This is a genomic window from Microbacterium sp. ZKA21, from assembly GCF_050434165.1.
Taxonomy (GTDB): domain Bacteria; phylum Actinomycetota; class Actinomycetes; order Actinomycetales; family Microbacteriaceae; genus Microbacterium.
This window is the reverse complement of the sequence record NZ_JBNPVV010000006.1, coordinates 1-57,671: the sequence shown is the minus strand read 5'-3', so window position 1 is coordinate 57,671 and position 57,671 is coordinate 1. Positions and strand designations below refer to the sequence as shown.

45 protein-coding genes and 1 pseudogene (1 of these 46 running past the window's edge) are annotated in these 57,671 nt (G+C 69.6%); 5 read left to right on the top strand and 41 right to left on the bottom strand.

Features of this window, described 5'->3' with window-relative positions; all coding sequences use genetic code 11:
- Window positions 1-243, top strand: a pseudogene (locus tag M2317_RS13105) (DapH/DapD/GlmU-related protein) (its annotated part extends 12 nt beyond the left edge of the window); the annotation flags it as partial.
- A 57-nt stretch (window positions 244-300) separates the two neighbouring features.
- On the opposite strand, the gene M2317_RS13100 reads toward M2317_RS13105, so the two are convergent.
- The 18 genes from M2317_RS13100 to M2317_RS13015 form a co-directional block, all read right to left on the bottom strand.
- On the bottom strand, window positions 301-2,037 hold the full coding sequence (locus M2317_RS13100; protein WP_429460827.1) for a hypothetical protein: 1,737 nt from the start codon (window positions 2,035-2,037) through the stop codon (window positions 301-303).
- 7 nt (window positions 2,038-2,044) lie between these two features.
- Complete coding sequence (locus tag M2317_RS13095; RefSeq protein WP_429460825.1) at window positions 2,045-2,296, bottom strand: acyl carrier protein; 252 nt, start codon at window positions 2,294-2,296, stop codon at window positions 2,045-2,047.
- 41 nt (window positions 2,297-2,337) lie between these two features.
- Window positions 2,338-3,564 (bottom strand): pyridoxal-dependent decarboxylase, exosortase A system-associated, encoded by a 1,227-nt coding sequence (locus M2317_RS13090; RefSeq protein ID WP_429460824.1) that lies wholly within the window; start codon window positions 3,562-3,564, stop codon window positions 2,338-2,340.
- Window positions 3,561-5,120, bottom strand: coding sequence for an acyl-CoA ligase (AMP-forming), exosortase A system-associated (locus tag M2317_RS13085; protein WP_429461160.1), 1,560 nt, complete (start codon window positions 5,118-5,120; stop codon window positions 3,561-3,563). Before M2317_RS13085 ends, M2317_RS13090 begins: the two co-directional genes overlap by 4 nt.
- Entirely contained in the window at window positions 5,120-6,442 is a 1,323-nt protein-coding gene (locus tag M2317_RS13080; RefSeq protein WP_429460822.1) for a glycosyltransferase family 4 protein, read from the bottom strand. The genes M2317_RS13085 and M2317_RS13080 overlap by 1 nt, the downstream gene beginning before the upstream one ends.
- Window positions 6,439-7,650: a glycosyltransferase family 1 protein gene (locus M2317_RS13075; RefSeq protein WP_429460820.1), complete on the bottom strand. Its 1,212-nt coding sequence runs from the start codon at window positions 7,648-7,650 to the stop codon at window positions 6,439-6,441. Before M2317_RS13075 ends, M2317_RS13080 begins: the two co-directional genes overlap by 4 nt.
- A complete protein-coding gene (locus M2317_RS13070) occupies window positions 7,647-9,062 on the bottom strand; it encodes a glycosyltransferase (protein ID WP_429460818.1) in 1,416 nt (471 codons plus the stop codon). Before M2317_RS13070 ends, M2317_RS13075 begins: the two co-directional genes overlap by 4 nt.
- Window positions 9,059-10,582 (bottom strand): lipopolysaccharide biosynthesis protein, encoded by a 1,524-nt coding sequence (locus M2317_RS13065; protein WP_429460816.1) that lies wholly within the window; start codon window positions 10,580-10,582, stop codon window positions 9,059-9,061. Before M2317_RS13065 ends, M2317_RS13070 begins: the two co-directional genes overlap by 4 nt.
- Window positions 10,579-11,793: a glycosyltransferase gene (locus tag M2317_RS13060; protein WP_429460815.1), complete on the bottom strand. Its 1,215-nt coding sequence runs from the start codon at window positions 11,791-11,793 to the stop codon at window positions 10,579-10,581. The genes M2317_RS13065 and M2317_RS13060 overlap by 4 nt, the downstream gene beginning before the upstream one ends.
- A complete protein-coding gene (locus tag M2317_RS13055; RefSeq protein WP_429460813.1) occupies window positions 11,790-12,905 on the bottom strand; it encodes a DegT/DnrJ/EryC1/StrS family aminotransferase in 1,116 nt (371 codons plus the stop codon). Before M2317_RS13055 ends, M2317_RS13060 begins: the two co-directional genes overlap by 4 nt.
- A complete protein-coding gene (locus M2317_RS13050) occupies window positions 12,902-13,528 on the bottom strand; it encodes a NeuD/PglB/VioB family sugar acetyltransferase (RefSeq protein WP_429460811.1) in 627 nt (208 codons plus the stop codon). The genes M2317_RS13055 and M2317_RS13050 overlap by 4 nt, the downstream gene beginning before the upstream one ends.
- The gene (locus tag M2317_RS13045) at window positions 13,525-14,664 is read right to left on the bottom strand and encodes a DegT/DnrJ/EryC1/StrS family aminotransferase (protein WP_429460809.1); all 1,140 of its coding nucleotides are present in this window, start codon (window positions 14,662-14,664) and stop codon (window positions 13,525-13,527) included. Before M2317_RS13045 ends, M2317_RS13050 begins: the two co-directional genes overlap by 4 nt.
- The gene (locus M2317_RS13040; protein ID WP_429460807.1) at window positions 14,661-15,653 is read right to left on the bottom strand and encodes an NAD-dependent epimerase/dehydratase family protein; all 993 of its coding nucleotides are present in this window, start codon (window positions 15,651-15,653) and stop codon (window positions 14,661-14,663) included. The genes M2317_RS13045 and M2317_RS13040 overlap by 4 nt, the downstream gene beginning before the upstream one ends.
- A complete protein-coding gene (locus M2317_RS13035) occupies window positions 15,650-16,699 on the bottom strand; it encodes a Gfo/Idh/MocA family protein (RefSeq protein WP_429461158.1) in 1,050 nt (349 codons plus the stop codon). Before M2317_RS13035 ends, M2317_RS13040 begins: the two co-directional genes overlap by 4 nt.
- Window positions 16,700-16,746: 47 nt before the next feature.
- Complete coding sequence (locus tag M2317_RS13030; protein ID WP_429460806.1) at window positions 16,747-22,200, bottom strand: DUF4082 domain-containing protein; 5,454 nt, start codon at window positions 22,198-22,200, stop codon at window positions 16,747-16,749.
- 223 nt (window positions 22,201-22,423) lie between these two features.
- A complete protein-coding gene (gene lhgO, locus M2317_RS13025; RefSeq protein WP_429460804.1) occupies window positions 22,424-23,614 on the bottom strand; it encodes an L-2-hydroxyglutarate oxidase in 1,191 nt (396 codons plus the stop codon).
- On the bottom strand, window positions 23,615-24,835 hold the full coding sequence (locus M2317_RS13020) for a glycosyltransferase (protein ID WP_429460802.1): 1,221 nt from the start codon (window positions 24,833-24,835) through the stop codon (window positions 23,615-23,617).
- 58 nt (window positions 24,836-24,893) lie between these two features.
- Entirely contained in the window at window positions 24,894-25,301 is a 408-nt protein-coding gene (locus tag M2317_RS13015; protein WP_429460800.1) for an SIP domain-containing protein, read from the bottom strand.
- An 81-nt stretch (window positions 25,302-25,382) separates the two neighbouring features.
- Between M2317_RS13015 and M2317_RS13010 the strand changes: the two genes are divergently transcribed.
- Together M2317_RS13010 and M2317_RS13005 are read left to right on the top strand one after the other, a co-directional pair.
- On the top strand, window positions 25,383-25,646 hold the full coding sequence (locus M2317_RS13010; RefSeq protein ID WP_429460799.1) for a glutaredoxin family protein: 264 nt from the start codon (window positions 25,383-25,385) through the stop codon (window positions 25,644-25,646).
- 59 nt (window positions 25,647-25,705) lie between these two features.
- Window positions 25,706-27,472 carry an aldehyde dehydrogenase family protein gene (locus M2317_RS13005; protein WP_429460798.1) on the top strand — a complete coding sequence of 589 codons (1,767 nt, stop codon included), beginning with the start codon at window positions 25,706-25,708 and terminating at the stop codon, window positions 27,470-27,472.
- A gap of 72 nt (window positions 27,473-27,544) precedes the next feature.
- On the opposite strand, the gene pip is transcribed toward M2317_RS13005, so the two are convergent.
- Complete coding sequence (gene pip, locus M2317_RS13000) at window positions 27,545-28,510, bottom strand: prolyl aminopeptidase (RefSeq protein WP_429461156.1); 966 nt, start codon at window positions 28,508-28,510, stop codon at window positions 27,545-27,547.
- 55 nt (window positions 28,511-28,565) lie between these two features.
- The gene (gene ypfJ / locus M2317_RS12995; RefSeq protein WP_429460795.1) at window positions 28,566-29,453 is read right to left on the bottom strand and encodes a KPN_02809 family neutral zinc metallopeptidase; all 888 of its coding nucleotides are present in this window, start codon (window positions 29,451-29,453) and stop codon (window positions 28,566-28,568) included.
- 35 nt (window positions 29,454-29,488) lie between these two features.
- Here ypfJ and M2317_RS12990 point away from each other — a divergent pair, with 35 nt between their 5' ends.
- Window positions 29,489-30,478 carry a malate dehydrogenase gene (locus M2317_RS12990; RefSeq protein WP_429460793.1) on the top strand — a complete coding sequence of 330 codons (990 nt, stop codon included), beginning with the start codon at window positions 29,489-29,491 and terminating at the stop codon, window positions 30,476-30,478.
- 43 nt (window positions 30,479-30,521) lie between these two features.
- Complete coding sequence (locus tag M2317_RS12985; RefSeq protein ID WP_429460792.1) at window positions 30,522-30,992, top strand: recombinase family protein; 471 nt, start codon at window positions 30,522-30,524, stop codon at window positions 30,990-30,992.
- Between the two features lie 8 nt (window positions 30,993-31,000).
- Here the strand turns inward: M2317_RS12985 and M2317_RS12980 are convergent, their stop codons facing one another.
- From M2317_RS12980 to M2317_RS12880, 21 genes are all read right to left on the bottom strand, one after another.
- Complete coding sequence (locus tag M2317_RS12980) at window positions 31,001-31,720, bottom strand: hypothetical protein (protein ID WP_429461155.1); 720 nt, start codon at window positions 31,718-31,720, stop codon at window positions 31,001-31,003.
- 106 nt (window positions 31,721-31,826) lie between these two features.
- Window positions 31,827-32,462 (bottom strand): hypothetical protein, encoded by a 636-nt coding sequence (locus M2317_RS12975; protein WP_429460790.1) that lies wholly within the window; start codon window positions 32,460-32,462, stop codon window positions 31,827-31,829.
- Window positions 32,463-32,465: 3 nt separating this feature from the next.
- Window positions 32,466-33,182, bottom strand: coding sequence for a hypothetical protein (locus M2317_RS12970; protein WP_429460788.1), 717 nt, complete (start codon window positions 33,180-33,182; stop codon window positions 32,466-32,468).
- A gap of 74 nt (window positions 33,183-33,256) precedes the next feature.
- Window positions 33,257-34,096 carry a hypothetical protein gene (locus tag M2317_RS12965; RefSeq protein ID WP_429460786.1) on the bottom strand — a complete coding sequence of 280 codons (840 nt, stop codon included), beginning with the start codon at window positions 34,094-34,096 and terminating at the stop codon, window positions 33,257-33,259.
- Between the two features lie 127 nt (window positions 34,097-34,223).
- Entirely contained in the window at window positions 34,224-34,853 is a 630-nt protein-coding gene (locus tag M2317_RS12960; RefSeq protein ID WP_429460784.1) for a hypothetical protein, read from the bottom strand.
- A gap of 14 nt (window positions 34,854-34,867) precedes the next feature.
- On the bottom strand, window positions 34,868-35,596 hold the full coding sequence (locus M2317_RS12955) for a hypothetical protein (RefSeq protein ID WP_429460782.1): 729 nt from the start codon (window positions 35,594-35,596) through the stop codon (window positions 34,868-34,870).
- Window position 35,597: 1 nt separating this feature from the next.
- Window positions 35,598-36,296: a hypothetical protein gene (locus M2317_RS12950; protein ID WP_429460780.1), complete on the bottom strand. Its 699-nt coding sequence runs from the start codon at window positions 36,294-36,296 to the stop codon at window positions 35,598-35,600.
- A gap of 76 nt (window positions 36,297-36,372) precedes the next feature.
- The gene (locus tag M2317_RS12945) at window positions 36,373-36,819 is read right to left on the bottom strand and encodes a DUF6630 family protein (protein ID WP_429460779.1); all 447 of its coding nucleotides are present in this window, start codon (window positions 36,817-36,819) and stop codon (window positions 36,373-36,375) included.
- Entirely contained in the window at window positions 36,816-38,519 is a 1,704-nt protein-coding gene (locus tag M2317_RS12940) for an ABC transporter substrate-binding protein (protein WP_429460777.1), read from the bottom strand. Before M2317_RS12940 ends, M2317_RS12945 begins: the two co-directional genes overlap by 4 nt.
- Before the next feature lie 10 nt (window positions 38,520-38,529).
- Window positions 38,530-38,754, bottom strand: a complete 225-nt coding sequence (locus M2317_RS12935) for a hypothetical protein (RefSeq protein WP_429460775.1) — start codon at window positions 38,752-38,754, stop codon at window positions 38,530-38,532.
- 97 nt (window positions 38,755-38,851) lie between these two features.
- A complete protein-coding gene (locus M2317_RS12930; protein ID WP_376178963.1) occupies window positions 38,852-39,145 on the bottom strand; it encodes a WXG100 family type VII secretion target in 294 nt (97 codons plus the stop codon).
- A 118-nt stretch (window positions 39,146-39,263) separates the two neighbouring features.
- Window positions 39,264-43,778: an FtsK/SpoIIIE domain-containing protein gene (locus tag M2317_RS12925; protein WP_429460773.1), complete on the bottom strand. Its 4,515-nt coding sequence runs from the start codon at window positions 43,776-43,778 to the stop codon at window positions 39,264-39,266.
- A gap of 52 nt (window positions 43,779-43,830) precedes the next feature.
- Window positions 43,831-45,348, bottom strand: coding sequence for an RDD family protein (locus M2317_RS12920; RefSeq protein WP_429460772.1), 1,518 nt, complete (start codon window positions 45,346-45,348; stop codon window positions 43,831-43,833).
- A gap of 19 nt (window positions 45,349-45,367) precedes the next feature.
- Window positions 45,368-47,005 (bottom strand): serine/threonine-protein kinase, encoded by a 1,638-nt coding sequence (locus tag M2317_RS12915; protein WP_429460770.1) that lies wholly within the window; start codon window positions 47,003-47,005, stop codon window positions 45,368-45,370.
- Complete coding sequence (locus tag M2317_RS12910) at window positions 47,002-48,555, bottom strand: FHA domain-containing protein (protein WP_429460768.1); 1,554 nt, start codon at window positions 48,553-48,555, stop codon at window positions 47,002-47,004. Before M2317_RS12910 ends, M2317_RS12915 begins: the two co-directional genes overlap by 4 nt.
- Window positions 48,552-49,355, bottom strand: coding sequence for a PP2C family protein-serine/threonine phosphatase (locus M2317_RS12905; RefSeq protein ID WP_429460766.1), 804 nt, complete (start codon window positions 49,353-49,355; stop codon window positions 48,552-48,554). Before M2317_RS12905 ends, M2317_RS12910 begins: the two co-directional genes overlap by 4 nt.
- 8 nt (window positions 49,356-49,363) lie before the next feature.
- Window positions 49,364-50,773, bottom strand: a complete 1,410-nt coding sequence (locus M2317_RS12900; RefSeq protein WP_429460764.1) for an RDD family protein — start codon at window positions 50,771-50,773, stop codon at window positions 49,364-49,366.
- A complete protein-coding gene (locus M2317_RS12895; protein WP_429460762.1) occupies window positions 50,770-53,151 on the bottom strand; it encodes a transglutaminase-like domain-containing protein in 2,382 nt (793 codons plus the stop codon). The genes M2317_RS12900 and M2317_RS12895 overlap by 4 nt, the downstream gene beginning before the upstream one ends.
- Window positions 53,148-54,410, bottom strand: coding sequence for a DUF58 domain-containing protein (locus M2317_RS12890; protein ID WP_429460760.1), 1,263 nt, complete (start codon window positions 54,408-54,410; stop codon window positions 53,148-53,150). The genes M2317_RS12895 and M2317_RS12890 overlap by 4 nt, the downstream gene beginning before the upstream one ends.
- The gene (locus tag M2317_RS12885; RefSeq protein WP_429460759.1) at window positions 54,410-55,381 is read right to left on the bottom strand and encodes an AAA family ATPase; all 972 of its coding nucleotides are present in this window, start codon (window positions 55,379-55,381) and stop codon (window positions 54,410-54,412) included. The genes M2317_RS12890 and M2317_RS12885 overlap by 1 nt, the downstream gene beginning before the upstream one ends.
- Window positions 55,382-55,436: 55 nt before the next feature.
- Window positions 55,437-57,671, bottom strand: a 2,235-nt coding sequence (locus tag M2317_RS12880) for a fibronectin type III domain-containing protein (RefSeq protein ID WP_429460757.1), incomplete at its 5' end; no start/stop codon positions are given.

The following is a 57,671-nucleotide window of genomic DNA, read 5'->3' as shown; positions in this document are numbered from 1 at the left end:
GTCTCGATCGGGATGAACGTCCTCGTCCTCACCGGCTCTCACGATCTCGGCACCGCCGACAAGCGGGCAGGCGCACTGACGGCCTCTCCGGTCACCATCGGCGATGGCGCGTGGATCGGAGCGAACAGCGTCATCCTCCCCGGCGTGACGATCGGCCGCGGAGCAGTGGTCGGCGCGGCATCCGTCGTCATGAAGGATGTCGCGGCGAGCACCGTCGTGATGGGTAACCCTGCGCGCGTCGTCCGCCGGATCGACGAGGAAGCGGCCGGACAGACCACGGCCGAGCACACGACGGAACCGTCAGACGAGCGGACGTGACGCGACGAGCACGTTCGTGAGGAATCCGACGGAGCTCGGTCGCGGCCGGATCCGCCCCGACCTCACCCCGTCCACCCAGTCCTCCCGCACGAATCCGGTTGCCGCCAAAGGCTCGAGCAGCGCGGTATCCGCGCGCCAGTGCTCGACCACCTTGTCCGCGAAGACGACGACGCCGTCCGGTGCACGGTTCGCGCCGCGCACGCGCTGCAGGGTCTTGCGCGCGAGCTTGCGCGCGATCAGCGCTTTCCCGGCGATCGCCTGCCACGGCCCTGGCGAGGCGTATGCCGATGGGCTCAGGCGCCCCTCCAGGCCGATGGAGCCGAGCTGCGGATCCAACCGCAGCAGCAGCCGCGCCAGGAAGCGCGCACCAGCCTTGTCCTGCGGACGCAACCGTCCGGCGATGGCGAGGAAGCGTTCGTCGAGCATCGGATTGATCACGAGCCGCTGATACGCGACCGCTGTGTCGGTGGCACCTGCCCACCGCTGCATCCGGTGGCGCAGGTACAGCGCGTCGGTGGCGTGGAACCACTCCGGGCTCCCGTCCTGCAGCGCCTTCAGCAGCTCCTTCTCGGCCGCGTCGCGCGCCCACGCCGAGAACTCGTCCGTGAGCACGCCCGGTTCGATCGACTCGTTCGCGAACATGCGCCAGGCTCCGAGCCGGGATGCTTCGGCCGCCGTCACCGGATGATCGCGCACCGCACCGAGGTAGTAGAACCCCCGCGCCACCTCCCCGCCGAGGCCGGCGATGCGAACACCCTGGTCGAAGCTGCGCTCGTCGCGACCGAGTACCGCGAGCGTGAGCGGGTCCGCCAGACCGTCCAGCCGCAGAGCCGCGACCCGGCACTGCGCCCATGCCTCCGCCGGATCCACGTCGCTCAACTCCGCCGGGCGATACACCTCGTGGCGCAGGCCCTGCTCCGTGGCGATGCGCGCCGCGATGCGCACATCACCGTCCCCCGGCGCCCCCAGCGTCATGGCACGCAGCCCGCGACGCCGCTCGGAGGGGATCGCCGCCAGCAGCACCCGCGAATCCATGCCGCCGGTCAGCTGGAGCACCGCTTCGGGGTGGTCGTGGATGAGTGCGTCGAGCGACGCCCGCAGGATCTCCGCCGCGGCCGTCACGGCGTCGTCGAGCCCGATCGGATCGACCGCGGCATCCGGCTGCTCATCGACGACGACGCCGCCGTGGTCCAACGTCGCCGCTGCTCCGGGTGTCAGTTTGACGACGCCGTCATGCAGCGTGCGCTGACCGAGCTGCCATCCCAGCAGGGATTGGACTGCGACAGCGATCTCGTCGAGTCCGGCGCCCCGCGTCCAACCGGCCAGCAGGGCCGACGTGCTCAGCACGCCGTCGCGCGCATCGGATGCCCCGGAGTGGAACAGCTGGCGGAACCCCATCGAGTCCGCGACCATCGTCACCGAGGACTCACCCGCCGCCACGGCGGCGAACGGCGGAAGCATGCCGGTGACAGACCGCGGATCGACACGCATCCTCCCGGCGGCGGTCTCCACGGCGACCGCGCCGTCGGCATCGCGCAGCACGCGCGACAGCGCGAACGCGTCCGGGTCGCCGGGGACCGCCTCCACGCCCCACGTCACCAGCGTCACCGGACCGCGGCGCAGAACCGACCGCGGCGGGCCGTCTCCGGTGCGCCCGTGCACGCCAGGGATGTCGCCGACGGCGGCGAGGAAACCGGGCAGCGCTGCGGGGTCGTACATCGACGGATCAGCCGAGCTTGCCGTCGACGTACGCGGTCAGCGTCCCGACGGTCTCGAACAGTTCGGCGCCGAACTCGTCGTCTTCGATCGTGATGTCGAACCGATCCTCGATCGCAGCGATGAGCGCGACCACGCCGAACGAATCCAGCTCGGGCAGGGATCCGAACAGCGCCGTGCCGTCCGTCAGCTCATCGGGGCTCTGCGACAGCTCGAGCGTTTCGATCAGGACGGAGCGGAGCGCATCGGCGGTGGTGGTCATAGGGGCCTCCTCAGGGGCGATCGGTGATGGGATGCGGAGTGTCAGACGAGCACTTCGGCCGGAGCGGGATGGCCGAGGAAGGCGGTCGGGCTCGCTGTGAGCCCGTACGCACCCTGCAGGAAGATGACGACGAGATCGTCGATCTCGGCGTTCGCGACCAGCACGTCGTCGCCGAGCAGGTCCAGCGGAGTGCACAGGCAGCCGACGACGCTGACGCGCTCATCGTCGTCCTGCGCCATGCGGTTGCCGACCACGAGCGGATAGTTGCGGCGGATCGCCTGCCCGAAATTCCCGGACGCCGCCAGTTGGTGGTGCATTCCGCCGTCCACGACGATGAACGTCTTGCCCCGGGAAACCTTCCGGTCCACGATCCGAGTGACGTACACACCGGACTCGGCGACGATGTACCGGCCGAGCTCGATGACCGCGCTCGCGTCGCCGAACCGCTCGGTGATCACACCGTCGACGAGTTCGTGCAGACCTTCGGCGACGGCGGCCAGATCCAGCGGCCGGTCCTTCTCGGTGTACGGGATGCCGAAGCCGCCACCGAGGTTGAGGTAGCGCAGCGGGGTGGGCAGCTGGTCGGCGAGCGACGAGACCAGATCGACCGTGCGCCGCTGCGCCTCGGAGATGATCTCCGCGTTGAGGTTCTGCGATCCGGCGAAGACGTGGAAGCCGAGGATGTCGACGCCGGTCGACGCCGCGACCGTGAGAATCGCGGGTACGAGCTCCGCGTCGATGCCGAACTGCTGCGGGCCGCCTCCCATGCGCATGCCCGACCCCTTGACCGCAAAATCCGGGTTCACTCGGATCGCGATCGTCGGCGTCACCCCGAGCTGCTCTCCCGCCGTGACGACGCGGGCGAGTTCGGTTTCGGATTCGATCTCGACGATGATGCCTGCCGCGACGGCCTGCACGATCTCGGCCGGGGTCTTGCCTGGCCCCGCGAAGCTGACACGGTCGGGCCGGATGCCGGTGTCCAGCGCCGTGCGCATCTCCAGCGCCGAGGCCACGTCGATCCGGTCGACCCGACCGGAGAGGTGGTGCACGACGGCCGGCATCGGATTGGCCTTCATCGCGTAGCTCAGCTCGATACGCGCGGGGAGCGCCTCCCGCAATTGCCGGATCCGGGCGTCGAGGAGTGCGCGATCGTATGCGAAGAACGGTGTGGATCCGACCCGGGCCGCGAGGCGGCTCAGCGGCATGCCTCCGACGCGCAGCTCGCCGTCGATCGTGCCGAATCCGGCGGCGTATTCGTGCGGCCTCATGCCGTCACCTCCTGGTGGATCAGGTTCCGGTCGAACTTCCCGTTGGGTGAACGCGGCATCTCGTCCCTCACAAGGATCGTCGACGGCACCATGTACAGCGGCAGGCGCTGCCGCAGAGCGCTTGTGAGCGACGCCGGGTCCAGTTCCGTCGCCACGGCCGTCACGACCAGGGCGACCCGCTGGCCGAGCGCCTCATCCGGTACACCGACGGCGACGGCGTCGCGGACGAGACCGCTCGAGTACGCGGCTTCCTCGATCTCGGTCGGGCTGATCCGGTACCCGGACGTCTTGATCATGTCGTCCGTGCGTCCGACGAAGTACAGGAACCCGTCGTCGTCGGTCACGACCGTGTCGCCCGACCACACCGCCATCTCGGGCGCACGCCAGGGCTGATCAGGGCGCGCGAGCAGTCGGTAGCGCTCGGCGGTGCGCTGCGGATCGTTCCAGTAGCCCAGCGCGACGAGGGCGCCGCGGTGGACGAGCTCGCCCGGCTCCCCCGGCGCGCACTCCCCGCCGTCCGGTCGCAGCACGAGGATCTCGGCGTTCGGGATGGCCTTGCCGATCGAGTCCGGCCGGCGATCGACCTCCGCAGGGTCGAGGTAGGTGGAGCGGAACGCCTCCGTGAGCCCGTACATGAGGAAGGGACTCGCCCCGGGGAAGAGCTCGCGGAGCCGCTCGAGCGCGGGAAGCGGCATCCGTCCTCCCGTATTGGCGAAGTATCGGAGCCTCTGCGCCGCCTCGGGCGGCCACGGGATCTCGAGGAGCTGCAGCCACAGCGGCGGCACGCATGTGAGCCCGGTGACTCCGTGACGGGCGCACAGCTTCGCCACCTCCCTGGGCAGCAGGTAGTTCATCAGGATGCAGTGCGCGCCGACCGCGAACGCGGTGGTGACCTGACTGAGCCCGGCGTCGAAGCTCAGCGGCAGGACGCTGAGGATGACGTCGTCCGCGGTGTTGCCCAGGTACGAGCTGACGCTCTCGGCGCCGGCGATCAGGTTCCGGTGGCTCAGTACGACGCCCTTCGGCAGTCCGGTGCTCCCTGAGGTGTACAGGATCGCGGCGGGGTCGACGTCGACCGTCGCGACGGCATCCGGCATGTCTCCCGCCTCCTGGCCATCGGTGAAGTGATGCAGCCGGATGCCTTCGACGGTCATGTCGGAGCGCGCACCGACGACGATCACACTCGACAAGTCAGTGTCCGGGAGCACATCGGCGAGCTGCGCGAGACGGTCGGCAGAGGTGACCAGCACCGTGGCAGCGCTGTCGGCCAGGATGTGGCCGACCTGAGCGGGCTTGAGCACGTGGTTGATCGGTACGAACATCCCGCCGGCCGCGGAAGCGGCGAAGAAGGCGCACACCGTCTCGATCCGCTTCTCGAGGTACACCGCGACCCGGTCGCCGCGGCGGACGCCGATCGTCTGCAGTTGAGCGGCAGCGGCTGACGCGATGCGCCACACCTCGGCGTACGTCGAAGTCTCACCCTTGTACGTCAGGGCGGGGGCATCGGGGGCGGAGGAGGCCGCCCCGGAGAGGAGATGGTGGAACGCGCTACGCATCACGGAGCCCGCCTCTCGGCCAGGAACCGCCGGAACTCATCAGGGTCGTCCAGCGGCACGTACGGTCGACCCTGCGCATCCGCCCCCTCGCCGCCGCCGGAGTCCACGACCGCCGTGCCCGCCTGCGAGAAGCCGGTGACCTCGTCGAACACCGACACGTAGGCCTCGGCCTGCGGGCGCCAGTCCAGTTCCGTGCTGACGCGCTCGCGGGCCCGCACCCCGAGCTCGACGCGTCGCGCCTCATCGTCGACGAGCTTCTCGACGGCGTCGGCGAACGCGGCGATATCGCCCGACGGCACGTACTGCACGGTGTCTGCGCCCGATACGCGCGTCTCGACGAGGTCGAACGAGACGGCCGGCAGCCCGTACGCCATGTACTCCATGGTCTTGTTCATCGTGGACAGGTCGTTCAACGGAGTCTTGAGGTCGGGGCACAGACCGATGTCGGCACGGCTGAGGTGCTCGGCGATCGCGACGCGGTCGACGCGACCGGTGAAGGTCACGTGCTCGTCGAGACCGAGCGCCGTGCACTGGCGCTTGAGATCCTCGAGGCAGTCGCCGAAGCCCAGCAGGGTCGCGGTGAGCCCGGTGCGTCCGCGCCGATGGACGAGCTCCTCAACGACGAGCAGCACTTGGTCGACGCCATCCTGGGGGCCCATGATCCCGAGATAGACGAGTTCGATCCCGTCGCGGCGGCGCGGATGGGTCGGGTAGATCGGGCGCATCCGCTGCGTGTCCGGTCCGCTGCGCACGACGGTGACGTGGCCGGGCCTGCGACGTCCGCGTCGCATGGCGATCGCCTTGTAGGACTCGTTGGTGGAGAGGATGCGATCGGCCGTGCGGAAGGTGCGCCATTCCAGCCAGACGAGCCCGGCGTACTCGAGGCGTCTGAGCAGTCCGTCAGGACGACCGAACCGCGACAGGAACAGCTCGGGGTTCAGATCGTGGTGGTCGAAGACGAATCGCACCCCGCGGATGCGCCACAGCAGCGCCAGCAGCCAGTAGGTGTCCGGTGGATTGCACGCCTGAATCACGTCGAAGCGGCTCCGCCGCCAGACTTTGAGCGACAGCCACGCCGTGCGCACCCAGCTGTACGCGAACTCCCATGCGAAGCCGAGCAGCCCTTCCGCCTCCGGCGCGGGGCGGTATGTGAAGATGTCGACGCCGTCGAGGTGCTGGAAGTCCGGATCGCCCGGCCCCTTCGGGCAGATCACGCTGACCCGATATCCTCTGGCGACCAGGGCCTGACTCTCCAGCCATACCCGTCGGTCCAGCGGGACCGGAAGGTTCTGGACGATGATCAGGACGTGCGGTGACTTCATGAGCCGTACACCTCTTCCTCGATGATGCGCACGACGGCGTCCTTGGTCGGCTCCCAGGAACGGCCGACGACGGATGCCGCGGCGGCTGCGGCGCGGTCGTCGATGTCCGACGAGGTCACGGCTTCGCCCAGCGCCGCGGCGAGCGCCGCCGCGGTCGGCGCCGCCCAGCGCACGGACGCACTCGGAAGCACACGTCGTGCGAGGTCGACGTCGTTCACAACCGGGATGTTGCCCGCCGCGAGCATCTCCTCGGCGACGAGGGTGATGTTGGTGAAGGACATCGCCAGACCGGCGATCGTGCGTCCGTACAGGTCGTTCAGCTGGGCGGCCGTCAGCCGCCCGTGGAACGTGATCGGGAAGTCCAGCTTCCGCGGCGCATCGCCGTAGACGTGGATCTCCTGATCGGGATGCTGCTGGTGGAACAGCCGCAACGCCACCCGCGCCAGCTGATAGCCGCGTCGCGGGTGGCCGGGGTGGCAGTAGAAGACGATGCCGCTGCGCACCGTCGCATCGGCCGGGGGTCCGTAGGCCGCTGAGTCGCACCCGAACGGGACGACGTCGTTGTCCAGCCCGGTCTCGGCGCGGATCATGCCGTCGAGCATCTCGCCCAGCGCGATCCGGCGGAAAGGCAGTAGGTAGGTCATCGCGGCGAACTCGTGTTCGGCTCCGTGGCCGTAGAAGAAGGGCTCGTAGTCCTGGATGAAGTACAGCCGGCGCACCGCCTGCTGCGCGTATCGCACGATGAGGTGCGCGGACTCCCACCCGGAGGCGACGATGGCGTCGACGCCGTGCGCGCCCTTGGTGATGTCGCGGACCTCGGCGTCGATGTGCGGCCAGTGCTGGCGGATCACCGCTGTCGCGGCGGCCACGTCGAGGCCGTGCTTGTCATAGAGGAAGAGGATGCAGCGGTGCCCGCGGCTCTCGAGCGCCTGAACCATGCGGAACAGGGTGGTGTGCCCGCCTGAGCCGGGCGCCGGTGGCGTCGATACCCACCCGATCGACATCGGCCGAGTCCGCGGCAGGTGCGCGGCGGGCACGGGGAGTTCCTGCGGCACGTCGGTCATGATGTCCGCGAACGCGAGGTTGAACAGCAGCTCCGCGGCTCCCGTCCGGAAGTACGCCCGCTGCGCCAGCCGCTGCGCGATGCCGGCGAATCCGACGTCGCGGGCGCGCCGCGCCCTGGCCAGCAGTCCACGTGCACCGCTCATCTCGAGCCCCCCGCTCTCGCCGTCGTCGGCGCTTCCCCGGCGCCGCGCAGGCGCTCCGCCGCCGCTTCCCTGAGGATGACCGCGTGTCCCTCCATCATGGCGCAGACGAGCGCCCCGGCATCGACGGGTTCGCCACGGACACCGGCCCGCACACGCGCCGCGACGGCATCGATCGCCGCGCCGAGCTCGACCGCGTTGCGCTGGCGCGTGCTGCGGCGGCGGGCGCGTGCGACCGAGGCATCCGTCACCGCTGCCGCCGGCCCGGACGGATTCGCGATCAGGACCGCGTTCGCCGGGTCGCGCTGGACGAGCTCGCGGGCTCCGCCGACATCGCTGAGGATCAGCGGCAGCCCCATCGCGGCCGCCTCCGTCGCCGCGACGGGCCAGCCTTCGAAGAACGAATCGAGGACGAACGCGTCGGCGGCGGCGAGAAGTGCTCGTGCATCCGACTCGGCGAGCAGCGCCACGCGACCCCCGGCGGGTCCGCGTCGACGGATGGCATCCGCCCTGCGCGCTTCCGCGCCGTCCGACGGCTGCCCCGCGATCACCAGACGGATGCGCGGGTCGCGCACCTGAGCCAGGAACGAGGCGACCAGACCCGAGATGTTCTTCTGCGCGTCGTAGCGCGCCAGGCAGACGACGACGACGTCATCCGCGAGATCGGCGGACAGGAGTGCGCCGAGCGCTCCCCGCGCCCTTCGCCGTTCCTCGGCGGTGACCGCCGGCATCCGACCGGCGGCATTCGGCACGACGCGCAGGCGCGCAGCGGCGGCGGACGGCACGTGTGCGGCGTGGAAGTCGCGCACGAGCTCGCTGACGGCGATCGCCGACGCGGAGCGCGTCAGCGCCGAGGAGAAGCGGCGCCAGCGCGCCGGCGTGAAGTGGATCTCGGTGTTGTGCAGCACCGGGACGACGGGGACGCCGGTCGCGAGTACCGCGGATTCGAGTTCCTCGCCACCGCCGTGCAGCGCGATGACGTCGACCTCGGCTCGTCGCAGGGTCGAGGTCGCCGACGCGGTGTCGGCGACGAGGACCTCGACGCCGTGAGCGCGGAGCCGGGCGGCGCGCGCACCGTCGACGCTGCACACCACCACCGGGCGCACGCCGACATCGGGCAGATGGGTCGCGAGCATCTCGACGACCGCTCCGATGCCACCGACGTCCATCGATCCCGTCACAAGCGCGCAGCGCAGATCGGCCGGTGGTGCGGGCGCGACCACGGACCCGGGCGCCGGCCGTTCGGACAACGCCGTCAGGGCAGGCAAGGGCAGTGCCAGCACTCGGCGCGTGAGCGGATGCGCGTATCCGTACCGGATCCGCGGAGGCAGCAGGTCGACCGCACCGACCAGCAGACCGAGGACAGCGGCCTCGGCACCGGCGCGGCGGGCCGCGATCCCGTTGCGCCGCTTCATCGCGAACCGCCGAGTCGGGAGAGCAACGGGATGCGCGCGCCGAAGCGGGTGCCGGCGATCAGGCCGGCGGCATCCGTCACGGCGCGGCGCGCCACCAGCAGGCACAGCCCGAGGTGAGCGACGCCGATGACGGCCGCCACGATGAGCAGCGCGATGATGCCGGGGAGCTCGGCTGTGAGGACCATGGCTCCCCAGCCGACGGCGCCGGCACCGAGCACGATGATCACGAGCGCGAGGAACGGGCGGACGATGACGGATAACGCCATCGACGTCACCTTGGCCACGAGGAACCAGCGCGCGACCGTCGCGGCGACCGCGACGCACAGGAAGCCCCAGGCGATGGCAGTGAGTCCGAAGCGGGCGGTGAACACGGTCGTGGCGAAGGTCGCCGCATCCGTGATGAGGGCGTAGACGAACCACATCCCCGGGCGCCCGAGGCCGTAGAAGAGGCCGTGATCCAACCACGCCGCCACGGACAGAGTGCCGGCCAGCGCCAGTACCTGGGCCACCGGCACGCTCTGCGCCCACCCGTCGCCGAACGCGATCGGGACGATCAGGGGTGCGGCGACCGCGACGATCAGCAACGGCAGGGAGAGCAGCACGTAGACCAGGCGCAGCGACCGCAGATACGCGCTCTGCAGACGCTCGATCGATTCCCGGATCCGTGCGAACGCGACGTTGGTGACCGGTACGATCGCACTCCCGGTCAGATCCTGGACGATCTGGACGAGCCGCTGGGCGACGTTCATGAAGCCGAGGGACGCCGCTCCGAGCGACGCCGAGACGACGGCCGCTTCGCCCCAGGCACGCAGCATCGCGACGAACTCCACGCCGAGCACCTGCCCGCCGAAGGCCGACATGCGCGTGAAGTCGGATCGGACGAACGTCCAACGCGGTCGCCAGCGCGCTGTGATGCAGACGAGTACGGTCGAGACGACCGCCGAGACCAGGGTCTGCGCCACGAGCGCCCACACACCGAAACCGGTGAAGGCGAGGACGAGCGCAGCCGCCTGGGCGATGACCGCGGCGGTGGCGCCCTGAGCGGCGATCGCGGCGAAGCGCATGTCGCGGCGCATGATCGCCATCGGAACCGAACCCACCGCGGTCGCGACCACGGCGAGCGAGAGCACCTGCAGCACCGGCACGACGTCCGCATTGCCGAAGATCGGGCCCATCAGGGGGGCGATGGCCCATAGCGCGGCGCACAGGACGAGTCCGGCGGACAGCGAGAACCAGAACGCCGTGCTCAGCATCCGCTCGGTGGTCGTCTTCACCTGCACGATGTAGGCGGCGAACCCGAGATCCGCGAGCACGTAGAAGAACGGCAGCACCGTGGATGCCGCGGCCAGCGTGCCGAAGTCCGCGGGAGAGAGCAGTCGTGTCAGCAGCGCGATCGTGACGAAGCTGAAGATGCGGATGACCCACTTCTGTGCCGTCAGCCACAGCACGCCGCCTGCGGCGCTCCGCCCCACGCCTGCGACGGAATCGGCCTGCTGCTCCCCCTGGTCGACCATGCTCATGCTCGACTCGCCTGCGGCATCCGCGCCCGTGCTGCGCGTGCCGCCTTCTCGGCGAGCATCCTCGCTTCGGAGGGGAGGTCGCCGACCCACCCGCGCAGGCCGTACGACGTCGACGCGGCGCGATAGAAGTGCGCGAGCTCGCGCGCCATGCTGTCCAGCCCGAAGCGGTCGATCGCGAACTGCCTTCCGAATCGCCCCAGCTCGGTGCGGCGGTCCTCATCCTCCAACAGGGACGACAGGATGCCGGCGATCGAACCCACCGGATCCGCGACCGCGTCATCGCTCCAGTAGCTGTATCGGGCCAGTGCGTCGGCCGACGTCTCATCGAACAACTCGGACCGGCCGCCCTCGCCGTGCACGACCAGCGGAGCTCCGAACGCCAGGGAGCGCGCCGCGGAGCCGCCCATCCCGACCATGATGTCGGAGGCCGCATAGGCCGGCCGGGGATTCGCCATCGGGCCGACGAAGCGCACCGCCGCTCGCCCAGCGGCCTCGTTCACCCGCGCCCCGGCCGCGCGCAGCCGCGTCTCGTCATCCCCGGTCCCGACGATCACGAGCGTCGCCCGATCGGCGAGAAACCGCATCGCCTCGATCACGATGCCGATCGGAACCGACTTCATGCTGAGATCGAGCCTGCTGACGATCCCGATCACGGGTCCGCGCAGATCGTGCTGCGCGCGGAAGACCGAGCCGAGCGCGGGATCCGGGCGGTCCAGATCCGTGTCCACCGGCGGGCTGATCAGCCGGGTCAGCCCTGGCCTCTCGCGCAGATCGTCCACCAGGTACCCGGTGCCCACGATCATCGGCATGTGACGCTTGATCTGGGGATCGACGGCCATCTCCCAGACCGTCTGCACCCAGGGTCGTCTGCCGAAGCGCGCGAAATTCCAGTACGTCGGTCGCGCACCGCCGCCCCAGGAGCCGTAGACGTGGACGAGCCCGGCGTTGTGCGCGCGGGCGAGATCGGCCACCTGCCGTCCGCGCGCGAGCATCGATGACGACGGTTCGTACACCTCGACCGCGATGCCGCGATCCGCAGCGATGTCCAGCAGGGAGGGCCCATCGGGAAGAGTGTCCGCCGCACCGACCAGGATGGAGTGGATGCCGTGCGACCGCGCCTGAACGGCGAGGTCGACGGCATTGATCTGGGTGCCGCCCAGCTCCAGGCTGTTCAGGTGCACCAGCACTCGGTCCGTGGTGGCGGTGTTCATCGTCGCGCCAGGCTTTCCCGCAGTGCCGCGGCGACCTGCGCCTGCTGCTCAACGGTGAGGTGGGGGTGCATCGGAAGCGACAGGATGCGGTCCGCCGCCGCCTCCGCGACCGGGAACTGCCCGTTCCGGTATCCGAGTCCGGCGTATGCCTCGCTCAGGTGCACCGGCGTGGGGTAGTGGATCGCAGCGCCGACGCCTGCAGCGTTCAGATCGGTCAGCACTCGATCGCGCTCGGGCACCTGGACGACGTAGAGGTGCCAGACGTCTTCGTTGCCCTCGCGCACGACCGGCGTGCGGACCTCGTCGATATCCGCGAGCAGATCGCCGTACCGTGCCGCCGCCGTGCGGCGTGCCGCGTTCCAGCCGTCCAGCCGTCGCAGCTTGGCGCGCAGCACCGGAGCCTGAACGGCATCCAGCCTGGCGTTCATGCCGATCCGATCGTGGACGTACTTCACGGAACTGCCGTGCGCCGCCAGATTGCGGATCACGGCGGCGATCCCGTCGTCGTCGGTCAGCACGGCACCGGCGTCTCCGGCCGCCCCGAGATTCTTGCCAGGGTAGAAGCTGGTCGCGGCCGCACGCCCCAGCGTTCCGGCACGCCCGGCGTCCGAGACCGCCCCCTGCGCCTGCGCGGCGTCCTCGACGATCGCGATCCCTCGCGCATCCGCGACCGGGCGGATCCTCTCGACGGGAGCGGTCTGCCCGTACAGGTGCACCGGGGCGATCGCCCTGGTGCGAGGCGTGATCGCGGCCTCGACGGCGTCGGGATCGATCAGCAGGTGCTCGGCGTCGACATCGACGAAGACCGGAACGGCGCCGATGCGCGACACGGCCTCCGCCGTGGCGATGAACGTGTTCGCCGGCATGACGACCTCGTCTCCCGGCGCCACGCCGACGGCGCGGAAGGCGAGCTCCAGCGCATCAGTGCCGTTCGAGACGCCGATGACATGGCGGACGCCGATGTACGCCGCGTACTCGGCCTCGAAAGCCGCGACCTGCTCGCCGCCGATGAACTCGGCGGAGAGGAACTGCTCGCGCCACACGGGCAGCACCTCATCGGCGATCTCCGCCTGCTGCGAGGCGATGTCGAGGAACGGGATGTGTGCGCTCATGCCTGTGCTCCCAGGTCTCGGGCCGGCACTCCGGCCCAGGTGCGATGGGGTGGTACGTCCTCGAGCACGACCGCGCCCATGCCGACCGTGGCCCCCTCTCCGATCGCGACGCCCTGCCGCACGGAGGAGTTCATGCCGAGATAGGCGGCCGTACCCACGCGGACGCCGCCGCCGAGGGCGACGCCAGCGGCGAGCGTCGCGAAGTCGCCGATGGAGTCGTCGTGGGTGACCGTGCAGTTCGGCATCACGACGACATGATCTCCGAGCTCGGCATCCGCCGTGACGACGACGCCGTCCAGCAGGATGACGCCGACGCCGACGGTGCAGCCCGCCCCGACCCGCACCGAGGGGGCGACGAACGTCGCGAATCGATCATCCGTCACGCCCGCCTCTCGGAGTCTGCGCACGATGGAACGACGGCCGGCACCGGGTCCGACGCAGATCAGCATCCGCTCGTTGCGACCGGCGGCATCGCCGATCGTGCCGACGACTTCCGCACCGCCGACGAAGCTGCCCTGAAGCGCGGGATCATCATCGAGGATTCCGACGACACCCGCGATGCCCGCGGCCTGCACCTCGCGAGCCAACCCGCCGGCGCCGACCAGCAGCAGCGAATCGGTCATGACGCCTCCGGTGCGCGCAGCACGGCTGTCACGCGATCCTGGTCGGCCGAGGAGAGCGTGTGGAACACCGGCAGGATGAGCGTGCGATCGGTCAGACGCTCGGTCACGGGCAGCCCCGCGGACGGCGTCAGGTCTCGGTAGGGCGCCTGACGGTGAGAGGCCATGATGCCGCGTCGAGCGGAGACGTCGGCGCGCGCGAGCGCTTCGAGGAGACCGTCGCGATCCGTCGGGTACTCGTCTTCGACCTCCACCCAGAAGGATTGGAAGTTGCCCGTGCCGTACGCGGGATCCGCGACCGCCCGCAGCCCGGGTATTCCGGCGATGACCGCCTGATAGCGGCCCGCGATCTCGCGGCGACGTGCGACGATCTCGGGGAGGCGACCGAGCTGGACGATCCCCACAGCCGCCTGCAGGTCGGTCATGCGGAAGTTGAAGCCGACCTCGGTGTACTCCTCGGCCGGCGGCAGCACGGCGCGGTGCCGGTCGGCGGCCGAAACACTCATGGCATGCTCGCGCAGGTGCTTCGCCCGTGCCGCCCACTCCGGGTTCGCGGTCGTGAGCATGCCGCCCTCACCGGTGGTGAGGAGCTTGCGCGGGTGGAAGGACCACGCCGCGATCTCGGCGCCGGCGCCGACGGGGCGGCCCTTGTACGTGGACCCGGCCCCGCACGCGGCATCCTCCACGACGACGATGCCGCGGGGGTCGGTGACGGCGCGGATGGCATCCAGATCCACCGGCACACCGCCCTGATCGACGGCGATCACGGCACGCGTCGAGTCGGTGATGACGGCGTCGACGGTCGCGGCGGTGAGGTTGCCCGTCACCGGGTCGACATCGGCGAAGACCGGCCGGGCGCCGACGTAGCGCACCGCGTTGGTCGTCGCGATGAAGGAGAACGACGGCACGATGACCTCGTCTCCGCTCCCGATCCCTGCGACGACGAGAGCGAGGTGCAGAGCAGTCGTGCAACTGGTCGTCGCCACCGCGAATGGAGCCTGCATCGCCCTCGCGAACTCCTCCTCGAAACGGGCGACGCGGGGCCCCTGGGCGACCCAACCGCTCGCGATCGCCTCGGCGACGGCATCCGCCTCCTCCTGCCCGAGCCAGGGGATCATGACGTTGATCCGGTCGCTCATGACACGACCGCCCGACCTGCCGCGATCTCCTCGCGCAGAGGCCGCCACCATTCGACGAGCTGACGAAGACCCTCTTCGATGCCGATGGTCGCCTCGAACCCGAGGTCCGCACGGGCGGCGGAGGTGTCGGCGAGGCGGCGAGCGACATTGTTGACGGTCCTGGCCGGCCCGAACTGCACACCGAGATCGGAGCCCATCACGCGAAGGAGCGCCTCGGCGAGCTCGAGCAGGCTCGTCTCGGTGCCGCTGGCGATGTTGTATGTGCCTTCGACCACGTCGCTCTGTGCGGCGAGGAGATTGGCTCGCGCGATGTCCGGTACGCAGACGAAGTCCATCGTCTGCCGGCCGTCGCCGAAGATCAGCGGCGGCTTGCCATCCACGATCCGCTCCATCCAGCGCACGAGCACCTCGGTGTAGAGGCCATGCACGTCCATCCGGGGTCCGTACACGTTGAAGTAGCGCAGCAGCACGTAGTCCAGCCCCTGCATGGCGCGGTAGCTGCGGACGAGTCCCTCGTTGAACGTCTTGGCGGCGCCGTAGAGCGTGTCGTTGTTCTCATGGTGGTGCCGCTCAGTGGTGGGGAACTCCTCCGCCATCCCGTACACGGAAGCGCTGGAGGCGGCGACGAGTTTCTTCACGCCGTGAGCGGATGCCGCCTCCACCACGTTGAAGGTCCCGTCGACGAGCACTTCGAGCGCCAGACGCGGCTCCTCGGCGCATTGCGTGATGCGGATCGCGGCCTGGTGGAACACGATGTCCTTGCCCGCTGTGAGCTCGTCGACGACAGCTCGATCCCGGATATCACCGTCGACGAGCGTCGCACGCCCGGTGGCCAGCGAACCCTCGAGGTTGCCGAGCCGACCGCGCACGAGATTGTCGAGGACATCGACATGCGCTGCACCGGCGTCGAGCAGCTGATCCACGAGCGTCGACCCGATCGTACCCGCACCGCCGGTGACGAGGATGTTGGAGCCTTCGATTCGAGTCATGATCTGTCCGTTCCGTTCGTGCCGAGTACTGGATGGGTCGCGCCGCCGGTGGCAAGGCTCGCGCTGGCTGATTCGAGCACGGAGAGCACGCGCAGCCCGGAGGCTCCGTCCGTGCGCGACTGCCGCTTCTCCCTGATCGCGGCGGCGAACTCCGAGGTCATGTTCGACAGCGCCTCGACTTCGGGCAGCGCCGGAGCCCAGGTGTCGCCGAGACGGTAGGAGATCGTCGCCGCGCGCGCATCGGATGCGGTCGCCCTGGACTGCTCGGCGAGGTCGACGCCCCGGTCGTAGACGCTGACGCGCTGCTGCGGGTTGAGGTCGTCCCAGACGAGCGTGCGCTTGGTCCCGCCGATGACCATCTGGCGGATCTTCGTCGGACTCAGCCAGTTCACGTGCACGTGGGCGATGGCGCCGCCGCGCAACGGCATCGTGAGGTATCCGATGCACGACTTCCCGGTGCCGAGCGGATCCGCGCCCTGTGCGCTGACGCCATCGGCCGAGATCCCGCCGGGCAGGATGAAGTCGATGATCGACAGGTCATGCGGAGCGAGGTCCCAGAACACGTCGACGTCCGGCTGGATGAGACCGAGGTTGATGCGCACGCTGTCGATGAACAGGATGTCCCCCAGCTCACCGGCCGCGACGAGCTCGCGGATCTTGAGCACCGCCGGCGTATAGCAGTACGTGTGATCGGCCATGAGCACGAGGCCGCGCTCCTGCGCCGATCGAACCATCTCGGTGCCGTGCTCGACCGTATCGGCGAGCGGCTTCTCGACGGTGACGTGCTTGCCCGCAGCCAGGGCAGCCATGACGATCGGATGGTGCGTGCGCGCCGGGGTGGCGATCGCGATCGCATCGATCGCATCGTCGGCGAGGATCTCATCGAGGCTCGCCGTCACCGGTACTCCTCCGACACGATCCGCGACCTGCTGGGCGCGTTCGAGATCGAGATCGCAGATGGCTGCGAGCTCCCAGTCCGCACTCGCGCGGAAGTTGCGTGCGAGGTTGGGCCCCCAGTAGCCCGCGCCCACGACGGCGACGTTCATTCGTTTGTTCACAGTTCTCCCCAGACTGTAGATACGTCGCAGCCGGCTCAGCCGGCGGCGGTGAACAGCACGTCGACCCAGAAACTGTGATCGGACGTGAACGCAGGGAAGTCGCGCGAGTACACGAAGGCGCCCCCTCCTGCGGGTATGGTGAACGGCCCCGTCGCCGCCTCCGCTGTCAGAGTACCGACATCGACCGCGTAGCGGCCAGAGGATGCGAACAATCCCACTCGGTACTCGACGCCGGGCTGCAGTGCCACCGGTTCCGAGAAGAGCGCGTTTTGCCAGCCGTCCGCCGTCTCCGCCGTGAATTCGACCTCGGCGAGCTGCTGTCCGTCACCGCTCCACAGGTAGCCGGTGTGCGCACCGGTGGCTCCCTCGCCCTTGTAGAAGCGCACGCCTTCGGCGAGGCCGGCCACGTCGACCGAGAACCGCGTCCCCACCTGTACGGCATCCGGATCGTCCCAGACAGGATGCTGCGGCACGGCGTCTCCGAACATCGTCAGCGCGTCGGTCGCCGGAGCCGGAGCCGGCTCGATCGTCCGGCTCGCGTCGGGCGCCGGGGCCGGCTCCGGTGACGGATCCTGCTCGGGTGACGGACCCGGCTCGGTCGTCGGGCTCGGCTCGGGTGCCGAGGACGGAGTCGGAGCAGGGGCCGGAGTCGGAGTCGGGCTCGGAGTCGGGCTCGGAGTCGGGCTCGGAGACGGCACAGGTGCCGGGCTCGGGTCAGACGTCGGCTCCGGTGTCACCTCGGGCTCAGTGGGCCCGGGCGTCGGCGCGAGCTCGGGGGTCCGCGCCGCCGGCGGCGTCGCGCCGAAGTCGATCTCGGCATCCACGAAATAAGCCGTGGAGTTCCAGCTCGACGTCGGATACCCACCCGCCGCACCGTAGACGAACCGGCCGTTGGCGCCGCTCGGCGCCGTGATGTCACCGACGACCTTGGCCGATGCGAAGTACTCCGATGTGACGGCGTACCCGGTCCTGGTCAGGTAGGACACGACATAGGTCTCACCCGGTTCCAGTGCGACGGGCGTGGTGAGCGGCATCCGCTGCCATCCGGAGGCGGTCTCGCCGACGACGTCCGCCTGCGCGAGGATGTCCCCCTCGCCGGACCAGAGGGTAACGCGATGCGGCCCCGCGTTGGATTCTCCCTTGTAGAAGCGGATGGCGACCGCGTCACCGGCCCTCGCGACGGTGAATGCCGTTCCGACCTCGACCGGATCCTCGTCGACCGCGGCGGCGACCGCCGGCGTCTCGTCTCCGAACAGCGTCTGCACGTCCTCGTATGCGGGCTCGGCCGTCTGGAAGATCCAGGAGTCGAGCGCTGCACCGTTCACTGTCACGACCGCCGTGTACGCCGAGGACAGCGCGAGCGGGGCTGCCGGAGTGAAGGTGACGACGCCGCCCTGAGGGTCGATCCAGACGGTACCGGCCACCGATCCTCCCGGCCCCGTCAGTGTCATCGAGACGTCCTCACCGGCCGGCGGGCGGTTCAGCGTCGCGGTGATGGCCACGCCCGCAGCGACACCGGTCGCTCCGGACGCGGGCGCCCGCGAGGCGACCGCGAGCGCGGGCTCGCCGGGGAGGAACTCGATGTCCACGAAGTAGTTCGTGGAGTTCCAGCTGCTCGTCGGCGCGGTTCCGCCGCTGCCGTATCGGTAACGGCCGTTGTCTCCGGCCACTGCGGTGAGCGGCCCGCGGCTGATCGCGGAGGCGAATCCCGCTGAGGTGAACGAGTAGCCGCCCACGGGCGCCAGATACGACACCGTGTAGACCGCTCCGGGCGTCAGCGTCACCGGCGTGCTCAATTCGGCCCGCTGCCATCCCGATGCCGTCTCGTTCTGGAAGTTCACCTGCGCGAGTCGATCGCCGTTCGCATTCCACAGCGACCCCACGTGCGCGCCCGCGTTGCCGGCCGCCTTGAAGAACCGGATGGCCGTCACATCACCGGGCACGGAAGCCGTGAACGCCATGCCGAGTTCCACCGAAGCGGTGTCGGAGGTCTCGGTCGCCGCTGGAGTGCTGCTGCCGAGCAGGGTCACGGCGTCGCCGGAGCCTGCGACCTGGAACCACCATTCGACATCCGGGGTCTGCTGACCGTCCGCCGCGGCACGGATCCCGGTGAGCCGCACGCTCACGACCGTACCGGCCGGATAGTCCGCGGTCGGCGAGAACGTCGCGGTCCGACCGTCGGCGCTCAGCGACCACCCGCCCGCGACCGCCTGTCCTCCGGCGGTCGCAGTGCCGGAGAAGTCGCCCTGGATGGCGGCATCGAACGTCACGGATGCCGGAGCGGTGGGCGCGACCTCCCCCTCCGCATTCGCCGGGCTGGTCGACAGCACGGCCGGCACGGCGCTGCTCGGTTCGAAGACCACATCGACGCCGTAGTCGGTGGTCGACGTCCTCGTCGGGAACCCCTGCGAGTACGTGAACACCGCGCCATCTGCCGGCACCGCGAGCGGACCGCGTGAGTACGCGGAGGCGAAGGCACCTGGAGTGACCGCGTATCCGCCGTTCGGTGCGACGTACGACGCCACGTACGTCTGTCCCGGTTCGACAGCGATCGGTGTGCCGAGCTGAGCGACCTGCCACCCGGAGGTCGATTCGTTCTCGAACGTCACGGTCGAGAGGGCGTTGCCTGCGGCATCCCACAACGTACCGGTGTGCGTGCCGAGGTTGCCGGCTCCGCGGTAGTACCTGAGGGCCGTGATGCGTCCGCTCTGCTCGACGGTGAATCGCACGCCGACCGTCACGAGGTCGCGGTCGGCGTCGGCGGCGATGCTCGGGACACGGCTCTGCGGGAACAGGCTGCACGGGCACTGCCCCTCGGGCAGCTCGACGTCCTGCGTCCTGAAGGTCCACGCCGCATCGCTCTCCAACCCCACCCCGGCCGGATCGGATGCCTCCGGCGTCACCGTGTACGAGGTGAGCGGCTGCCACGGCTGAGCCGGTGCGAACCTCGCCGTGCGCGTCTGCGGGTCGTACGACGACGTTCCCGTCACCGCCGCGCCATCGGGATCCGTGACGGTCAGCGAAACCGTCTCCGGATCTGCGGCACGGGTGAACCGGGCCGTGACCGCCGTGTCCAGGGCGACGCTGGACGCGCCGGCCCCCGGCGTCCGCGCGGAGATCCGCAACGGCGATGTGTCGGACTTAGTGAACAGCACGTCGACGAAGTAGTTCGCCTCACCCCACGCCGAAGCGGGGAATGCCCCTGGTTCGCCGTACACACCCGGTGCCGAGGCGCCGACGCCGGACGTCACCGCGACGGGAGAAGACGACGTCGTGTACGGCCAGTACCGTTCCGTCACCGCGTATCCGCCGTTCGGAGCGGTGTACGACACGGTGTACGTCTGACCGGCGATCACAGCGATCGGCGCCGTGAACTGCGCGGTCTGCCACCCCGTCGCCGTCTCGTTCACGAACTGCACGGTGCCCAGCAGCCCGCCGGACGGGTCCCACAGCGAGCCGCGATGCGAACCCGTGTTGGCCGCGCCCTTGAAGAACCGCACCCCGGCGACATAGCCGTCCGTGTCAGGAGTGAAGCGCAGGCCGAGTTCGACCGATTGCGCATCCTCGGCCGACGCCGTCACCGGCGTCGCGTCGCCGAAGGCGGAGTACGGCCCGACGACGGTGACCGCTCTCGTCGTGCCGTCGTTCGCAAAGTTGCCGCTGTCGTCGATCGCGCGCGCCACGATCTGCACCGTGCCATGCCCCTGCTGCCGTCCGGTGTACGACCACTGGGTCGTGCCCTGGGCCGGGTGCCAGCGCTGGCCTCCGTCGAGCGAGACCTCGACGCCCGCGACCCGTCCGGCGGCATCCGATGCCGTGCCCGTCACCGTGATACTCGTGCCGCCTGCGACCGTCGCCCCCTCGGCAGGCGAGGTGATGGTCGTGGTCGGCGCGGTGACGTCGGTGGACTTCGTCGCCGCCACCAACCCGGTCATCAGCGTGCCGGGTTGCGCGCCCATGTCGGCGAGCAGGTTCACCTGGGCCTGCTGCATCCGCGGATCGGCGGGCGCCCCGTCGCCGTCATGCGTCTCGTCGAGGCCCCATCCCCACTGCACGCTGGCCGCGGAGAAGACGAGCGCACCGCTGGCGGCCTTGTACAGCGTGAGGTGGTGCTCCGTGGTACCGGGCACCACGATGTTGCCGTAGTCCGTGAGGTACTGCGGCGTCGGGCCGGTCGTGGTCGACAGGCGGATGAGTCCGGCGGGGCGGAAGCCGTTGTCGATGTCCTCGTTGGACTCGTAGCCGATCGTGTGCGGCGCGAGCTCGACGCTCGTGCCCGATGGCAGAGATGCCAGCGATGTGCCGCGCCACAGCCGCAGCCTGCCTTCCTGGTCGGACACCGTCACGGCCAGATCATCGTCGTTGACCATGTACATCGTCCCGATGAGCGCGTTCTCCGGCAGGTGCCCACCCGTCGAGGCATCGGCGAACCGCGGATCGCGCCAGGTTCCGGTCCATTCCGCTGCCGGGTCGATCTTGGCGTTCCCCCAGGTCTCCTTGTAGGAGACGAGAGTCCGATAAGGCGTGTCCGCGCCGTCGACCGAGTTCTCGTACCTGGTGCGCCAATACCCCTCGTTCCCGGTCAGGAACTGCAGGCCGACTCCGGCGTCGCGAGCGGCTTCGATGTTGGCACGCTGCGCTCCCGACCAGTACTCGTCATGCCCCACCGAGAGGAACGCGCGGTGGTTCAGCAGCTCCTCGCCGCGTCGGTCGGTGTCGACTCCGGCGATGTAGCTCACGTCGTACCCGTTGCGCTCGAGGAAGCGCACCGTCGCGTATTCGCTGGCGAAGTAGAAGTCGCGGCCTTCCACGTGATCGCGCGTCGCGAAGGGCCGGTTGTAGCTGATCTTGTAGGCGCGGCCGTTCGCCGCGCCCTGGTAGAAGTCGGATCCGCCGTAGGTGTTGTAGGCGTGCCAGGTCGGGTCCGAGGTCTGGAACACGACGTCCGAGGTGCTGCCGTCGTCGCGCACGATGAAGATGATGTGACTCGATCCGCCGTCATCGGCGCGGGTCAGCAGAGCGACGTAGACACCGGAGACGGCGTTCTCCGGCACGGCCCAGGATGCCGAGACACCCCACGTGCCGCAGTCGTACAGTTCGGTGGTGACGTCGGAGATGCACTCCGGCTGGATCTGCGGGAGCGCGACGGAGGGCTCCACCGCGTCGATCAGGCGCGCACCCAGTCCCTGGTACCAGCCGGTGCGGTAGATGTCGATGGTGTAATCGGCGGCGTCCGTGTCGATCTTGAAGTCGACACGCGATCCGGCGTTCACGCTGATGTCGGTCGCGAACCCCTGGATGCTCGGATCCCCGGCGCCGTCGATGTCCCAGATCTCCGGGTCGGTGCCCGGCTTCTCGTTCTCGCAGACGATCGGGTTGATGTCGGCGCCGCATTCGCTCGCGGCATCCGCAGGCTCCGGAGCCGCCCAGACGAGCACCGCAGCGACCAATGGCGCGAGGGCTGCGAATGCGACGATGCGCCGGCGCATCGAGCGTGACGAACGGCCCCCACCGACAGCACTGATGGCTGTATTCCCCATGTTCTTCCCCAGATGACAATCGTGTCGGACGACCGACGATGATGTCTCGCGCCTCCCCAGGCGCGGTGACTCCCCATCCGCAGTATAGCCAAACCGCGCGCCTGTGACGAGAGCGGATTTCTCACCATGTCCGTGACAGCGGCGATCCGGGCACGACGCCGACCGGAGCGCGTCAGTCGGCGAGCAGCTGATCCGCGATGTGCTCGCCGATGAGCAGGGACGCCGTCGCTGCCGGCGAGGGCGCGTTCAGCACGTGCAGCGTGCGGCCGGAACGCAGGAAGAAGAAGTCGTCGAGCATCCGTCCGTCACGCCCCACGGCCTGAGCCCGAACGCCCGATCCGGATCGTCTCAGATCCCCTGGCCGCAGATCGGGCACCATGGTCTGCGCCGCGCGCAGGAGGGCACGCCCCGACAGCGAGCGGACGATCTCCTTCAGGCCGACGAGCGCGTATCCGGCTCCCAGCCGCCAGGTGCCGCTGAACGCCAGTGAGTCGGCGGTGTCGCGCAGCGAGATCGCGGACCAGGAGTATCCCTCTCTGGCCAGCGCCGGCACCGCGTTGGGCCCGACATGGACGCTGCCGTCGATCCCACGGGTGAGATGCACCCCGAGGAAAGGAAGGTCGGGGTCGGGAACCGGATAGACCAGACCTTTCACAAGATGGGCTCGATCGGCGCGCAGTTCGCTGTACTCGCCGCGGAACGGGACGATGCGCACGTCGACGTCCAGACCGGATCGCCGCGCTACGCGGTCGGCGTGCAGACCAGCGCACACCGCGACTCTGTGAGCCGCGACCGACCCGTCCCCGGCGTCCACGCGCAACTGGCCCCGCGGTCCTTCCCGCACGGCTTCCACCGCGACGCCGAAGCGCATCTCACCCCCGGCATCCTCGATGCCGGCCTGCAGGGCCCGTGACACGTCGCCGTAGTCCACACGACCGGTCGAGTCGACCACCAGCGCCTTGAGGACACGCAGATGCGGTTCCCGCTCGGCGAGCTCGCCCGGTTCAGGATCACGCACGGGCACGCCGTTCGCGAGGCCCCTGGTCCGCAGCGCCTCGAGCCGCGGCAGCTCCTGTTCGCGCGTTGCGACGACGAGCTTGCCCGGCACGTCGTAGGCGATGCCGGACTCATCGCAGAACTCGCGCATCATCCGGCCGCCGCGGATCGCGAAGTCGGCCTTGAGCGAACCGGGTGCGTAGTACAGCCCCGAGTGGATCACACCGGAGTTGCGTCCGGTCTGGTGAACGGCGACGCGCTGCTCCTTCTCCAGGATCACGAGCGGTCGATCCGGTTCGCGGCGGAGCATGGCTCGCGCCGTGGCGAGACCCACGATCCCGCCTCCGAGGACGACGTTGGGAAGCATCTACAGCTCCCCCGGCTTCATCGCCTCGGCATCGATCGCCCGGATGATCCGCAACGTCGCTGTATCCGGCTTCGGCTCGGCCACGGTCTCGCCGGCATCCGTCTTCCGGCCCCGCGGCGCGTAGACGACCAGCGAATGGAACAGGAACCGCGCGACGAACGCGACCACGAGCGAGATGGCGGTCGCGAGCACGCTGGAGATGTGCCAGGACTCCACCATGAGCGCCATGATCGGGATGCGCAGCGCGGCCTCGACGTTGTTGAACGCGAACGACGCCGCGAACCGCATCCCGATCCCCCGCGCGTCCGAGCGCATGTCGGCGAAGACGAAGCGCTCCTGCAGCATGAAGTTGCCGATGATCGTGACCTCGGCGCCGATGATCGCCGCCCAGATGTACGGCATCCCCAGCGAGGTCAGGGCCCACATGATCGCGAGGTTCGCGACGGCACCGAGCAGACCGATGATCGCGAACAGGGACATCTTGCCGAATCGCAGGCGGGTCAGGTGCGCGACGAAGGTCGCCCCCTGGCGCAGGCTGGCCTTGGATGTGCCGTGCCGGCGTTCGGCGAACTCCATCGGCACCTCGGCGATGCGCACGTCCGATCGGGCGAGGATCTCGAGCAGGATCTTGAACCCCTGCGGCTTGAGATCGGCGACGTCGATGCGCCGGCGGTCCACCAGGAAGAACCCGGTCATCGGGTCGGTGCTGCGCGCGAGCCGCCGGGGGAACATCGCCTTCGTCAGCCAGGTCGCGGCGCGCGAGACGCCGAAGCGCACGGCGGTGCCGAGGCCCTGCGAATCCCCTCCGCCGATGTAACGCGACGCCGCCACGACGTCGGCATCCCCTTCCGCATGCCGGTCGAGCATCGCCGGGATGAGCTCGGGCGGATGCTGGAGGTCGCCGTCCAGGACGACGCAGATGTCAGCCTCGGCCTCCGACAGTCCGAGCACGACAGCGCCGCCGAGGCCGCCCGTGTTCTGCTGACGGTGGATGACGCGCACGGGCAGTGCCGCGGAGGCCGCGACCCGTTCGACCTCGGCCGCCGTCCCGTCGGCGCTGTCATCGACGACGAGGATCTCGGCGCGACGTCCGTCGAGGGCCGCGCCGACGCGGGCGACGAGTTCTGCGATGTTGTCCCGTTCGTTGAAGGTCGGGACGATCACGGTGACGTCGAGTGCCACGTGTCCCCCCTCCCCTGGACGCCTGATGTCGGCATCCATCGTGTCACGTCCGGCTATGCGTTCGCGCGCCGGAGTCGTCACGGTAAGGGGAAGGCGCTCATGCCTCCGGCGGAGCGTTCACACCGAGCAGGCTGCGCGCCATCTGAGCGACCCGAGGCGACGTGTGCGGCCCGAGCCAGAGCGTCCACTCCGCCGCTGGTTCGTCGCTGCAGGTCCACTCGACGCACCAGGCGTGCACGGCGGTCGCGAGCCGCTCGCCTCGTGCACGCGCCGTGAGGTCCTCGCCGCGCAGCAGCCAGCGCACCGAGACGCCCTCCGGTACGTCGATGTACCGCTGTTGAACACGCGCGACCGCCTCGATCATGACGACGCCGTGCGCGTCCCACGGCAGCCGTGCACAGATGCCGCGGATGCCTGCGACGTCGTGGACGTCCCCCGCGATCAGCACGGCGCCCTCGAGGTTCTCCCAGTCCGGGTCGTCCAGATGCTCGCATGCAGAAGTCACCCTTCGACTCTAAGTAAGGGTGCCCTAACTTGGCAAGAGCGTATCGGCCCTCACCCAGCTGGAGCGTCATATCCTGGAACGATGACCACTCCCGCAGCTGACTCGATCACCCTGTTCGGCGCCGACTGGTGCCGCGACTGCATCCGCACCAAGAAGCAGCTCGATGAGCTCGGCATCGGCTACACGTACGTCGACCTCGTCGCCGATCCGTCCGCGGCCGACGTCGCCAAGGAGATCTCCGGGCGCACGAACATTCCCGTCGTCGTCTACCCGGATGCTTCGCACCACGTCGAGCCGTCGAACGCGGACGTCGAGTCGAAGCTGCGCGAACTCGCACTGATCTGACCGCGCGCCGGCACCTCGCCGACGCCTAGGCTGAGACCACCGCAACAGGGGAGGCGCCGATGGCTTCGACGATGCAGACGGCCGAGCTCGACCAGGACGAACGCGAAGCACTCGACGCCGCGATCTCCGACCTCGCCGACGGCGCACGCACCTGGTCGCATCTGTCCGTGGCGCAGCGCGCAACACTGCTGCGTGCCGTGCGGGCAGCCGTCGCGGCCTCCGCCGACGAGTGGGCGAACACCGCGGCCGATTCCAAGGGGCTCACGGGCGGCCACCCGCTCCGCGGCGAGGAATGGCTGAGCGGCCCGTACAGCACGCTCGGCGCCCTGGACGCGTACGTCGAGACGCTCTCGCGCATCGCGGACGGACGCAATCCCCTCGATGGCGTGCGCGTCGACCGCGCCCCTGGCGGGCGCACCCGCGTGCACGCGTTCCCGCTGACCGGCACCGACAAACTGCTGCTGTCCGGATTCACCGGCGAGGTGTGGCTCGAACCGGACATCACCCCGCGCCAGGTGCGCGCGAGCGCCGGACTCGGACAGCGGACTCCGCACGAGCGCGGCGGCGTCGGACTCGTGCTCGGCGCGGGCAACGTCTCCTCCATCCCCGTGCTGGACGTGCTGTACGAACTGCTGGCGCACAACCGCGTCTCCCTGCTCAAGGTCAACCCGACGCAGGACGCGCTCGTGCCGGTCTTCGAGCACGCGCTGGCTCCGCTCATCGAGCCCGGTTTCCTGCGGATCGTACGCGGCGGCCCTGCCGTCGGCGGCTACCTCACGGCCCACCAGGACCTCGAGCACGTGCACATCACCGGATCGGCCGCGACGTTCGACTCGATCGTCTGGGGCCCTTCGACCGCTGAGCCTGCCGAAGCGTCAGGATCCAGCGCCGCGGGCAGACGCCGCCGCGAGGACCGCCCGCTGCTGAAGAAGCCCATCACCGCCGAGCTCGGCGGGGTCTCACCCATCATCGTCGTACCCGGCGAGTGGACGGATGCCGACCTCGCATTCCAGGCCGAGCACATCGCGACCATGCGCCTGCAGAACAGCGGACACAACTGCATCGCGGGTCAGGTCGTGATCGTGTCGCGCGACTGGGCGCAACGCGAACAGTTCCTGATCGCGCTGCGGCACGCGTACGCCAAGGCGCAGGAGCGGCCCGTCTGGTACCCGGGGGCGGACGCGCGCATGGCCCGGGCCGGCACGGACTATCCGGATGCCTTCGCCCTCGGCGACCGGCTGCTCGTCGAGATCGGCTCGACCGGCGACGCGGAAGCGCTCGAGACGACGGAGTACTTCGCCCCGGTGCTCGGCGTCGTGGAGTTCCCGGGCACCGGCCAGGAATTCCTGGATGCCGCGGTGCAGCACGCGAACGACAGACTGCAGGGCACGCTCGGCGCCAACCTGCTCATCGACCCGGCGACCGAACGCGCGCTCGGTGCCGGATTCGAACGCGCCCTCACGGCGCTGCACTACGGATCGATCGCCGTCAATGCCTGGACCGCGTTCGGGTTCATCACCCCGACGCTCACCTGGGGCGCGTTCCCCGGCGGAACGATCCAGGACGTCGGCAGCGGCATCGGCGTCGTGCACAACGCGCTGCTGCTCGACCATGTCGAGCGCTCGATCGTCCGCGGTCCGTTCCGCCCGTTCCCCCGGTCACTGCCCGGGGCCAACGGCGGCGGCCGCTTCACGATCCTGCCGAAGCCGCCGTGGTTCGTCACGGCCCGCACCGGATCTCAGGTCTCCGAGGGTCTGACGCGCTTCCGTGCGACCGGCAGCGTCCCCGTCCTGCTCAAGACCCTGCTGCAGGCGCTGCGCGCCTGACCCGCACCCACCGCCTGAAAGGCACCCCACCCCGTCCATATGGCGCGGGCTGGTGCGGAGCGGAGCACCGCGTCAGTCATCAGCGAAGAGATCCGTCGCGTCGCGGAGCGCGCGCTGGATGCCCGGTTCGGATGCCGCGTGCCCGGCGTCCTCCACGATCACGAACTCGGCCTCGGGCCACGCCCTGTGCAGGTCCCACGCGGTCATCATCGGCGTGCACACGTCGTAGCGCCCCTGCACGATGACGGCGGGGATGTGCCGGATCGCGTCGACGCCGGCGATCAGCTGCCCCTCGGCGAACCACCCGCGGTTCACGAAGAAGTGATTCTCGATCCGGGCGAACGCGACCGCGGCATCCGGGTCCGTCATGCGATCCACCGTGTCGGCATCCGGCCGCAGCGTGATGGTCGACGCCTCCCACGTGCTCCAGGCGACCGCGGCCGGAACGTGCACCGCCGGATCGGGATCGGTGAGCTTGCGGTGGTACGCGTCGATCATCCGGTTGCGTTCGAGCACCGGGATCGGCGCGATGTAGTCCTCCCAGAGATCCGGGAACAGCGCCGCCGCCCCGCCCTCGTAGAACCATTCCCGTTCGGCGCGGCGCAGCGTGAAGATGCCGCGGAGGATCAGTTCGGTCACGGCATCCGGATGCGTCTGCGCGTACGCGAGCGCGAGCGCGCTGCCCCACGATCCGCCGAACACCTGCCACTTCTCGATCCCGAGGTTCTTGCGCAGCAGCTCGATGTCGGCGATGAGGTGCGCCGTGGTGTTGAACCGCATGTCGACACCCGGGGTGCTCGCATGCGGAGTGCTGCGGCCGCAGCCGCGCTGGTCGAACAGCACGATGCGGTACTTCTCCGGGTCGAAGAACCGGCGATGCCACGGGGCGGTGCCGCCACCAGGTCCGCCGTGCAGGAAGACGACGGGCTTGCCCGCGGGGTTGCCGCTGACCTCCCACGCGATCCGCTGGCCGTCGCCGACGATCAGCATGCCGCTGTCATACGGCTCGATGGGTGGATACAGCGCATCCAGGTTCATCGTCTTCGACCCCCCGGTCTCGTACTTGCCACTGCGTTTCACGCTACCGCGAGGATCACCCGGCTTCGAGCTGGCTGTCCGGCACGGCGAACGTGTCGCAGACTCCGAGACCGTTCTGGTAGCCGTTCGCGAACCAGAACTGGCGCTGTTCGCTGGAGCCGTGCGTGAACGACTCGGGATTCGAGAAGCCGGACATCTCCTGGATGTGGTCGTCGCCGACGACGAGTGCGGCATTCAGCGCATCCTTGAGCTGGGTCTCGGTGGGCGCCTCCAGGTACGGGTCGCCGTCGGCATCCGTCGCCTCGGTCATGTCCCCGATCCACGCGCCGGCGTAGCAGTCGGCCTGCAGCTCGGTGCGCACGCCGTTGCTCGCCGGGCCCGTGCCGTTGTCCGGGTGCTTCGTCATGACACCGGTGATGTTCTGGATGTGGTGGCCCCACTCGTGCCCGATGATGTACAACTGGGCGAGGTCACCGGCGGAGGCGCCGAACTGCTGCTGCATGAGGTCGAAGAAGGTCGGGTCGATGTAGACGGTGACGTCCGCCGGGCAGTAGAAGGGTCCGACGGCGTTGGATGCCGTGCCGCATGCCGTCGATGTCTGACCGTCCACGACGATCATGCCCGGCTCGGTGTAGCCGTTCACGTTCTCGGCCCAGTACTCGTCGAGAGCGACCTGAGAGCCGGCGATCCGGCACTCGACCTTCGCGTTGGCGTCGGCACCCGTGTCGCATTCGTCCAGCGTCCCCTCCGACGAGGACGAGCCCTGATCGCCTGTTCCGCCGCCGAGGAACGGCGACAGGTCGATCTCGCCGCCGGAGAGCAGGCTGACCACGAGCACGGCGATCGCGCCGAGGCCGACGGCTCCTCCGCCGGCGATCGCCGCGGTGCGGCCGCGGCGCCGGGTGCGGTGACCGGAGATGTCGGCGTCGGGGTTGAACGTCATGGAAACGAGGGTAGCGCGCGGCGTAGTCTCGGGGCATGACCACCACGATCACCATCACGGGTGCGGGCGGGCAGATCGGCTACGCCCTGCTGTTCCGCATCGCCGCCGGAGACCTGCTCGGACCGGACGAGAAGGTGCGGCTGCGGCTGCTCGAGATCCCGCAGGGACTGAAGTCCGCCGAGGGTGCGGCGCTGGAGCTGCAGGACGGCGCGTTCGGGCTGCTCGAGGATGTCGAGGTGACGGATGCCGCGGCCACCGCCTTCGCGGGCTGCGACCTCGCCCTCCTGGTGGGCGCCCGTCCGCGCGGGCCGGGGATGGAGCGCGGCGACCTGCTCGCGGCGAACGGGAGCATCTTCGGTCCGCAGGGGGCGGCGATCGCCGAGAACGCGGCGCCGGGAGTACGCGTCACCGTCGTCGGCAACCCGGCGAACACGAATGCGCTGATCGCCGCGGCATCCGCGGAGGGCGTGCCGGCCGAACAGTTCTCGGCCCTGACCCGGCTGGACGAGAACCGTGCGCGGGCGCAGCTCGCCATCGCTCTCGATGCGCCGGTGTCGTCCGTACGCCGTGTGCCGATCTGGGGCAACCACTCCGCGACCCAGTTCCCCGATGTCTCGCACGCCACGGTCGATGGCCGATCGGCATCCGACGCCCTGGCCGAACGGGTCGGCGACGTGACGGCGTGGCTGGAGTCGACGTTCATCCCGCGGGTCGCGAAGCGCGGGGCCGAGATCATCGAGGTGCGCGGTTCGTCCTCCGTGGCTTCGGCGGCCAACGCGACGATCGACCACGTGCGGGACTGGGTGCGCGGCACCGACGACTGGACCAGTGCCGGCGTCGTCTCGCACGGCGAGTACGGCGTGCCCGAGGGGCTGATCTGCTCGTTCCCGGTGCGCTCCGTCGACGGCGCATGGCAGATCGTGGAAGGGGTGGAACCGGATGCCTGGGCGCAGGCGCGCATCTCGGCATCCGTCGCGGAGCTCGCCGACGAGCGGGAGGCGGTCCGCGCCCTCGGATTGGTGTGAGGACGACCGCCGGCAGGGCAGAATGGAACGCGGAGGTGCACTGATGCGCGAGACGACAGACCTGACGACGGGTGCCATGCACATCGGCGGTGCACTGACGAGTCCGGTGCATCTTCCGCACGCGGCGGCCGAATGCCCGAAGTGCTTCACCGAACTGCAGCAGAACCACGACTGGTGGCACGCGCGTCCGAGCGGATCACGCCTGGTTGGCCTCGTCGTGGCCCGTGACGGGATGCCCTCCGTGGTGACGCAGCGCGAAGAGCTGACCCGTTTCGGCGTCCCGATCGAAGGGTTCCGGCATCCGGCTCCGGAGATCCTGGAGAGCTGGAGCGACCGGCTGGCCCGCTTCATCTCGACGCTGAACAAGGGCGATGTCCTCGTCGTCGCGAACGTGCACGCCCTCGGCCGCGACCGGGACGAAGAGACCCGCACGGTCGCCGAACTGCGTCAGCGCGGGATCATGGTGAAGGTGCTCAGCCAGGACTCCCGTCACCTCGCCGACGCGATGCGCTGACCGCCGGATCAGTCGCCGTCGGCGTCCGCCTGGTTGCGAAGGGACTCGTCGTCGAGCAGCGGTAGATCGGCTCGCGTGACGACCTGACTCGTCACGGCGTACTCGACCAGGCGGGCGCGACGGTTCGACGCCAGCTTCCCAGGGCCGCCGCGCAGACCCTGCACGCCCATCCGGTCCAGCTTGTCGCACACGTTGTCGAGCTTGCGGTTGAACTTGCTGATCGTCCAGCCGAGGCGCTTCGCCGCCGCGCTCGATGACGGGAGCTCGTTCATGCTGACGCCCTCGCGGCGCAGCATCGGCTCGGCGAGCGAGAGGATGAGCTGCTTCTGCAGGGGCGTGAAGCGCGCGGGCATCACCGTCGTCTCTCCGCTCATCGACGCCTCGACCTGCCGGGAGACCTCGTACGGCGCCTGCTCGGTGTGCAGGTTGAGCTCGTAGGTCACCGGCCCGGCGGTGAACACGATCACGCTGCGTTCGAAGACGAGCGGCATCCGCGCACCGGGCGAGAGCCAGGACTGCACCGCGCCGCCCGCGCTGGAGACGGTAGCCGCCAGGCGCACCCCGATGTTCGCGAGCCACCACAGCCCGTGCCGGTGCTGGAGTTCGAGGAAGTGGCGATGCAGATACGGGTTGTCGTCGATGTCGAGATCGCCCTCGCGACCGATGATGAACGATCGATCGGCGGGAATGTCATGCCACTCGCCGGCGAACTCCAGACGCAACGGCACCGGCTGCCGATCATCCGCCGGACGGTCGAGCGGATCGGTCTCCGATGCAGGTGTCAGTTCAGTCACGTGAGCCCCCTCGGCACCTATCCTGCCACGCGTGGGGTGTTCACGCGGGGACGTCGATCTCCACGCTGACGAACCGCGAGCCGGGGATCTGCGTGACCTTCACGCTCGCGTCATCGAGCGAGCCGGCCGGCAATCCGAAGCGGGCCGCGATCTCGGCGTTGCTCATGCCGTCCAGCACGGCCGCTTCGCTCGCCGGCGCGAGGAAGCGTGAATCCCCCTGGCCCGTCCTGCCGTACTTGTCCGGGCTGTCCTGCCCGATCGCGTCCTCGTAGAGCTCCTCGACCGCCTGCTTCCCGGCTTTCTTCGGGATGCCCTTGACCTCGTCCCAGATCTCGCCGGGGGTCTCGCGGACCGCTTGCCCCACCGCTCCGCCGAGGTCGCGCGCCGGGTCGTAATCGGGATCACGATGGCGCGGCGTCTTCCCGGACAGCTGGTACTCCCGTCCGCGGGTGACGTCCTCGAGCATGTCGTACTTCTTGGCGTGCGACGTCGGCTTGTCCGCGCGGTGCTTCGGCACGTGGTTCGCGTTGCTGCGATCCACGCCGCGGATGGCGTCGGCATCCGCCCGGTGCTTGCCGCCTCGTTTGCGGAACGCTCCCGAGAAGCCCTTCTTGAACTCGTGTCCGGCGCCGTCGACGGCATCCATGATGTCGCGCATGACCTTCTTCATCGACATGGGTCAGTCTCCCGAGATCTGCAGGTTGGCGAGGTCGGCGAGCAGGCGGTCTGTGAGGTCCTCGACGTCGGCGGCGTGGGCATCCATGTCATCGGCGGCCTGATCGAGTGCCTCCAGGTCGGCGAAGAACTCGTCCACGTCGCCGATGTTGTCCTCGACCACTGGGGAATCCAGCAGCGCCATCGCGAGGCCGGGGACCTGGTCCACGAGCGGCTCGACCGCGAGCGGCAGCACTTCGCCGATGACCTTCTCGAGCGTCGCCTCCATGAGCATCGAGAAGAGCTTCTTGCGTGCCAGGATCAGCAGCGCGGCACCGCCTGCACCGAACGGACCGGCGGCCAGCAGCGGGACCAGCTGGATGAGGGTGAGGGTGACCTCGGCGATGACCTTGACCTTCAGCGCGAGAACGATCTCGGCGGCGATGTCGATGCCGACGGCGGCGGGACCCAGCACGTCGAGCAGCTGCTGCACGTTCTCGGAGCGGTTCCGATTCCACGCCGTCACATGCGCCACGCCGGTCTGGCCGCGCATCGCGGCCGCGATCTCGCCATTGATGCGACGGTCAGCGGTCTGGACGAGCGTCTCCATGTCGTCGCGGTATCCCCGCACGAGCACGGCGGCCTTGCGCACCTCGTCCTCGTCGATGTCGGGCCACTCCAGACCCATCTTGTCCATGATCCAGATGAGTTCGTTCGGCAGCATCATTCCCACGGCGGTCACCTCCGCATTCGACGCTAACCATCGACCGGGGATGCCGCGATGGGGAGATCAACCCATGGACGCGGGCGAGATTCTCAGTCGCGGGGAGGCTCGCCAGGCACGAAGTAGCGTGCGGGCGACAGGCCGGTGCGGATGATCGCGTCGCCGCCGGCGTCGAGGAACTGATCCATCGTGGCGACGCTGAGCGCACCGGACGGGTCGGCGACGATCACGTTGTCCACGACGGGGAGCAGCGAGGCCGTGCCCTTCGGCCATGCCGCGAAGGTCGTGGTCGCACCGCTGTCGAGGACCCGGATCTTCGGATCGATGTAACGCACGTCGGGACGTTGCAGCGCCGCCGTCTGCGCCTCGTACGCGCGAACACTGAACAGACGCAGGGCGCGCTGGATCCGCAGTTCCAGCGCGGGGAACTTCTCGAACCATCCGAACGGCGCCCATCCGTCCTCGGTCAGGATGATCGGATGCGCAGACACCAACGACCCCTCCGCATCGAACAGCTCCTCCGCGAGGTCCAGCACCCGCCCGACCGCCGCTTCGTCATCCGCTCCGACGATCGCCAGGCGGTCACGCGACAGCACGAACACCACCGGATCGCTCGCCAAGGACACTGTCGCCAACCGAGCCGGTTCCACCAGCACGGCCGCTGCGAGCGACTCGTCCGTGATGAGGATCACGCCGTCGACGGCATCCGGGAGAAGGCCGGCCGAGGCGATCGCCGCGGCGACGGCGTCGCCGAACGGTCGGGACCACGCCTGCGACTCGCCCTGCGTGACCGCAGCGCCGGTGACGGCCGCGGTCAGGCCGACGAAGATCTCACCGCCGACGTACTCCACGCGAGGGTGCGCCTCACCCGGTGCCGTGATCGACAGCACGCCGAGCTCGCTCGCCCCGTACACGCGAGCGGTCTCGCTCACTCCGACATTCCCGAACGCGCTCGTCACGATCCCCGACCTTCCGTCTTGTGCTCTGCCAGGCTACCGGCTGCGCCCCATTCGGCGAGCGCGACGACGTCCGCCCTTGACCACGACAGATCCCGTGGGTTCACCCCGCGACGCCAGATGCCTCGTCGCCGACCCGAGCCTTGTGAAGGTCCACGACCTCCGACCACGACCACCCTATGTCGATGCCTCGCACGGGCTTGGTCGCCCGAGTCTCGGACACCCAGCTCGCGGGCACGATGTGCAGCGCCAGCGACGCTGTTCCGGTTTCCTCGTCGCCGGCGCGGACCAGCCCGATCCCCACCGTCGTCGAGACCGTCCAGAACGTCGCCTTCGTCGCCGCGGCCTGGCCGAGAGCACGCGCGTACGAAGCGATGCTGTCACCTCGATGCTCATCGAGTTCGGCGAGCGTGGATCCGCTCCGAGCCCAGTAATAGCCGGAGCCCTCCATCTGGGTCGCGAACTCGGCGATCTCCTCTGCCGTGACGCCTCTGCTTCCGCTCTGCGGATCGCCCAGCCACGCGAGTGGCAGGATCCGCGCGTCACCGCGCACGAGAACCGGGACGCTCGGAGGAAGCCAGCCGTCTTCGGCGATGCTCAGCGCGTCCTCCCACGGGCCATCAGCCCGCCGGACCCGCGAACGGCCTTCGTAGGGCAGAATGGCTCCGGCAACGACGGACGCCGGTCCGAATGCTGCCTCATCGCCCCGGGAGACATCTCGATCAAGGTTCACGCGCGGTCACCGCCTCAAAAGCTGAACGGCCGAGACGAACCGGGCCACTCACCGGGGTTGTACGAGTCGCCCGGGTAGAACTCGCCGTTGTTCGTTCCCTTGGCGAAGTCGGGGATGTCGATCACGGCTTCAGGAATGCCACTGGGCAGGTAACCGCCCGGGATCCACTTGTCCGGGTCGGTGCCGCCCTCGTTGCCCGACGGCATTCGGAGTCCGTCTAGTTCGTGGGGGCCGAAGTCGCGCATCACGATGTCGCCACCGGCGAAGAAATTGCGCCCGAGCCCCAGTGCCTCTCCCAGGTCTTCGGGACTGTCCACCTGGTTCATCAGCGCCTGCAGCTGATCGGTCGGGAACACGTACGTCGTGTTGCTCCCATCGGCGGCCATGTTGTTGCCGGGGCCGTACCCGTCCAACGAGTCCTTCTTGTAGAAGTGCGTCGCCCCGTTCGCGAACTGATCGAGGTGGTTGTCGATGTAGTCCTTGTCGAGGTACTCGGAAGGATTCGGTCGATCCCCCTTCCCCCAGGCGACCACCTCATTCGGCTCCCATTTGCCGTCCGTCTTCCACCCGCCCTGAAGCGGGTGCGTGACGTCGGCGGAGTCCAGATTCTGGACCTCGCTCGTGTTCCGTTTCGAAGCGGCGCCGTGCTTGCGGAACATCTCGGCCAGTTGCTTGATGTGCACGGGCATATCGTCCAGCGATCGCAGCAGGGGCCGGATCGCGTCGTCACCGAATTTGCCCATGTCAGTCTCCCGTGATGTTCAGGCCGGCCAGATCGGACATCAGCCGATCCGTGAGCGAATCGACGTCCGAGGCGTGCTGCTCCATCTCGCCCTCGGCCTGCTCCAGCGCTTGCAGGTCCGCGTAGAACTCGTCGGGGTCACCCGCGACGGCCTCGACGATCGGGGAGTCCAGCGCCGCCATGATCATGCCTGGGAGCTGCTCGGCCAGAGGCTCGATCGCCATGGGCAGCAATTGGTTCAGCAGCTGCTCGATCGCGATGTCGACCACCGCGTTGAGCAGCTTCTTCTTCAACAGCACCATCGGGCCTGCGCCGAGAGCGGTGACCGGGTTGGTCAGCATGCCCACCAGCGCGATCATCGTCGTCGTCACGTCGACGATGACCTTCATCTTCAGCGCGAACACGGCGTCCGCCGCGATGTCCATCGCCGGCGGCACGGGCCCGAGCAGATCGATGAGCCCCTGCAGATTCTGGGAGCGGTTCGCGTTCCAGGCACCGACGTACGCCGGACCCGCCTGCCCGCGCATCGCCGCTGCGAGGTCCCCGTTGACCTTGCGATCCATCACCTGGATCTTCGTCTCCAGCTCGTCGCGGAAGACGCCGACGATACCTGCGCCACGGCGCAGTTCGTCCTCATCGATGTCCGGCCACTCGAACCCGAGCTTCTCCATCACCCAGATGAGCTCATTCGGCAACATCATTCCCATACGGTGCAAACCTCCTCGAGAACTCTACGGGCAGGCGCCGAGCCGCCGCGATGGGGAGAACAACCCATGTTCAGAACACCCGCGCCTCGTGCCCGAGGTGCGCCGCCAGATCCACGATCGCCTCGGCATCCGCCCGCCTGACGGCCACGAGGGGGAAGGCATCCGAGTCCTCCTCGAGGTACACGATGCGCAGGTCGTGCGGCGCGAGAAGCAGATCGGCCGCGGCGATCGCGTCCGGCAGCTCGTCGATGTCGGCGACTGGCCCGAGGTCGACGGACGTGCGGAACACGCGCGGCAGCCCGGCGAGGGCGTCCGCGAGCTCGGCCCCGAGATCCTGCGTCTCCAGGTAGGCGAGCGCTCCGGCGTCGTCCAGGCCGTCGATGACCGCCAGCCAGGGGTCGGCATCCGGATCCGCCGCAGCGGACTCCACCGAAGCGAGCAGTTCGGGGTCGTCATCGAGCAGCCGGCCCAGCCGTGCCCAGTCCTGCACCGACCCGCTCATGGGAGTGCCGCTCACGGGACCACCGCCCACTGCACAGCGCCGTACGTCAGCGGCGCCGCCGCGCCATTGCGCGGCGCGACTCCGGTCACGTCCTTGTCGACGATCGTGATCCGGGGGTTGGTCGCGATCGGCAGCGCGACAGCCGCGCGCACGATCGAGGCCTCGACGATCGCGAGCACCTCTCTCGCCTCGTAGACGTCGGTGGTCTGCGCGAGCTCGGTGATCAGAGCATCCCGATCCGCATCCGCGTGACCGGTGACGGATGCCGAGCCGCCGCTGCCCCACTGCACGGCGATCTGCTCCGGCGTCTGCGGAATCGGCACCCGGGCGATCACGGCATCCCATCTCCCCTGCGCGAGCGCCGCGCGATAGTCGTCGCTGCCGCAGTCGATCGCGTTCCAACCGGACTCCGCGGCGCTCTCCCGCAGCGCCGCGAAGGCACCGGTGGCGAACTCGCTGTGCCGGTCGTACAGCACGCAGACCGCGGCGCCGTCCGGGACACCGGCGAACTCGCGCTGGAGCGCCGGGTCGTCTCCCGGCTCTCCGAGCAGTTCCGCGAACCCGGAGTCCTCGTTCACGATGTCGTACGCGCGCGAACCCGGAGCCGCCAGCATCGCGGTGCTCGCGGTGTAGGCGGACGCCCACTCCCCCGCACCACGGTCCACCATCGGTCGCACCGGCACCGCGTGGATGAAGGCGATTCTGGCCTGCTGCTGCGCGAAGACGCCTGCAGGCTTCAGCAGCAGGCTCCAGAGGGTGCCGTCGTGGGTCGTCGTGACCGCGAAGTCCTTGCGTTCGAGGTCGTGGATCGGCGCCCGGTTCGACGCGGTCGGAGCGACCTGCGCGACATCGAGCACCTGACCGATCGCGCCCACCGGGTCGTCCCCCGGCGGCACCAGATCGATCCTGGCGATCTGCGGGGTCACCGGACCGCGGTACGCCGCATTGGGCACGAGCGTCACGCTCTGCCCCGCCTCCGCCGCGACGATCTCGTCGATCGTGAACGGGCCGCTCGAGATCAGCAGGTCGGCGGGGACGTCCGAGGGGTCTGTGAACGCGAACCCGGTGTTCCACACCTCGGCGATCTTCTCGAGGGCCGCCGTGTCAGCGTCCTCGATCGCGCGGATGACCGCCTGCTTCGCCTCCATCGCATCATCGATGCCGAACGCCCGCTGGCCCACGACGTGCGCAGGGACGGGTACGGGGACGCGTTGCTGCCAGTCGATATCGGGTCCGGGGAAGGTCACGTCGATCGCGCGAGCGAACTCGTCGACGACGGGTGTCTCCTCGGCGAGCTGCGGCTCGACGGGAGCCTCGGCATCCTCCGGCTGCGTCGGGAAGTACCCGGATGCTCCGGTCCAGCCGAGCATCAGGTCGGCGGCGTCGAGCGGGATGCCGTCCGACCAGGCCGGCTCCGCGAGGTCGTAGCGGACAGTGAACGGGTCGTCGCTGACGATGCTCGCCGTGCCGAACCCCTCATCGGGGACGAACTCGCCGTCGACCACGTCGCCGAAACCGGCACGGATCAGCTCGGCGATATCGATGTTCCCGGACGTCGGGGCGGTGGCCGCGTTCGTGGAGGTGAGCTCCCCTGTCCACCCCACCGTGATCGCCGACCCGGCCACCACGGTCGCCGGCAGCGCGGGCGCGCAGGCGGCGAGGCCTGCCGCGAGCAGCACGATGAGGGATGCCGCGATACGGCGATGCGCCCTCATCACCTCGCCGTCACACGTAGTCGGTGCCGTCGTCGGCTTCGGCGGCCATCTCGCGATACGGCTCGCTCTCTTCGCTCTCCAGCCACGCGCGCGCGTGCTCCAGCAGAACGGCAGGAGACTCCTCGGCCTCCTGCGCCGAGCCGAACGGACCGAGGGTGTCCTCCGACGGGCGCTCGTCGGCGCGCACGACGGTCTGCGTGCTCAGGTTGTACCAGTAGGGCTGTGAACCGCTCATCAGCGCTCTCCTCCGCTCGTCTTGGTGATTCTATGCGAAAGGTCGTGGTGCACGTCCCCCCGGACGGGCACCACGACCTCTCTGAGAGCCGTGCGGATCAGCCGCCGGCGAGCTCGGCGTCCTTGTCGCGGATCGAGTCCGCCATGCGGTCGAGCGCGTCGGCCATGTCGTTGACGGCCTCGGCGGCATCGTCCAGCGACGAGGTCAGCTCGTTGTACGCGGTCGAGTACGCGTCGGACGCGTTCTCGGTCTTGAACCCGTCCTGCACGAGGTCATCGATGACCGCCTGCAGCTCCTTCAGCGTGTCGGTGACGGTGCTGCGACCGTCGCGGAGGCGCGAAGCCGCGCTCTCCATCTCGCTGTATGTTGCCCCGAAATCATGTCCGGCCATGAGAACCGCCTCCCAGCGTTCGTCGTCTTCAGGCCCTGCGGCCTCTTACGTCGAGGTTAGCCAATGAACGTCGAGCGGCAAACGGGGAGAAGTACCCATGGCAGTTCTCCCCATGCCGTCACGCGCGGGTCGGCGCGTCCGGCACCAACGGCATCTGCATGGTAACCGCACGGCCCGCCTGCACGAAGATTCCGCGGCCCACGGGGAAGTCGCTCCGCTTGACCCGGCCGAACGGCGACTTGAAGATCGACTCGCCGTCGTACGTGTCCGGCTTCAGCACGATGCCCTGGCGTCCGGTCTTCCACTCGCCCAGCACGCCGATGCTGCCGCTCGCCCTGGTGATCTCCGCCTCGCCGACCAGCAGGTGGTCGCTGTTGTTCATCGCCTGCAGCAGAGCGCGCATCGGCCGATCCGCCGGGCCGTCCGCGAGGTGCGGGATGTCCTCGATCACGATCATGATCCGCTGACGCTGGGCGTCGCTGACGACCAGCTCGGCGAGCTCGGCGGCGAGGTCCTTCTCGTCCTCGGCCTTCGTGGCGCTGCGCACCCACGGGCGGAAGTCCTTGAGCTCCGCCCTGCGGCTGCCGAAGTGGTACAGCTGCACGTTCGGATCGAAGCGCTCCATCGCGACGACGAGCGCCTTGAGCGCGTTCGTCTTGCCCGCTGCCGGGGGGCCGGACACGACGAACGATCCGATCGGCTCGAAGCCGCGAGGAGCGAGCGTGTCGTCCGCGACGCCGAACACCGGCATCCTGTCCACCTGGGCCGGCATGTCCGCCACCGGGACCATCGTCGGCAGCGCACCGATCTCGGGAAGGTCGCGCACGCCGGCCTCGCGCAGGCGGTCGCCGAGGGCGGCGAGGGCCTTCGTCTGCTCGACGGCGTTCGACGTGCCGCCGAGCACGGCGATCTGAGCCTCGTGTCCGTCGATGACCGCGCGCCCCGGTGCCGACTGCTCGTCGAGCACGTCACGCGGCACGCCGAGCAGCATGTACTGACTCGGATCTCCCATGCGCAGCACGACGCGGCGGGAGATGTTCGACGCCACGGCGCTCGGCACGGCGTTGCCGCGGTCGGCGGTCATGACGACGTGCAGGCCGAGGGTGCGGCCCTCGCCGAGGATCCGCATGAAGATCCGGTAGAACGGCCCGCGCCCCGGCGCCATCTCCCAGTCCTTCTTGAACTCGGGATAGTTGTCGATGAGCAGCACGATGCGCGGCATGTTCGCATCGGCGAGCTCACGGTACTCCTGGACGGAGCCGGCGCTGGCCGAGGCGAAGGCGGCGGAGCGGCGGTCCATCTCACGATCGAGCGTGCGGAACAGGCGCTGGATGCGCTCGGCATCCGCTCCGTCCACGACCGAGCCGACATGCGGAAGCGCGGACAGCGCGGACAGCGCGCCGGAGGCGAAGTCGAGGCAGTACACCTGCACCCGGCCCTTGTCCGGACGCATGCCCGCCGCGGTGCCGATCGTCTTGAGCAGGGTTGACTTGCCCGACCCCGAGGTGCCGTAGATCACGAGCGAACCGTCGCGGTCCGGCGAAAACACCGCCGGCTGCTGCAGCTGCTTCTCCGGGACGTCCACGAGCGCGATCGGAATGCGCGTGTCGCCCTCGTTGGGCAGATCGCTCAGATCGACGAGCGGCGACAGGTCGTCGAGCCACGGGCGCCGTGGCCGGGGCAGCCCGGCGGCGGCGCTCGCCTTGATCAGCGTCGACACGATGCGCTTCTGGTCGTTCGGGCCGAGGTCCTCCTCGTGCACGTCCGACTCCGCGAGGCCGTCGGCCTCCCACTCGCTGGTCGCGCCGAAGCGGAGCTCGGCGACCCGTACCTCCGCGACGGCGGTGTCGTCGTCGGTCGTCCATCCGCCCGCGTAGGCGGACTGGAACGGCACGAGGCGTCCAGGTCCGGTCTTCGCGATCGCGCGGCCGGGGAGCGCGGGCGAGAAGCTCGCCGCGATCGGGTCGTCCACGACGTCGCGCGAGTCGGATTCGTCCGCCATGCGCAGCGCGATGCGCAGGTTCGTGTTCGCCCGCAGGTTGTCCTTGATGACTCCGGCCGGACGCTGGGTCGCCATGATGAGGTGGATGCCGAGTGAACGTCCTCTCTGCGCGATGTCCACCACGCCATCGACGAAGTCCGGCATCTCGGACGCCAGCGCCGCGAACTCGTCGATCACGAGCACGAGAGCGGGCGGCGTCTCCGGATCCTGACGCTTCTCGAGTTCGAGGAGGTCCTTGGCCTTCTTGCGGTTGAGCAGGTGCTCGCGGTGCTGCAGCTCTGCGCGCAGGCTCGTCAGTGCACGCCGCACCAGGTGCGGGCTCAGGTCCGTGACGAGTCCGACGCAGTGCGGCAGCTCGACGCAGTCCGCGAACGCGGATCCGCCCTTGTAGTCGACGAACAGGAACGTGACGCGGTCGGGGCTGTGCGCTGCGGCCATGCCGAGCACCCATGCCTGCAGGAACTCGCTCTTTCCGGCACCTGTGGTGCCGCCCACGAGGGCGTGCGGGCCGTGCGTGCGCAGATCGAGCGCCATCGCGTCACTCGGTCCCTGTCCGATGATCGCGCGCAGCGTCCCGGATTTCTTCATGCGCGGGCGCGGGTTCGGCGACCGATCGAGGATCGTGTTGTTCTGCCGCCACCGCTCGATCACCACGCGCGGATCCTCGGCGATCGCCGGATCCACGAGCTGAAGGAACATGACCGACGTCGGGATGTCGGACGAGTCGTGCACGACGGTGCTCGCATCGACGACGGGCGCGAGGCGCCTGGCGAGCATGTGCATGTAGGCGTTGGAGACGCCCTCCACGGTGACGTGCTCGAAGTTCTGCCCGTTGCGGACCAACCCGACGCGGGCATCCTCGAGCCCGTTCGTCACGTCGATGTAGCTGCGGCACACCGCGGGGAGAGACTCGACCGTCGGCGAGACGAACACGGCGTGCACGCCGTGATCGGCACCGCGTTCGAGCACGTCGGTCAGGCGCCCGCGGTCGACCGGGGCATCGCTGGTCACGAACACGATGACGGACACCCTCGGCGTACTCTTGTGCTCGCCGGCCGCCCTGGACACGTCCGTGCCGTACAGGATCGGGTTCCAGTCCTCCTTGAACGGACCGCGCGGTTCACCCGCACCCTCGGTGGCGGCGGCACGGGCGACGTACTCCTCGAGCGTGCTCAGCAGCGCGGCGCCGGTGGGCGCCGAGTCGGCGAGGGCCACATCCCGGAACGGGCTGCGTTCACTCGAGGTGTGCGGCATCCACTTGAGCCAGTCCAGCTCCGGCGTCCATGCGGAGTCGGCGAAGGCGACCGCGACGACGTCATTGGGAGCGTGCAGCCCGAACAGCTGCACCGCGATCCCGCGCATCGTGTCGGCGACCGGCGCCTGCGGGCCGGCGATGCCGATCGAGCCCGCGTCCGCGAACGCTTCGTACACGGGCACGTCATCGACGAAGGCATAGCGCTCCTGCAGCCGGTCGATGCGGTCGATGAACTCCGGCAGGCCCTCCGGCGCGTCCGCGTCGTCGATCCGGTTGCGGGCGGGCAGGCGACAGGCGCCCAGCCGCAGCCCGAGGAAGTTCCAGTGCTCCGGTCGCCTGGTCCACAGCAGAGGCCCGAGCCTCATCGCATGGTCGAAGACCTCGGCCACGGGCGGCGCCTCGGCGTTGCGCGCCAGCTCCTCTTCGGGCTTCCCGCGGAAGAAGTCCTCTTCCAGCTGCTCGTGCTGCCGTTCGAAGAGCAGGAACTCGTGGTTGGTGTTCTTCTTGCTCTGCACCGACTGGTTGATGATGTTGCCGAACGCCATCAGCGGCGTCATCACGATCATGAGCAGCGAGCGCGGGTTGCCGTTCATGGCGTACAGCGCCATGCCCATCAGGATCGGCGCGACCAGGATGGGCCACGGGAACATCTTGCCGATCTTCTCGGTGGGCAGCCGCGGCGGCTTGAACAGGGTCCCCGGGTAGCGCACCTCGACTCTGGGGCTGCGGTTGAACAGCAGCCCGCCACCGCGCTCGATGATCGGGTCCTCGGCGGCCGAGCCGTCGAACGACCGAGCCAGCCGGAGCACGAGCGTCGTGCCGCCGATCACGAACGGCTCGCCCTCTTCGACGCGCACGCGCTGCACGGCCACGCCGTCCACCAGCACGCCGTTCGCGGAGTTCAGGTCGACGACCTCGATGTGCGTGCCGACCTCGAGTCTGGCGTGCCGCTTGGACACCATCGGGTCCGCGAGCACGACGTCGTTGTCGGCGTCGCGGCCGAGGAACACGTGCCCGGTGGTGATGGGGAACTCCTGGCCGGTGAGCGCTCCGGCCGTCGCGACCAGGACGCCGGCGCTCTCGCGTCGGTTCGCACCGGTGAAGTCGGGTCCGTAGTTGAGGATGGATGCCGCGAAGCCGGAACCGACCGCCGCCTCTCCGATCGGCACCTCCGGCTGCAGCGGCACCAGCCGCTCCCCGGTCGGAGGCGCGACGGCCAGCGTCAGAACATCGCCGTCGGCGACGGGCGTCGAGCGCGTCGGGTCGGCAGCGGCGACGTGGCGCGCGACGTCGCCGGCGGTCGCCGTGGAGTCGGTCGTGATCACGATGTCGACGGGGTCCCCTGCCGGACGATGCAGGGTCAGCTTGAGCCTCATGCGTATTCCTCAATCCCGCTGGGCTCGCCAGCGCACATCTGTTCGCCCACCGTCACACCCGCACCACGGACGCCACGCGGTCGCCGAGCCGGATCACGTCGCCATCGATCGTCAGCACAGGGATGCCGGCGGCGACGGCGTACTCGACGCCGGCCCTGACGAGTCCCGACCCATTCGTCGAACGGCAGTCGACGATCTCGAGACCGCCGTCGACCGGACGCACGAGCAGGTGCGTCTTGGACAGGGACCGGCTGTCGTCCGTCAGCGCGATCGCCCGCGCCCCCGGATGCTCGGTCGCATCCGGATTCCGCCCGAGCAGGACGGGTTCGGACACCAGGATGCTCTCGCCGGTGTCGAGTCGCAGCCCGAAGCGCGCAGCGGGCATCCGCTGCCCGGGGGCGGGTCGGGACTCGGGAGCCGGCTGGGGCACGGGCGCCGGCTGCGATGCAGGAGCATGCGGAGCCGGCTGCGGCGCGGGCGCCTGAGTCTGCTGGGGCACGGGAGCCGGAACCTGCTGCGGCGCGGGCGCGGGTTGCGGCGCGGCCGCGGGTTGCGGCGCGGCCGCGGGTTGCGGCGCGGGAGCCGGCCGCGCTGCCGGAGCCGGCTGGGGCGCAGGAGCCTGAGCGGGCGTCTGCTGCGGGCGCGGCGTGGACATCGGCACGGGTCCCGGCATCCCGCTCGGCATCCCCGTCGACGGCAGCGTCGGGGCCGGCGTCGATGCCGGTTCGCCCCGGTAGCCGCCGAGCACGGGCTTGCCCGCTTCGACCTGCACGGACTCCGCTGCCGGGGTCGCGAGCCCGACCTCAGGACGTTCGTTCGCCGCATACGGACGGGCGACGCCGAGCACGCCCGCGCTGATCCGGTTGCCCGGTCGGTAGGCGGGTTGTGCGTCCGCGGTCGCGTGGGTCGCCAGCGACGGCAGGCTCGAGCGCCCCTTCATCGGCTGAGCCTTGACCATCTTGCGCGCCACGCGCATCCGCTTCTCGTCGTACGGGTTGAGCCCGCGGCGCGCATCGACCAGCCAGATGCCGGTGGCCTTGTCGTGCCATCCCCGGCCACGCCCCTCCGGGTCGAACGTCGGGGTGCTGAGCAGCAGCGCTGGTCCCAGCACGGGCACGATTCCGGATGCGCCGAAGATCAGGAACCGCAGCAGCACGCGCCCGACACCCGGTCGCTCGAGCGTGCGCACGTCGACGCTGCGGATCCCGGCGATCGCCTTGCCGATCGTGCGTCCCTGGCGGCCGTGCTGCACCCACTGCACGATCAGGAGAACGAGGGAGAGCACGGTCGAGACGCTCGCCATCACGACGGCCAGGATGAAGCCCGGGTGGTTCAGGAACCCGTACGGTGAGATCGCGCCCGTGGCGAGCTTCAGGAGCAGCGGAACCGCTCCGAGCCACAGGGGCAGCTGCAGCAGCATCCAGAGCGCGACGTCGCACACCAGAGCGAGGCTGCGCCGGCCGAACGGCGCGCGCAGCAGACCGAGCGCCGCGGCGTACGCGGGATCGGGCCGCCCCGCGGAGTCGAGCCCCTCGATCTTCGGCTTGCTGTCGTCGATCTCCCAGATCATGCCGTCGGATACCGTCCCATCAATCCACGCACCCGCGCACGGGTTCGGCGAAGTCTCCGTCCGCGCGCACCAGCGACACCTCGATGCATACCTGACCCGTGCCCTGCGGCGCGAAGGTCACCGTGGGCTCGTTCGCCTTCTCGGTCTTCGACTCGCCGGAGAGCACGACCTGCTCCCAGATGTAGTAGTCGCCGTCCTGCGGCTCCGGGTTCGTCCAGGTGAACCTCACCTGTGTTCCGTCGCGCACGCCGGCGAGCTCGGTGACCTCGGGAGTCCCCACCGGGATGACCTCCTTCGGATCCACGACGTCCTCGGTCTCCTGCGGATCCGGTGCGGCGTTCAACGTGTTCGCGACGAGGGTGATCCCCACGACGGCGCCGACGACGAGCACGAGCGCGCCGAGGATCCCGCCGACGAGCAGACCGGTCCGGCGCCGCGGCTTCGCCTCGGCATCCGTCGGGGCGGGAGGTGCAGCGGCGGGCGCGGCCTGCGCGTTCAGCACCCGGGGCGGACGCAGCAGGGTCCGATCGTCGGCGGATGCCGGTGCCGGCTGCGGCGAGATCGTCGCGGGTCCGCGGACGACCGTCGCGTCGGATCCGGATGCCGCGGCGGGCGAATCGAACACCGGCATGGCGGACGCGGCCGGCGCCGGCGCCGGCGTACCGAGCGGACCGGCCGCGAACGGCTGTGTGAGCGCCGAGGGGCGTGTGGACCCGGCATCCGGATCGATGCTGACCACCTGGCGGACACGGGTGAGTCCGTCGTCGTCGTCCTCGATCTGCTCGACCGGGTGGTCGTCGACGATGTCGACGGGCGTCACGGAGTGCGAAAGCTCGATCTGCACCTTCTGCAGCGCGCGTGCGAGCGAAACGGCGCTGGGGTACCGGTCGGCGGGGTTCTTCGCCATCGCGCGCTCGAGGACCCGCTGCAGGCTCGCCGGGGAATCCGGGCGGCCCAGGGGCGGCAGCGGCGCGCGCTCGATGCGCTCGATCAGGTCGGCGCTGGAGTTGCGCTCCCCCGCGCGCTCGAACGGCGACCGGCCGGCGAGCAGAGTGTACAGGGTGGCTCCGAGCGCCCACACGTCCGAGCGGGTGCCGCTCTGCGGCGGGTCTCCGAAGGACTCCGGCGGTGACCACGGGATCGACATCCCGGTGGCCTCCGACATGGCGGCGGTCGTCGAGGCGATGCCGAAGTCCGTCAGCGCCGGACGGTTGTACTCGGTCACGAGGATGTTGGCCGGCTTGATGTCCCGGTGCAGCACGCCGGCGCGGTGCGCGGTCTCGACGGCGCCGGCTACCTGGATCCCGACGCGCAGCGCCTCGGCGACGGAGAACGACTCGCGGCGAGCGCGCAGCTGCAGGTTGGGCCGGGGGCAGTACTCCATGACGAGGTAGGGCCGGCCGTCGCCGGCGACGCCGGCCTGGTAGATCGTGACGATCGCGGGATGCGTCGAGAGCATCGCCATGACGTTCGCCTCGTCGGTGAACTCCTGCGCCGACGCACTCGCGATGCGGTCCGCGAGCAGCACCTTGACCGCGACGCGTCGGCGCGGCAGCTGCTGCTCGTACAGGAAGACGTCCGCGAACCCGCCCGTGCCCAGCGGCTCCACATACGTGAAACCGGGAAGCTCGGGCGGTGTCGAGGGGGGTCGACTCACGGGAGGTCCTCGAAGGCGACGGTGACGCCGTCGCCGAGGTCGATCACGTCACCGGTGAGCACGAGGGTCTGCTCGCCGGGGTGCAGGCGCACCGGGTCCGCGCCGGGGCGCAGCAGAGTCGAGCCGTTCGTGGTGTGCAGGTCGATCACGACGACCGTGTCGCCTTCGGGGCGCACTTCGAGATGGCTGCGCGAGATGTCCTGCTGGGGGCTCTCCACCGCGATCAGGTGCGGAAGGCTCGCTCCGGATGCCCGCGGCGCACGGGGGCGGCGGCCGATCACGACGGTGCGGTCGAGCGCCACGACCTGGCCGGTCGAGACGCGGATGCGCCCGCCACCGAGGGTCGGCAGCAGCGCGGTCGGGGCTTCCGGCTCGAGCTGCGGCACGGGCGGCAGGTCGCGCCGCATCGCACGGGCCTCGGCCACCGAGATCGTCGCGCCGTCGTGGTCGCCCTCGATCGGAGCGGCCGGTGGGGTCGACGGGACTGAGTGCACGGTGTCGCCGAACAGCTGCTCGAACTCGTCGAAGTCCGAGCCGAGGGTCTGCTCGGTCGGGACGAGCGTCTCGCCGCTGATGCCGTCGCCGTGCTGCGGTTCCGGCTCGGGCTCGGATGCTGCGGACCCGGATGATTCTGGTTCGGAACCCTCCAACTCGGATGCGTCGGTGGCGGCCGCGTCGACAGCGATCGCCTCGGTCGGTGCATCGGGCGCAGACCCGGGCTCGCCAGCCGTGTCGGGGTCCGTGACGGTCTCGGGGTCCGCGACCGCCTCCGGGTCGGTGGAGGCTTCGGGTTCGGCAGCCGTCTCCGACTCCTGCACCCCTGCCGCGTCCGCGTCCGCGTCGGCGTCGGCGTCGACCGGCGGCCAGGCGAGATCCGCGGCGTCCGGAGCCGGCGCCTCGGCAACAGGTGCGGCCATCGCCACAGCACCCGGCACCGGTGAGTCCGCGGCCTGTACGTCAGGAGCGGACTCGGTCGACACATGATCGGACGAGGGCGCGTCGGACGCCACGGCGCCGGCAGCCTCGGCATCCGGCATCGCCTCGCCGACCGGGAGCGACGTCGCGGCCGCGGCTTCGTCATCAGCCTCGGGCTCACCCTCCGCATCGGACGCCTCGATATCCGCGATCACTTCGGCGGCGCGCACGACGCCGCCGATCACCGGCAGCTCCGGCGAGCCGGCAGCGTCGGCGAGGCGCAGCGCGATCCGGGTCGCACCGGGGATGAAGCGCTCGTTCCAGGTCAGGACGTCGGCTCCGGACAGCGACTGAACGCCGTCCGTTCCGGTGATGTCCGCCGTGATGTCGCCGCGCAGCGCCACGCGCGCGTTCGCACCCTCGACGACCACCGCGACGAACGACGGCATCGCCGAGAACGACCCGCCGACGCTGTCGGTGATCGCATCCACGACGACGGCGAGGGTCCGCTCGGCGTTCAACCGCTCCCAGAGGGTCGCGACGAGAGCCTCGGACGCATCGGACGGCAGAGCGACGAGCGCCCCCGGCGCGACCAGCGTGTTCCACTGGCCCGGTCGATAGATCGTGTGCATCATCGCATCCCTCCTGCGGCGGCTTCTCTCGGTCGCGTATCCGCATCGATGTCGTCGTCCGCCTGCAGCGGGCGACCGGGTTTGGACGCGACGAGCACGGCGTCGGCGATGACGACCGTCACGTTGTCGCGTCCACCGGCCCTGACGGCTTCGTCGACGAGCACGTCGGCGGCGGTCTGCGGGTCCGGTTCGGTCATGAGGATGTCGCGGATGCGCTGATCGTCCAGTTCGGACGAGAGACCGTCCGAGCAGACCAGCATGCGATCCCCGAGCTCGGCGGGGAACATCCAGTAGTCGGCTTCGCCGGTGCTGCCGGCGCCGATCGCACGCGTGATGATGTTGCGGCGGTGATCCGATGCGGCATCCGCGATCGACAGCTCCCCGGAGTCGATGAGCTCCTGCACGACCGAGTGGTCGACGCTGATCTGCTCGAGCTCGCCGCCGGCGAGCCGGTAGGTGCGGGAGTCGCCGATGTTGAAGGTGAGCCAGTAGCCCATGCCGTCGACCGACGCGATCACGGCACCGCTGAGTGTCGTCCCCGCGCGCCCGTTGCCCGAGGTGGACAGCGCATCGACGGCGGTGCGGGCGCGGCTGAGCGCCGTGCGGACATCGTCCAGCGTCAGGTCGGGTCGACCGATGAACCGGGCGAACTGCTCGACGACGGCAGCACTGGCGCATTCGCCGGCCTCGTGGCCGCCCATGCCATCGGCCACGAGGAACACCGGCGTGCTCGCGAGCAGCGAATCCTCGTTGAGCGGTCGCCGGTTGCCCGCGTGCGTCGCTGACCCGGTCGACACGATCATGGCGGGGATCATTCGTAGCCTCCGACAGTGACGATGCGGTCGCCGATCGAGATCACGTCGCCCAGCCTGATGGCGACACGTTCTCCCGCGGGGCAGGAGATCTGCACGCCATCGCGGATGATCGTGGTGCCGTTGGTCGAGCTGCGGTCCATGAGCCAGCCGCCGATCGTCTCGGCGGCCGCCTCGAAATGCGTCTTCGACAGCGACAGGGTCTCGTCGCGCACCGGAACGGTGACCGCGCCCTCCTCGGCGGCGGGGTTCCGGCCGAAGATCGTGCGCCGCGACACCGAGACGCGCGTGCCGTCATCCCACGTGAAGACGAGCCGGTGACCGGGGACGCTGATGCGCGTCTGCTCCAGTTCGTCATCCTGGCCCGCGTCCGCTGGTACCGAGATGACGGATGCCGGAACGGCGGGGTTCTCCGCGGTCGGCGCCTCGTCGTCGGCGCCGGTCGATTCGGAAGCATCCGGTGCCGGAGCGACGGGCACGTCGCCCGCTGGCTCGGGCTGCGCCGGAGCCGCCGGTCGCACGGGTGCATCCTGCGTGATTCCCGGCACGAACGCGATCAGCGAGGAATCCGCAGGGAGCGGCGCCGCGGGAGCGGGCGTCACGGGCAGCGGAGGACGCGGCGGAACGATGGTCTCATCCAGTGCATCAGCGGACTCCGGCGCGAGCGGAGCGGGTGCGGCGGGAGCGGTCGCGGCGGGAGCGGCGTGCGGATCGGACGCCGGAACCGGCTGCTCGAACGACGGCTGCTCGAACGACGGCTGAGCGGGCGCCTGGCCGCCGAACGGCTGAGCGGGGGCCTGGCCGCCGAACGGCAGCGGCGGGGCCGGAATCACGCCGTGCGGCGCGGGCTGTCCGGTAGGCGCCGGGTGGCCGGGCACCGCCTGCTGCTGCCCCGCGAATCCCTGGTCGAACGGCTGCGCGACGGGCATCGCCTGGGTCGGCGGCGCTGCGTGAGCTGCCGAGGTGGCGTCGATCACGAGCGACTTCGCGACCTTGTCGTGCCAGCCCTGGAAGCGGCCGGACCCGTCGAACAGCGGCGAGAAGTAGCCGACCACGATCGAGGCGGCCAGGCCGAAGATCACGTTGCGCAGCAGCGCGCGCCAGAAGCCGATCGAATCGCCGCTCCCGGCATCCACGAGGCGGACGCCCTGCACGCGCATGCCGATGGATCCCGTACCGACCTGCATGTAGGTGTAGATCAGCACCCAGGCGAGTTCGAGGGCGACGACGACAGGAATGCCGATCGCCAGCACCAGGAGCATGCCCTCGGCCGACCCCGTCAGTACGGCGATCATGACGACGATGCCGCTGAGCACGACGCCGAGGCCGCCCGCGATCAGCGCATCGATCAGGTAGGCGACCGCGCGACGGGGAATCGGGGCGATCTGCCCGAAGGGAAGCATCGTCATGCGCTCTCGCTCTCGGATGTGGGTGAACTGTTCTTGTCGATGGTGCCAGGTTCTCGCCGAACGCGCGCGGTCGCGGCATCCTTGAGACCCGTGAACCGGGCCGTGACCGACGAGTCCTTGAGCAGCGAACGCAGGCTCAGGCGCGCCTTCAGCCTCGTGAAGAAACCGGCATCCTTGCTGAGGCCGACGACGATCTCGTCGACCTCCTTCCAGAAGGCGTCGACCTGCTCGGGCGTCGGATCGCTCGGCCCGAACACCTCGGCATCCGCCCGCTGGGCGAGCACCGTCACGGCCGGAACCGGGATCTTCTCGACGACCTGGCCGGCCTCCTCGGCGCGGGTGGAACCGGCCGTGAGCCGCGCCCCGTAGTCCACGGCACGGTCGGTGAGCTCATCCCAGCCGCCGCTGATGCGATCGCTCGTGCGCTCCGCGGCACGGCGTGAACGACGACGAGCAGCCTTCCACGCGCCGATCACGATGAACGGCGACGCGAGCAGCGCGATGACGCCCAGCGAGATCCCGCCGATCGTGAGGATCGTGCCGATGAGGCCCGCGAGGTTGAAGTCGTCCTCCTCGGCCTCCCGGTCGTCCGGAAGCGTCGGGGGCAGGTCGACCGGCTCCTGCGGCGGGGGCGGCGGCTGCAGCACCTGCGGCTTCGGGTCAGCCCGCGGCTTCGTGTTCTGATCGTTGGGGACCTTGTCCTCCGGCGGGGTGGGGTCGAATGCGACCCAGCCGTGGCCTGCGAAGTTGACCTCCACCCAGGCGTGCACGTCCTCGCCGGACGCGGCGAACGTCGTCTCCGCGGCATCCTCCTCGTCCGGGTAGAAGCCCATGACCACCCTGGCCGGGATGTCGAGTTCGCGGGCCAGCAGGGTCATGGCGACGGCGTACTGCTCGTCGTCGCCGATCATCTGGTCGCCGCCGATCAGCGTCGTGATGCGCTCGGAGGTGTGCCCGGCGCGCGAGATGACCTCGTTCTGCAGTCCGTGGCTGAAGAAGCCCCCCTCGGCGAGGAAGGTCTCGAGTGCCGCGACCTTCTCGATCGGCGTCTCGGCGTCCTCGGTCTGCTCCGCCGCGAGGGAGGCGAGCTCCTCCGGGACGTTGCTCTGCTTGGGCATCGTGACCGAGCCGAACTCGGCCTTCGCCAGATCCGCGTCGTCGCGCTCGACCGGGATGGTCGTCTCGAGCGTGTAGGTGTCGCCCTTCGCCAGCGGGATCGTGCTGATCGCCGTCGCGCTGGACTCGTTGAAATACGTCGAACGGCGCAGCTCCTCGGCGCGGTCGCCGGTGTAGGAGAACTCGTTGACCTGACCCGTGATCGGGATCCAGACGTCGTCGTACTCGCCGATCTCGACCTTGACCGTGACCCGGTCGCCCTCGGCATCCACCGACATGTTGCCGCGCAGCGGAGTGAACGCGCCGGACGAGCCGTTGCCGGCGTCCGAGACGTTGTAGACCTGGCCGTTGAAGTCGTCCATGGCGGCGAGCCGGACGCGGGAGCCCTCCGGCAGCCCCTGGACCGTGAAGAGCGTGTGCTCGCTGTCGTCGCGGACGACCTTCCGATAGGACTGCAGGGGACTCGGGTACTCGCGGATGTCGAACGGCGGGATGATCGTGTCGCGGAAGACATGCCGCGGCTCGTAGGGCTGGGCGATCGCACTGGTCGCGACGCCGGCGCCGGTGGCGACGACGAGGACGGCGGCCCCGGCTCCGATCCGACGCCAGCGCATGTGCGATGCCCGCGCCGGGTCGATCTCGCTGACGGAGACCGCGGCGTTCTGCGGAGCCCAGATCTGTCGCAACGACAACCAGCCGACGCTGACGAGCGCGAAGACCGCCCCCTGGGCGATCGGGGCGGCCGGAGACGGCACCCCAAGCGCGATGCCGAACATCACCGCGACACCGGCGGGGATCAGCGCCCATCCGCCGTGACGAAGGCGCAGGGCGAGCGAGCCGGTGAGCACGCTCGTGACCAGCAGCAGCAGGAACGGCACGATGAGATGCCCATCGGATGCCGCGACGGGAGCGACCGTCGTCAGCAGCTGCTTCCACGACGTGACCGTGCCCACGGCCAGGCGCTGCAGCGTGTCGATGGTCGGAATGAAGCCGGCGATCGTCGTGTAGGGCAGCGCGAGCGCACCGCCGAAGACGAAGTACGCCGCGAGCGTCAGGCCGGCGATGATGAGGATGCCCCAGCGCCGCCACGCGCTGACGGCGGCGATGCCGAGGCCGATGACCACGGCGCCGATGGCGGCGGGCAGGTAACTGGGGCCGGCGAATGTGGGCCAGAACCCCACGACGGCGACGCCGAGCAGGAGAGCCGACGCCGTGAGATCGACGGCCAGGCGCCGAGGAGCGATCTGCGCAGGAGAGGTCATGCGAGCACCTTCCGCAGGGCGACGGGCAGCTGCTCGAGGGCGGCGACCGTCACGACATCCGCCTCGCCGATGCGACGCAGCGTCGGATTCTCGACCTTCAGGTCGACGACGATCGCCAGCGAACGGGCGCCGAACGGGACGCGGGCGCACGCCGCGCGGAGGTCTTCGGTCCGCGTCCGGGAACCGGTGACGAGCACGACGAAGCTCGCGAGCGCCATGGTCGCGGACAGGACTCCGGCGAGCTGCGTGATGCCGCCGTCCTTGGGCTTGGACTGCTCGACCGTCGAGAGGGAGTCCAGAAGCTGCTTGCCGGTGCCGGCCGGAAGCTCCCGGCCCTGCACGCGCAGGTCCACGCGCTGGGAGTCGCGCAGTGCACGGAGCCCCACCGAGCCCGCCATCGAGACGGCGCGCTCGAACTCCTCCTCCTCCGCGTACTCCGCAGCGTTGCAGGACAGGCCGATCACGAAGTGGGATCGACGGGTCTCCTCGAACTGGCGCACCATCATGACGCCGGTGCGCGCGGTGGAGCGCCAGTGCACGTGACGCAGGTCGTCGCCCGGCTGGTACTCCAGCAGCGCGTGGAAGGACACGTCGTCACGGGACAGGTCGGATGCCGGCATCCCCTCGAGGTCGCGCAGGAAGCCGAGCGACTGGCCGTCGAACAGCACGGTCTTCGGGTGCACGTAGAGGTCGACCGGCTGGTCGCGGTTGTGCGCGCGCTCGAACAGTCCGAGCGGGTCGCCGCGGACCACGCTGACCGGCCCCACCTCGACCACGCTGCGCTTCTGGGTCGGGATCGCGAACAGCTCTTCGGCCTGCTCCCCCGGAGCCAGGCGCTGGATGCCGAACTCACCGCGCCCCGAGCCGACCGGCAGCACGACGCGCGAAGGGAGGATGGCGCGGTCGCTGTTGTTCGCGAGCGTCAATGCGCCGACGGCTCGCTCGCCCACGACGACTCGGGTGCGGGCGAGGTCGAGCGCGACGTCGTACTCGGTGCGTCCGATGAGGAACAGCGCGCACAGCGCCACCGTGACGGCGATGATCACCGCAGCGACGGTGAGCTCCCACCAGCCGAACACCTGCCCGATGATCCAGAGCCCGATGGCGAGGCCGATGAGCACCCAGGCGAGCGGGCGGACGGCGGACAGGATCAGGCGGAGACGCGTCCACGCACGCGCGCCGACGACCGCCGCGATGTCGCGCCAGCCGGCATCGCGCGCGGTCGTCGAGGGGTCGACGGGGAGGGTCTCCGCGGTCATCACGCCGCCGTTCGCGCCTGGGGTGCCGCGACGGACTCGAGTGCGCGGGCGACCACGACATCGGCAGTCGTACCGGCGAACTCGGCCTCGGCATCCAGCAGCAGACGGTGCTGCCAGACGGCGTGCGCGAGCGCCTTGATGTCGTCCGGCAGCACGTAGTGGCGACCGTGGGCGGCGGCCCACACCTTCGCCATGCGGATCATCGAGATCGCACCGCGGACCGAAACGCCCAGGCGGACGCTCTTGTCCTCACGGGTCGCCTCGGTGAGCTCGGCGACGTAGCGCAGCACGGCCGGCTCGACATGGGTGGTCGCGGCGAGGTCTGCCATGTCGGCCACAGCGCTCGTGGTGATGATCGCGGACAGGCTCGCGGACGGGTTGCGGTCGGATGCTCCGGCCAGAATGCTCTCGGTCACGGCGAGGTCGGGGTAGCCGATCGAGGTCTTGATGAGGAAGCGGTCCAGCTGCGCCTCGGGGAGCTTGTAGGTTCCGGCCTGCTCGACGGGGTTCTGCGTCGCGATCACGAGGAACGGGCGACCGGCCTCATGCGTGACGCCGTCGACCGTGACGCGGGACTCCTCCATGACCTCGAGCAGCGCCGACTGGGTCTTGGGCGAGGCGCGGTTGATCTCGTCGGCCAGGACGATCGACGCGAAGATCGGGCCCTTGTGGAACTCGAAGCGGTGCGCCTGCTGGTCGTAGATCGTGACGCCGGTGACGTCTGAGGGCAGCAGGTCCGGCGTGAACTGGATGCGCGCGCTCGTGCCCTGCACGGTCGCCGCGAGGGCCTTGGCGAGGCTGGTCTTTCCGGTCCCTGGCGCGTCCTCGAGGAGCACGTGGCCTTCCGCGAGCATCGCAGCGAGCACGAGGCTCACGATCTCGCGCTTGCCCTGCAGCGCCTTGTCGATGTTGTCGACGAGGCGATGGAAGGTGCCCTGGAACCAGGCCGCCTGTTCGGGGGTCATCGTCATGAGTGGGTTTCCTTACGTGGGGATGTGGGGATGCTGTGGGGTGGGCGCCGCGGCGCTACCAATCTCGACGTTCATAGGCGGTGCCGTCGATCGTGACCCAGACCTGGTGTGGTGGTTCCCTGGTCATGTCGCCGTGGTGGCACGACAGATCGAAGCTCGCGTTCGCGCCGAAGCTGAGCGTGTACGTGCGCCACGAGTCCCCGAAGGGCGTGCTCGAGCATCCGACCGTGTGCGTGCCCGACGGGAACGTCTCGTTCGTGTTGAGGTGGAACCGGTGGCAGCCGTCGTAGCAATCGGAGCTTCCGACGTACGCCCCGTTCGTCACCCATGCGCGCGGCGCGGGCGGCGGCGGAGGCGGAGGCGGCGGGTCGTTCGTGCGCGCGGACGCGCTCGTCTCGGCCGACCAGCCCGCCTTGTTGTGCACCTGCACTCGGATGGAATGCGTCGTCGCGTACGCGCTTCCGGTCGTCGTGGACCCGCTGGTCGCCACGGCCTGCCAGGCGCCGCCGTTGATGCTGATCTGCGCGGCGTCCAGCGATGCGCCGTTGTCGCCGTTGGGACTCCAGTTGAACGTCACCGTCGTTCCGTTGTTGACGGCGGTTGCTGACGGTGCAGGTGGGATGCCGAACGGGGTCTGCGGTGCGGACGATCCGGACGGGTCGGAGACGTACTCCACGCCGTCGACGGTGGTGACGGCACGAATGCGCACGGTGTACGACGTGCCGTTGTTCGCCAGGATGTAGCTGCCGTCCCAATTGAAGCCGGCGTCTTGACCGTTGACGTGCCACGTACCGCCGTTGAGGCTGTAGTCATACCTCACCTCGCCGGCGGATGCGCCGTTCAACTCGGCCTCGGAAAGGCGGTACGAGTTCGGATCCACGATCAGCGCGTGGTCGCCCGCCTGCACGGACGGTGTGCCCGGGGTGCCGGGCTTGATGGCCGCACGGCGCGGAGCCGAGGCATCCGACCAGGCACCCCACCCGGCTTTGTTCTGCGCATGCACCTTGTACGTGTACGCGGTCGTCGATGTGTCCACGACGACGGCCTGCGCGGTCTTGCCCGCGGCCACGGCGATCGTCTGCACGACGGTCCCTCCGCGCAGCACCTGCAGCTGGTAGCCGTCGATCGCGTCGCCGTTGTTGTTCGGAGCCACCCAGGCCACCTGCATCTGCGCGCGATCGCCGACCGGCGAGAGCAGACTCGTGGTCGGAGGTGCCGGCTGAAGCGGCGGCCCTGCGGGGATCTCACCGAGGGAGTTGCCGCTCCAGCTGGAGGGCTCGGGGGCGAGGTTGTGGGCGCGGATGCGGACCGTGTACTCCGCCCCGTTCTCCAACCCCGTCCACGTGTAGGAGTTGCCGGTGATGTTCGTCTTCTGACCCGCACCGACACCACCGGACAGCTCCAGCGTGTAGTACTGCACGGGAGAGCCGGGAGTCGACGGCGTCTTCCACGCGATCTTCAACTCCTTGTCACCGAACACCATCGTCGGAGCCGCCGGAGTATCCGGACGCGCATCCGGACGCGCCTCCGCCGACGACGGCGACGGCTCGGACTCACCCACCCGGTTGTTCGCGGTCACCTGGAACAGGTACTTCACGTTGTTGGTCAGGCCGTCCAGCGTGCACGTCGTCGAGGAGCACTGCTTCTCATACGCATCGCCCTGCACGGAGCGGACCGTGTACCCGTCGATCTTCGCCCCGTTGTTCGCCGGCGGAGACCACGACAGCACCACCTTCCGGTCCTGAACGCTCGACACCGTCGGCTTCCCCGGAGCATCCGGCACACCCTGCACCTTCAGCACGATCTTCCCGTCCACCTCACGGTCGGGGTCCTCCGTGATGTCACCGATCCGGTAGCGGATCGTGACAGTGCCGACGTAGTCCTTGCCCGCAGTGACTTCGATCTTGTCCCCGACGATCGCCGGCTCGCCCTCGCCGCTCTCCGGCTCGGCGGAGATGAGCCGCAGCTCTCCTTCGCCGGCGAAGGGGTTGAAGTCGTTCTGCAGCACCGGAACCGTGATCGTCTCGCCCTGATCGACCTCGTCGAACGTGTCGGTGACGGCGGTCGGAAGGTCGCGGGTCGACGCCGAGACCGTCACGGTCACTGCGCCGTCGATCGGGTCGGTGTGCCCGTCCGTGATGCGGACCTTCAGCGTGGCCGCCGTGCCCTTGGGGGTGTTGGAGGATGCTTCGACAAGCAGCTTCGTGCCGTCCATGCGCGCCGAGATGCCCTCGGTCGCACCACTCACATAGTCGAACGAGAGCTTGCCCTGATCCTCCGGATCCGGATC

What these genes read in the sequence shown, in the direction of transcription:
- M2317_RS13045 (WP_429460809.1), bottom strand. Translation starts at nt 14,664, where the DNA reads ATGAGCGACCGGATCAACGTCATGATCCCCTGGCTCGGGCAGGAGGAG.
- M2317_RS13010 (WP_429460799.1), top strand. Translation starts at nt 25,383, where the DNA reads ATGACCACTCCCGCAGCTGACTCGATCACCCTGTTCGGCGCCGACTGG.
- M2317_RS13080 (WP_429460822.1), bottom strand. Translation starts at nt 6,442, where the DNA reads ATGAAGTCACCGCACGTCCTGATCATCGTCCAGAACCTTCCGGTCCCG.
- M2317_RS12925 (WP_429460773.1), bottom strand. Translation starts at nt 43,778, where the DNA reads ATGAGGCTCAAGCTGACCCTGCATCGTCCGGCAGGGGACCCCGTCGAC.
- M2317_RS13035 (WP_429461158.1), bottom strand. Translation starts at nt 16,699, where the DNA reads ATGAACGTCGCCGTCGTGGGCGCGGGCTACTGGGGGCCCAACCTCGCA.
- M2317_RS12910 (WP_429460768.1), bottom strand. Translation starts at nt 48,555, where the DNA reads ATGATGCACACGATCTATCGACCGGGCCAGTGGAACACGCTGGTCGCG.
- M2317_RS13090 (WP_429460824.1), bottom strand. Translation starts at nt 3,564, where the DNA reads ATGAGGCCGCACGAATACGCCGCCGGATTCGGCACGATCGACGGCGAG.
- M2317_RS13075 (WP_429460820.1), bottom strand. Translation starts at nt 7,650, where the DNA reads ATGAGCGGTGCACGTGGACTGCTGGCCAGGGCGCGGCGCGCCCGCGAC.
- M2317_RS13095 (WP_429460825.1), bottom strand. Translation starts at nt 2,296, where the DNA reads ATGACCACCACCGCCGATGCGCTCCGCTCCGTCCTGATCGAAACGCTC.
- M2317_RS12890 (WP_429460760.1), bottom strand. Translation starts at nt 54,410, where the DNA reads ATGACCGCGGAGACCCTCCCCGTCGACCCCTCGACGACCGCGCGCGAT.
- M2317_RS12900 (WP_429460764.1), bottom strand. Translation starts at nt 50,773, where the DNA reads ATGACGATGCTTCCCTTCGGGCAGATCGCCCCGATTCCCCGTCGCGCG.
- ypfJ (WP_429460795.1), bottom strand. Translation starts at nt 29,453, where the DNA reads ATGACGTTCAACCCCGACGCCGACATCTCCGGTCACCGCACCCGGCGC.
- M2317_RS13020 (WP_429460802.1), bottom strand. Translation starts at nt 24,835, where the DNA reads ATGGATGCCGACATCAGGCGTCCAGGGGAGGGGGGACACGTGGCACTC.
- M2317_RS12935 (WP_429460775.1), bottom strand. Translation starts at nt 38,754, where the DNA reads ATGAGCGGTTCACAGCCCTACTGGTACAACCTGAGCACGCAGACCGTC.
- M2317_RS12950 (WP_429460780.1), bottom strand. Translation starts at nt 36,296, where the DNA reads ATGATGTTGCCGAATGAGCTCATCTGGGTGATGGAGAAGCTCGGGTTC.
- M2317_RS13055 (WP_429460813.1), bottom strand. Translation starts at nt 12,905, where the DNA reads ATGAGCGCACACATCCCGTTCCTCGACATCGCCTCGCAGCAGGCGGAG.
- M2317_RS12905 (WP_429460766.1), bottom strand. Translation starts at nt 49,355, where the DNA reads ATGATCGTGTCGACCGGGTCAGCGACGCACGCGGGCAACCGGCGACCG.
- M2317_RS12955 (WP_429460782.1), bottom strand. Translation starts at nt 35,596, where the DNA reads ATGGGCAAATTCGGTGACGACGCGATCCGGCCCCTGCTGCGATCGCTG.
- M2317_RS12930 (WP_376178963.1), bottom strand. Translation starts at nt 39,145, where the DNA reads ATGGCCGGACATGATTTCGGGGCAACATACAGCGAGATGGAGAGCGCG.
- M2317_RS12920 (WP_429460772.1), bottom strand. Translation starts at nt 45,348, where the DNA reads ATGATCTGGGAGATCGACGACAGCAAGCCGAAGATCGAGGGGCTCGAC.
- M2317_RS12975 (WP_429460790.1), bottom strand. Translation starts at nt 32,462, where the DNA reads ATGTCGATGAAGAAGGTCATGCGCGACATCATGGATGCCGTCGACGGC.
- M2317_RS13040 (WP_429460807.1), bottom strand. Translation starts at nt 15,653, where the DNA reads ATGACTCGAATCGAAGGCTCCAACATCCTCGTCACCGGCGGTGCGGGT.
- M2317_RS13030 (WP_429460806.1), bottom strand. Translation starts at nt 22,200, where the DNA reads ATGCGCCGGCGCATCGTCGCATTCGCAGCCCTCGCGCCATTGGTCGCT.
- M2317_RS13060 (WP_429460815.1), bottom strand. Translation starts at nt 11,793, where the DNA reads ATGAACACCGCCACCACGGACCGAGTGCTGGTGCACCTGAACAGCCTG.
- pip (WP_429461156.1), bottom strand. Translation starts at nt 28,510, where the DNA reads ATGAACCTGGATGCGCTGTATCCACCCATCGAGCCGTATGACAGCGGC.
- M2317_RS13070 (WP_429460818.1), bottom strand. Translation starts at nt 9,062, where the DNA reads ATGAAGCGGCGCAACGGGATCGCGGCCCGCCGCGCCGGTGCCGAGGCC.
- M2317_RS12990 (WP_429460793.1), top strand. Translation starts at nt 29,489, where the DNA reads ATGACCACCACGATCACCATCACGGGTGCGGGCGGGCAGATCGGCTAC.
- M2317_RS12985 (WP_429460792.1), top strand. Translation starts at nt 30,522, where the DNA reads ATGCGCGAGACGACAGACCTGACGACGGGTGCCATGCACATCGGCGGT.
- lhgO (WP_429460804.1), bottom strand. Translation starts at nt 23,614, where the DNA reads ATGCTTCCCAACGTCGTCCTCGGAGGCGGGATCGTGGGTCTCGCCACG.
- M2317_RS13100 (WP_429460827.1), bottom strand. Translation starts at nt 2,037, where the DNA reads ATGTACGACCCCGCAGCGCTGCCCGGTTTCCTCGCCGCCGTCGGCGAC.
- M2317_RS13050 (WP_429460811.1), bottom strand. Translation starts at nt 13,528, where the DNA reads ATGACCGATTCGCTGCTGCTGGTCGGCGCCGGCGGGTTGGCTCGCGAG.
- M2317_RS13065 (WP_429460816.1), bottom strand. Translation starts at nt 10,582, where the DNA reads ATGAGCATGGTCGACCAGGGGGAGCAGCAGGCCGATTCCGTCGCAGGC.
- M2317_RS12940 (WP_429460777.1), bottom strand. Translation starts at nt 38,519, where the DNA reads ATGAGGGCGCATCGCCGTATCGCGGCATCCCTCATCGTGCTGCTCGCG.
- M2317_RS13085 (WP_429461160.1), bottom strand. Translation starts at nt 5,120, where the DNA reads ATGCGTAGCGCGTTCCACCATCTCCTCTCCGGGGCGGCCTCCTCCGCC.
- M2317_RS12885 (WP_429460759.1), bottom strand. Translation starts at nt 55,381, where the DNA reads ATGACGATGACCCCCGAACAGGCGGCCTGGTTCCAGGGCACCTTCCAT.
- M2317_RS13005 (WP_429460798.1), top strand. Translation starts at nt 25,706, where the DNA reads ATGGCTTCGACGATGCAGACGGCCGAGCTCGACCAGGACGAACGCGAA.
- M2317_RS12895 (WP_429460762.1), bottom strand. Translation starts at nt 53,151, where the DNA reads ATGACCTCTCCTGCGCAGATCGCTCCTCGGCGCCTGGCCGTCGATCTC.